The sequence below is a fragment of the Sphingobium sp. SG1 genome (assembly GCF_057063145.1).
Window position 1 is genome coordinate 337,142 of record NZ_JBVVOJ010000004.1, and the last position, 57,671, is coordinate 394,812.

The 57,671-nt window shown below is 65.8% G+C and carries 42 protein-coding genes (2 of these 42 running past the window's edge); 24 read left to right on the plus strand and 18 right to left on the minus strand.

Annotation, left to right across the window (positions count from 1 at the left end):
* The 3 genes in view from AC0KVN_RS12190 to AC0KVN_RS12200 are tightly spaced (at most 42 nt apart) and all read right to left on the minus strand, a layout consistent with a single transcriptional unit that may run on beyond the window.
* Nucleotides 1-407, minus strand: partial view of a LysR family transcriptional regulator gene (locus tag AC0KVN_RS12190; RefSeq protein ID WP_010338918.1) — the start only. Its footprint begins 490 nt before the window's first position; the window shows 407 of its 897 coding nt (coding positions 1-407); its start codon is at nucleotides 405-407; its stop codon lies off the left edge, out of view.
* Nucleotides 408-449: 42 nt separating this feature from the next.
* Nucleotides 450-1,058: a response regulator transcription factor gene (locus AC0KVN_RS12195; RefSeq protein WP_270091319.1), complete on the minus strand. Its 609-nt coding sequence runs from the start codon at nucleotides 1,056-1,058 to the stop codon at nucleotides 450-452.
* The gene (locus AC0KVN_RS12200; protein ID WP_435567092.1) at nucleotides 1,051-2,661 is read right to left on the minus strand and encodes a sensor histidine kinase; all 1,611 of its coding nucleotides are present in this window, start codon (nucleotides 2,659-2,661) and stop codon (nucleotides 1,051-1,053) included. The genes AC0KVN_RS12195 and AC0KVN_RS12200 overlap by 8 nt, the downstream gene beginning before the upstream one ends.
* Nucleotides 2,662-2,887: 226 nt before the next feature.
* Between AC0KVN_RS12200 and AC0KVN_RS12205 the strand changes: the two genes are divergently transcribed.
* The 3 genes from AC0KVN_RS12205 to AC0KVN_RS12215 are packed head-to-tail and all read left to right on the plus strand — an operon-like array spanning nucleotide 2,888 to nucleotide 6,566.
* Nucleotides 2,888-3,976 carry a flagellin N-terminal helical domain-containing protein gene (locus AC0KVN_RS12205; protein WP_214868675.1) on the plus strand — a complete coding sequence of 363 codons (1,089 nt, stop codon included), beginning with the start codon at nucleotides 2,888-2,890 and terminating at the stop codon, nucleotides 3,974-3,976.
* A gap of 51 nt (nucleotides 3,977-4,027) precedes the next feature.
* Nucleotides 4,028-4,957 (plus strand): polysaccharide deacetylase family protein, encoded by a 930-nt coding sequence (locus tag AC0KVN_RS12210; RefSeq protein WP_435567093.1) that lies wholly within the window; start codon nucleotides 4,028-4,030, stop codon nucleotides 4,955-4,957.
* 49 nt (nucleotides 4,958-5,006) lie between these two features.
* Nucleotides 5,007-6,566 carry a right-handed parallel beta-helix repeat-containing protein gene (locus AC0KVN_RS12215; RefSeq protein ID WP_435567094.1) on the plus strand — a complete coding sequence of 520 codons (1,560 nt, stop codon included), beginning with the start codon at nucleotides 5,007-5,009 and terminating at the stop codon, nucleotides 6,564-6,566.
* A gap of 50 nt (nucleotides 6,567-6,616) precedes the next feature.
* Here AC0KVN_RS12215 and AC0KVN_RS12220 read toward each other — a convergent pair whose 3' ends face one another.
* Genes AC0KVN_RS12220 through AC0KVN_RS12230 form a run of 3 tightly spaced genes read right to left on the minus strand, consistent with a single transcriptional unit; the run spans nucleotide 6,617 to nucleotide 11,673 of the window.
* Nucleotides 6,617-7,642 (minus strand): zinc-dependent alcohol dehydrogenase, encoded by a 1,026-nt coding sequence (locus tag AC0KVN_RS12220; protein WP_435567095.1) that lies wholly within the window; start codon nucleotides 7,640-7,642, stop codon nucleotides 6,617-6,619.
* Between the two features lie 45 nt (nucleotides 7,643-7,687).
* Nucleotides 7,688-10,360, minus strand: coding sequence for an HAD-IC family P-type ATPase (locus tag AC0KVN_RS12225; protein WP_435567096.1), 2,673 nt, complete (start codon nucleotides 10,358-10,360; stop codon nucleotides 7,688-7,690).
* 50 nt (nucleotides 10,361-10,410) lie between these two features.
* Entirely contained in the window at nucleotides 10,411-11,673 is a 1,263-nt protein-coding gene (locus AC0KVN_RS12230; protein WP_435567097.1) for a phospholipase A, read from the minus strand.
* A gap of 302 nt (nucleotides 11,674-11,975) precedes the next feature.
* Here AC0KVN_RS12230 and AC0KVN_RS12235 point away from each other — a divergent pair, with 302 nt between their 5' ends.
* Genes AC0KVN_RS12235 through AC0KVN_RS12250 form a run of 4 tightly spaced genes read left to right on the plus strand, consistent with a single transcriptional unit; the run spans nucleotide 11,976 to nucleotide 18,353 of the window.
* Nucleotides 11,976-13,385, plus strand: coding sequence for an efflux transporter outer membrane subunit (locus AC0KVN_RS12235; RefSeq protein WP_483656124.1), 1,410 nt, complete (start codon nucleotides 11,976-11,978; stop codon nucleotides 13,383-13,385).
* Complete coding sequence (locus AC0KVN_RS12240; RefSeq protein WP_004208404.1) at nucleotides 13,382-14,473, plus strand: HlyD family secretion protein; 1,092 nt, start codon at nucleotides 13,382-13,384, stop codon at nucleotides 14,471-14,473. Before AC0KVN_RS12235 ends, AC0KVN_RS12240 begins: the two co-directional genes overlap by 4 nt.
* A complete protein-coding gene (gene rbbA, locus AC0KVN_RS12245) occupies nucleotides 14,470-17,220 on the plus strand; it encodes a ribosome-associated ATPase/putative transporter RbbA (RefSeq protein ID WP_435567099.1) in 2,751 nt (916 codons plus the stop codon). Before AC0KVN_RS12240 ends, rbbA begins: the two co-directional genes overlap by 4 nt.
* A gap of 5 nt (nucleotides 17,221-17,225) precedes the next feature.
* Nucleotides 17,226-18,353, plus strand: coding sequence for an ABC transporter permease (locus tag AC0KVN_RS12250; protein ID WP_435567100.1), 1,128 nt, complete (start codon nucleotides 17,226-17,228; stop codon nucleotides 18,351-18,353).
* A gap of 15 nt (nucleotides 18,354-18,368) precedes the next feature.
* On the opposite strand, the gene AC0KVN_RS12255 is transcribed toward AC0KVN_RS12250, so the two are convergent.
* The gene (locus tag AC0KVN_RS12255; RefSeq protein ID WP_435567101.1) at nucleotides 18,369-20,021 is read right to left on the minus strand and encodes a hypothetical protein; all 1,653 of its coding nucleotides are present in this window, start codon (nucleotides 20,019-20,021) and stop codon (nucleotides 18,369-18,371) included.
* Nucleotides 20,022-20,258: 237 nt separating this feature from the next.
* Here AC0KVN_RS12255 and AC0KVN_RS12260 point away from each other — a divergent pair, with 237 nt between their 5' ends.
* The gene (locus AC0KVN_RS12260) at nucleotides 20,259-21,008 is read left to right on the plus strand and encodes a LytTR family DNA-binding domain-containing protein (protein ID WP_435567102.1); all 750 of its coding nucleotides are present in this window, start codon (nucleotides 20,259-20,261) and stop codon (nucleotides 21,006-21,008) included.
* A gap of 367 nt (nucleotides 21,009-21,375) precedes the next feature.
* On the plus strand, nucleotides 21,376-24,165 hold the full coding sequence (locus AC0KVN_RS12265) for a TonB-dependent receptor (RefSeq protein ID WP_037509160.1): 2,790 nt from the start codon (nucleotides 21,376-21,378) through the stop codon (nucleotides 24,163-24,165).
* Nucleotides 24,166-24,600: 435 nt separating this feature from the next.
* Here the strand turns inward: AC0KVN_RS12265 and AC0KVN_RS12270 are convergent, their stop codons facing one another.
* Nucleotides 24,601-25,623: a LacI family DNA-binding transcriptional regulator gene (locus AC0KVN_RS12270; protein WP_069337408.1), complete on the minus strand. Its 1,023-nt coding sequence runs from the start codon at nucleotides 25,621-25,623 to the stop codon at nucleotides 24,601-24,603.
* Between the two features lie 158 nt (nucleotides 25,624-25,781).
* Between AC0KVN_RS12270 and AC0KVN_RS12275 the strand changes: the two genes are divergently transcribed.
* The 4 genes from AC0KVN_RS12275 to AC0KVN_RS12290 all read left to right on the plus strand — a co-directional run bounded on the left by AC0KVN_RS12275 (nucleotide 25,782) and on the right by AC0KVN_RS12290 (nucleotide 33,028).
* The gene (locus tag AC0KVN_RS12275) at nucleotides 25,782-27,605 is read left to right on the plus strand and encodes an alpha-amylase family glycosyl hydrolase (protein WP_435568038.1); all 1,824 of its coding nucleotides are present in this window, start codon (nucleotides 25,782-25,784) and stop codon (nucleotides 27,603-27,605) included.
* The gene (locus tag AC0KVN_RS12280; RefSeq protein ID WP_435568037.1) at nucleotides 27,602-29,203 is read left to right on the plus strand and encodes an alpha-glucosidase; all 1,602 of its coding nucleotides are present in this window, start codon (nucleotides 27,602-27,604) and stop codon (nucleotides 29,201-29,203) included. Before AC0KVN_RS12275 ends, AC0KVN_RS12280 begins: the two co-directional genes overlap by 4 nt.
* 10 nt (nucleotides 29,204-29,213) lie before the next feature.
* Nucleotides 29,214-31,271 (plus strand): glycoside hydrolase family 97 protein, encoded by a 2,058-nt coding sequence (locus AC0KVN_RS12285; RefSeq protein WP_435568036.1) that lies wholly within the window; start codon nucleotides 29,214-29,216, stop codon nucleotides 31,269-31,271.
* Between the two features lie 251 nt (nucleotides 31,272-31,522).
* Entirely contained in the window at nucleotides 31,523-33,028 is a 1,506-nt protein-coding gene (locus AC0KVN_RS12290; RefSeq protein ID WP_435568042.1) for an MFS transporter, read from the plus strand.
* Between the two features lie 127 nt (nucleotides 33,029-33,155).
* Here the strand turns inward: AC0KVN_RS12290 and AC0KVN_RS12295 are convergent, their stop codons facing one another.
* A complete protein-coding gene (locus tag AC0KVN_RS12295) occupies nucleotides 33,156-34,208 on the minus strand; it encodes a Leu/Phe/Val dehydrogenase (protein ID WP_010338936.1) in 1,053 nt (350 codons plus the stop codon).
* Between the two features lie 124 nt (nucleotides 34,209-34,332).
* On the opposite strand from AC0KVN_RS12295, the gene AC0KVN_RS12300 reads away from it, so the two are divergent.
* On the plus strand, nucleotides 34,333-34,794 hold the full coding sequence (locus AC0KVN_RS12300) for an Lrp/AsnC family transcriptional regulator (protein WP_004208390.1): 462 nt from the start codon (nucleotides 34,333-34,335) through the stop codon (nucleotides 34,792-34,794).
* A 39-nt stretch (nucleotides 34,795-34,833) separates the two neighbouring features.
* Here the strand turns inward: AC0KVN_RS12300 and AC0KVN_RS12305 are convergent, their stop codons facing one another.
* The 8 genes from AC0KVN_RS12305 to AC0KVN_RS12340 all read right to left on the minus strand — a co-directional run bounded on the left by AC0KVN_RS12305 (nucleotide 34,834) and on the right by AC0KVN_RS12340 (nucleotide 45,491).
* Nucleotides 34,834-36,510, minus strand: coding sequence for a M28 family metallopeptidase (locus AC0KVN_RS12305; RefSeq protein WP_435568035.1), 1,677 nt, complete (start codon nucleotides 36,508-36,510; stop codon nucleotides 34,834-34,836).
* 156 nt (nucleotides 36,511-36,666) lie between these two features.
* The gene (locus tag AC0KVN_RS12310; protein WP_435568034.1) at nucleotides 36,667-38,130 is read right to left on the minus strand and encodes a GH1 family beta-glucosidase; all 1,464 of its coding nucleotides are present in this window, start codon (nucleotides 38,128-38,130) and stop codon (nucleotides 36,667-36,669) included.
* 13 nt (nucleotides 38,131-38,143) lie between these two features.
* The gene (locus AC0KVN_RS12315) at nucleotides 38,144-40,480 is read right to left on the minus strand and encodes a glycoside hydrolase family 31 protein (protein ID WP_435568033.1); all 2,337 of its coding nucleotides are present in this window, start codon (nucleotides 40,478-40,480) and stop codon (nucleotides 38,144-38,146) included.
* Nucleotides 40,481-40,503: 23 nt separating this feature from the next.
* A complete protein-coding gene (locus AC0KVN_RS12320) occupies nucleotides 40,504-42,129 on the minus strand; it encodes an alpha-L-fucosidase (protein WP_017500715.1) in 1,626 nt (541 codons plus the stop codon).
* On the minus strand, nucleotides 42,129-42,935 hold the full coding sequence (locus tag AC0KVN_RS12325; RefSeq protein ID WP_483656136.1) for an SGNH/GDSL hydrolase family protein: 807 nt from the start codon (nucleotides 42,933-42,935) through the stop codon (nucleotides 42,129-42,131). The genes AC0KVN_RS12320 and AC0KVN_RS12325 overlap by 1 nt, the downstream gene beginning before the upstream one ends.
* A gap of 8 nt (nucleotides 42,936-42,943) precedes the next feature.
* Nucleotides 42,944-43,738 (minus strand): GDSL-type esterase/lipase family protein, encoded by a 795-nt coding sequence (locus tag AC0KVN_RS12330; protein WP_435568032.1) that lies wholly within the window; start codon nucleotides 43,736-43,738, stop codon nucleotides 42,944-42,946.
* Nucleotides 43,735-44,703: an alpha/beta hydrolase gene (locus AC0KVN_RS12335; RefSeq protein WP_435568031.1), complete on the minus strand. Its 969-nt coding sequence runs from the start codon at nucleotides 44,701-44,703 to the stop codon at nucleotides 43,735-43,737. The genes AC0KVN_RS12330 and AC0KVN_RS12335 overlap by 4 nt, the downstream gene beginning before the upstream one ends.
* Nucleotides 44,700-45,491, minus strand: a complete 792-nt coding sequence (locus AC0KVN_RS12340; RefSeq protein WP_161730179.1) for an IclR family transcriptional regulator — start codon at nucleotides 45,489-45,491, stop codon at nucleotides 44,700-44,702. Before AC0KVN_RS12340 ends, AC0KVN_RS12335 begins: the two co-directional genes overlap by 4 nt.
* Before the next feature lie 254 nt (nucleotides 45,492-45,745).
* Between AC0KVN_RS12340 and AC0KVN_RS12345 the strand changes: the two genes are divergently transcribed.
* From AC0KVN_RS12345 to AC0KVN_RS12385, 9 genes are all read left to right on the plus strand, one after another.
* On the plus strand, nucleotides 45,746-48,454 hold the full coding sequence (locus AC0KVN_RS12345; RefSeq protein WP_313394458.1) for a TonB-dependent receptor: 2,709 nt from the start codon (nucleotides 45,746-45,748) through the stop codon (nucleotides 48,452-48,454).
* A 152-nt stretch (nucleotides 48,455-48,606) separates the two neighbouring features.
* Nucleotides 48,607-49,788: an L-fucose:H+ symporter permease gene (fucP, locus tag AC0KVN_RS12350; protein WP_435568029.1), complete on the plus strand. Its 1,182-nt coding sequence runs from the start codon at nucleotides 48,607-48,609 to the stop codon at nucleotides 49,786-49,788.
* Nucleotides 49,785-50,609, plus strand: coding sequence for an amidohydrolase family protein (locus tag AC0KVN_RS12355; RefSeq protein WP_435568028.1), 825 nt, complete (start codon nucleotides 49,785-49,787; stop codon nucleotides 50,607-50,609). The genes fucP and AC0KVN_RS12355 overlap by 4 nt, the downstream gene beginning before the upstream one ends.
* The gene (locus AC0KVN_RS12360; protein ID WP_435568027.1) at nucleotides 50,606-51,589 is read left to right on the plus strand and encodes an aldo/keto reductase; all 984 of its coding nucleotides are present in this window, start codon (nucleotides 50,606-50,608) and stop codon (nucleotides 51,587-51,589) included. The genes AC0KVN_RS12355 and AC0KVN_RS12360 overlap by 4 nt, the downstream gene beginning before the upstream one ends.
* Entirely contained in the window at nucleotides 51,582-51,890 is a 309-nt protein-coding gene (locus AC0KVN_RS12365) for a UxaA family hydrolase (RefSeq protein WP_159367062.1), read from the plus strand. Before AC0KVN_RS12360 ends, AC0KVN_RS12365 begins: the two co-directional genes overlap by 8 nt.
* Nucleotides 51,887-53,089, plus strand: coding sequence for a UxaA family hydrolase (locus AC0KVN_RS12370; protein WP_125997478.1), 1,203 nt, complete (start codon nucleotides 51,887-51,889; stop codon nucleotides 53,087-53,089). The genes AC0KVN_RS12365 and AC0KVN_RS12370 overlap by 4 nt, the downstream gene beginning before the upstream one ends.
* The gene (locus tag AC0KVN_RS12375; protein WP_435568026.1) at nucleotides 53,062-53,829 is read left to right on the plus strand and encodes an SDR family oxidoreductase; all 768 of its coding nucleotides are present in this window, start codon (nucleotides 53,062-53,064) and stop codon (nucleotides 53,827-53,829) included. The genes AC0KVN_RS12370 and AC0KVN_RS12375 overlap by 28 nt, the downstream gene beginning before the upstream one ends.
* Complete coding sequence (locus AC0KVN_RS12380; RefSeq protein WP_313230033.1) at nucleotides 53,829-54,173, plus strand: L-rhamnose mutarotase; 345 nt, start codon at nucleotides 53,829-53,831, stop codon at nucleotides 54,171-54,173. Before AC0KVN_RS12375 ends, AC0KVN_RS12380 begins: the two co-directional genes overlap by 1 nt.
* Before the next feature lie 13 nt (nucleotides 54,174-54,186).
* Entirely contained in the window at nucleotides 54,187-55,806 is a 1,620-nt protein-coding gene (locus AC0KVN_RS12385; protein WP_435568025.1) for a DUF5597 domain-containing protein, read from the plus strand.
* Nucleotides 55,807-56,256: 450 nt separating this feature from the next.
* Here the strand turns inward: AC0KVN_RS12385 and AC0KVN_RS12390 are convergent, their stop codons facing one another.
* On the minus strand, nucleotides 56,257-56,838 hold the full coding sequence (locus tag AC0KVN_RS12390; protein WP_435568024.1) for a gluconokinase: 582 nt from the start codon (nucleotides 56,836-56,838) through the stop codon (nucleotides 56,257-56,259).
* 154 nt (nucleotides 56,839-56,992) lie between these two features.
* On the opposite strand from AC0KVN_RS12390, the gene AC0KVN_RS12395 reads away from it, so the two are divergent.
* Nucleotides 56,993-57,671 carry the start of a glycosyl hydrolase family 28-related protein gene (locus tag AC0KVN_RS12395; protein WP_435568023.1) on the plus strand. 2,342 nt of this gene lie beyond the right edge of the window, so the window shows 679 of its 3,021 coding nt (coding positions 1-679); the start codon lies at nucleotides 56,993-56,995; its stop codon lies beyond the right edge, outside the window.

The following is a 57,671-nucleotide window of genomic DNA, read 5'->3' on the forward strand; positions in this document are numbered from 1 at the left end:
ATGTCGGCCAGGTCATGGTCGGGCCGTTCCACCGCATGCAGCGCGAAATGGCCCATCTTGTCCTCCAGCCGGCGCACCGCGTCGGGCAGCAGGCTGACCAGCGCACCCGGCGTGCCGCCGACGCGGAGCGGGCCGGTCACGCCCGCGCGCGCCAGCCGCAATTCCTCCTCCGCGCCGCTGATCAGGCTGTCGACCGCCTCCGCCCGGCGCAGCAGCACTTCGCCCTCCGGGGTCAGGCTGATGCCGCTGCGCGACCGGGCAAACAGGGCCGCGCCGACCGACTGTTCCAGTTGCGCGATCGCATTGGAGACCGATGGCTGGGAGATGTTGAGCAGCCGCGCGCCGCCGCTGATCGAATTGGCACGGCAGACGGCGAGGAAGGTGCGAAGCGCGCGGGGATCGATCATCGGCCTAGATAGCCCGACCATCGCCGCGCACAACAAGACAATCTAGCCGTCGGTGCCGCTCGCCTCCCGCACCAGGGCGATCAGGGCAGCGGGGCTGCTGGCGCCGGTCTTGGCGACGATCGCGGCGCGATGATCCTCGATCGTCTTGGGGCTGAGCGACAGGGCGGCGGCGACCATCTTGTTGCTCATCCCCTGGGCCAGGCAGTGCAGCACCTCGCGCTCGCGCGGGGTCAGCGGCGCCAGCCGGGCCAGCGCTCCGCGTCGCTGCCGGCTCCAGCGTGCGCCCTCCGCCACGGCGCCCAGCAGCCGGCCCTCGTCGATCGGCTTTTCCAGATAGTCGAGCCCGCCATAGCGGCGCACCGAATCCACCGCGCTGCTGGTGGTCGGCCAGGCGGTCATGAAGATGATCGCCACCGCCGGATCCTGCGCCCGCATCCGCTCGGCAAAGGCAAAGCCGTCCATGTCCGCCATCATCACGTCGGTGACCAGGCAATGGGCCGGCTCGTCGGCCTGGGCGCGCAGCATCGCGCGGGGCGTGTCGAACGCCTGGGTGCGATAGCCATGCCGGCCCAGCAGCCGCGCTACCGCCCGGCCCAGATCATGATCGTCATCGACCACATGGATGATGGCGGGATCGGCCGGGTCAGTCATGGCTGGGCTCCGTGCGGGGCAGGGACAGGCTGGCGCGCGCGCGGCCCTGCGCGATGTCGCGGGTCAGCGTGCCGCCATGGGCGTCGGCGATGGCGCGCGCCACCAGCAGGCCGATGCCCATGCCGCCATAGTCGGGGGTGGGGGAAGGGACCGGGTTGGCGACATGGATCGTCACCTGATCGGCCCGGCTTTCCACGGCGATCTCGATGGTCGATCCGGGCGCCGCCAGCATCGCGTTGCGCAGCAGGTTGAGCAATATCTGGGTCAGTTCGATCTCATGCCCGGTGACCTGCAACCGTGCATCCATCGGCGGCAGGCTGATGGCGCAGCCCAGGCTGCGCGCCTCGCCGCCGACCATGCCGGCACAGTCGCGCAGCATCTGGCCGACGATGATCGGCGATGGTTCGTCGACCGCGCGCCCGCCAAAGCTGCGCAGCCGTCGCACCATGTCGGCCAGCAAAGCCGCCTTGCGATCGACCAGTTCGATGCTCTCGCGCATCTCCGCCAGGTCGGGCTGCGGATCGCGCGACAGAGCGGACAGATGCCGGGTCTCGATCGCCAGCGTCGACAGCGGCTGGCTGATCTCGTGAATGATTGCCACCGACATGGCGCGCAGCGTCTTGAGCCGTTCGGCCTGGAACAGGATGCGGTCGCGCCGGGCGATATCCTCGCGGGCGCGGATCTGCGCCTCGGCAAAGCTGCCGGCCAGATAGGTGGCGATCGCCATGGCGGCGAGGCCCATGTGCAGCGCGAAGCGGGTGGCGCTGGCCGACAATGGTGCCGACCAGGGCAGGATGATCGCGGCCGACAGGATGATCGCGATCCAGGCACCCAGCCGGCCGCAGCGCAGCCCCACCCAGATCGCGCCGATCAGCACCGGCGTGACCGCGATCTGGGGTTCGACCCGCGCCAGCCCCCAGGCGAGCAGCCAGGCAAAGACGAAGACGGCGGCCGCCTCGACCGCGCGCCCGCGCCCGATCTGCATCAGCCGCCGCGCCTCTTCATTGCGCGTGCCGATCCACAGCAGGGGCGGCGCGACCAGCAGCACGCCCAGCAGGTCGCCGACCAGGAAGGCGGCGATGGTGGTGGCGACCGGCTGGCTGGGCAGGGTGCCGGACACGCCGGGCCACAGCCATTCCCAGAAGCCCGCGGTGAAGGACACCAGCGTCGGCGCCAGCACCGCGGCCAGGCCGAAGGGCATCGGCGCGATCGCCAGTTCCGACCGGCTGCGCCGCTCGATGAAGCGCACCAGCGCGATCATCAGGCCATAGGCGGCGGGCGCGCGCGCCACCCCGCCCAGTTGGTTGAGAAATTCGGGACCGCCCCACACGATCGTGCCGGTCAGCAACTGGATCACGCATTCCTCGACGATCAGGACCGGCGTGAAGCGCGCGCCGATCCGCCACAGCAGCGCCAGCCGCACGCCGGCGGCGGGATACCAGAGGCTGAAGAAATGGGCGCCGCCCCACGGGCTGGCCGCCATATGCGCCAGCTTGAACGCGAAGGGATAGGCCAGCAGCAGCGCCACCAGCCGCCAGTCGATGGCGCGCGCCTCCAGGCGAAAAGGGCGCGGCCGGGCGCTCATGGGGGACAGGGTGGCCATGGCCCTGTCCTAGCCCGGATCACCCGCCTGCCAAGCCGGGAAATTCCCTGCCGTTTCAATCTTATCCGGGAATTAACCGGATAGGCCGGGCGCTGTGGCGCGGCCATCACGGGGACGACCGTTTGGGGGCAACGCCTTTCGGTTGCCGGGCGGCGCTTTGCGACCCGCGTCGCCCGGTCCCACAGACGCCGGCATCTTCCTGCCTGGCATGGATGGAGGACATCCCATGAGCGTGATCGGAACCAACAGCGCGGCGCTGCGCGCGCAGCGGGCGATCGAGGCGGCCACCAAGGCCCAGGGCCAGGCAAGCGAGAAATTGTCGACCGGCAAGCGGATCAATTCGGCCAAGGATGATGCGGCCGGCATGGCCATCGCCCAGACCATGACCAGCCAGCTGCGCGGCATGGAAGTGGCCAAGCGCAACGCGGCCGACGCCATATCGCTGACCCAGACGGCCGAGGGCATATTGGGCGAGGTCCAGAACAGCCTGCAGCGGATGCGCGAACTGACGCTCCAGGCGGCCAATGGCGTCAACCGGCCGGAGGATCGCGCCGCGCTCCAGACCGAAATGGACCAGACCGTCGCCCAGATCAACGCGCTGCTGCAGAATAGCGAGTTCAACGGCGTGAACCTGTTTTCTAACACGGCGCAAGGGACGGCCGCCCGCGATTATAATGCGGATGGCGATCTGCTCGATTACGACGGCTATGGATATTATCGCGATGAACTCATGCACAGCGCCGGCAGTACTGTCATCAATGTGCAGGCGGGCGCCAATGCGACGGACAATGTCGCCATCACCCTGCCGACCCTGCGCAGCAACAGCGACGATTTCACCCTGCTGGGCACCGACCTTGCAGTGAACGGCACGATGCGCTTCGTAGGGATCAGCAATATCGATTTGACCCTGGACTATGATGTCGGCGTGGCCGCCGTCCATCGCACCAATGATCTGGGCAGCACCGGCTGGATGGACCCGGAAGGCTATGTCGCCTTCACCGATTCCGACTATAAATCCTACGCCCAGATCGGCGTGACCGCGCAGCAGGGGCTGGCGGTGATCGACGCGGCGCTGGCGCAGATATCGACCGCCCGCGTCAATCTGGGTGCGGCGCAGAGCCGGCTGGAATCCATCTCCAGCCAGCTCGACACCAATATCGTCAACCTCACCGACGCCCGCTCGCGGATCGAGGATGCGGACTTCTCCACCGAATCCACCGCCCTCGCCAAGAGTCAGATCCTGTCGCAGGCGGCGACCGCGATGCTCGCCCAGGCCAATGCCCGGCAACAGGATGTGCTGAAACTGCTCGAATGATCCGCGCGGCCGGGCTAGGACCGCTGCGGACATTCAGCGGGAGAGGCGGAGATGATCAAGCGGGCCATGGCGCTTTGCCTGCTGCTGGGCAGCGCAGCGGCGGCACAGGCGGGCGATCCGCCCCGGTTCGATGTCGCGATCACGGTCGATGATCTGCCCGCCCATGGCCAGTTGCCGCCCGGCACCACCCGCGCCGATATCGCCCGCCGCTTCCTGGCGACGCTGAAGGCGCATCATGTCGCGGAGGCCTATGGTTTCGTCAATGCACGCGGGCTGGCGGAGGATCCGGCGTCGGACGCGGTGCTGACGCTCTGGCGCAAGGCCGGCTATCCGCTCGCCAACCACAGCTACAGCCATTTGAATCTCGACGGGGCGCCCTCGCTCGACGCCTGGCAGGCGGACGTGATCGCGGGCGAGCCGGCGCTGGAACGGCATATGGGGAAAGGGGACTGGCACTGGCTGCGCTTCCCCAACCTGTCGAGCGGCAAGGACGCGACCCGCCATGACGGCGCTGCCGCCTTCCTGAAGCAGCGCGGCTATCGCATCGCCAGCGTCAGCCTCGCTTTCGAGGACTGGGATTATAGCGATGCCTATGCCCGCTGCCGCGCGCAGGGCGACGATCGCATGATCGCGGCGATGAAGCGTCACTATCTGGCCGTGGTCGATCAGGCGATCGCGCGGGCAAAGGCCAATGCCCAGCGCGTCCATGGCCGCCCGATCCCGCATGTGCTGCTGCTCCATGTCGGCGCCTGGACCGCCGACACCCTGCCCGATGTCATGGCCCGGCTCGATGCCGCCGGCGCGCGCTATATTCCGCTGGCACAGGCGGAGGCCGACCCGGCCTATGCCCAGGCCGAAGCCCTGCCGGGCGGCGGCGGCATCATCGAACGGGTGGCGCAGGCGCAGGGCATCGCTCTCCCCGCCGATAGCGCGCCTGCATCCGAAATCGACCTGCGCCAGGCCTGCCGCGCGCCCGGCTGAGGCGACTTCACCTTGCATTCAGCGCGCGACCGATAGAATGGCGCGCAATATGATCATGGGTAAAAGCCGGCATGGCCGGGCGCTGACAATCTTCCTGCCTTTCCTGGTCCTGACCGCGGGTGCGACATCCGCGGCGCAGGCGACGACCTATTATGTCAACAGCGCCACCGGCAATGATCGCGCCGCCGGCACCACCGCCGACCAGCCCTGGCGCAGCCTGGCGCGGGTGCGCGACTATCCGCTGATGCCGGGTGATCAGGTGCTGCTGATGGCCGGATCGCGCTGGCAGGAGCCGCTCACCATCACCCGCTCGGGCCGCTCCGGCGCGCCGATCAGCGTCGCCGCCTTCGGCGCTGGCGCACGGCCGCGCATCGACGCCGGCGGCGTCTCGCCCCATGGCGTGGGCGTCATCAACGCCGAATATGTCAGCGTCAGCGGGCTGGAAGTCACCAACGACAATTCCGCCCCGGCCCAGCGTTTCGGCGTGCTGGTCTCCGCGGTCGACCGGGGCGTGACGCGCGGCATCCGCATCAGCGACATGTATATCCACGACGTGCGCGGCGTGAATGATCGCAAGGATAATGGCGGCATCGTCTTCAGCGCGACCGGCAAGAAGCTGCCGACCCGCTTTCAGGATCTGGTGATCGAACGCAATATCGTCTGGAAGGTCGACCGGTCCGGCATTGCCGGCATCGCCGACCGGATCAGCGCCAAGGACTGGTTCCCCAGCGAAAAGATCGTGATCCGCGACAATCTGGTCGAGGATATCGGCGGCGACGGCATCGTCCCGCGCGGCACCGACGGCGCCCTGATCGAACATAATATCGTGCGCTATGCCGGTGCCCGAGCACCCGGCTATAATGCCGGCATCTGGCAGTGGAGCACCGACAACAGTCTGATCCAGCTCAACGAGGCCGCCTATACCCGCACCCGCTATGACGGGCAGGGCTTTGACAGCGACTTCAATTCGCGTCGCACGACATTGCTCTACAATTACAGCCACGACAATGCCGGCGGCTTCCTGCTGATCTGTTCGCCCGGCCGCAACGACAAGGATAATCTGGGCAATCGCGGCACCGTCGCGCGCTACAATGTCAGCCGCAACGACGCGCTGCGCATCTTCCAGCTCGCCGGCAATGTCTCCGACGTGCTGGTGGAAAAGAATGTGATCCATGTCGGCAAGGGCATGGATGTGCAGATGGTGGTGGCGACCAACTGGGATGGCTGGGCACAGGATGTCCGCATCGTCGAAAATGACTTCAAGGTCGCCGGCACCGCCCGCTATGGCAGCGAAAGCGGCCGGTCAGGCCCCGATTACCTGATCAAGGCGGGCTTCGCCCCGGCCCAATTTATCCGCTTCCGCGACAATCGCTACTGGGGCAGCCATGTCGACCTGCCGGCCGAGGCGGCGGGCGACGTGATCCCGCCCTATCTCGATCAGCCCGCCGACTGGCAGGTGCCGGTGTTCGACCCGGCCAGGGCAGAGGGTTTCCCCGAATTCATGGCCCGGCACCGCGCCTGGATGTTGGCCATGCTGCAACGCGAACTGGGCCAGGCGGTGCAGCCGCGCCAGCCGCGCCGCATCTCCATCTTCGAAGCGCGCCGCTGACCGGCGGCGCGGGCGGCATGTACCGCCCGCGCCCGGCCGTCACCCGCCCGTTACAGGGTGAGCGAGATGCGCCCGTCCACCTTGCCGGCGCGCAATTCGTCCAGCACGGCGTTCACATCATCGAACGGCCGGGGCGTGACATGCGCCTTCACCTTGCCCTCGACCGCGAAGGCGATCGCTTCGGCCAGGTCGCGCCGCGTGCCGACGATCGATCCGCGCACGGTCACGCGCTTGAGCACCACGTCGAAGATCGGCGTCGGGAAATCGCCCGGCGGCAGGCCGACCAGGCTGACCGTCGCGCGCCGGCGGGTACAGGCGATCGCCTGGGCAAAGGCGGGGGGCGACACCGCCGTCACCAGCACGCCATGGGCGCCGCCGCCGGTCGCATTTTGCACTTCCGCCACGACATTGTCGGCCCGCGCATCCAGCGCCAGGTCCGCGCCCAACGACCGGGCCAGCTCCAGCTTGCTCTCGCCAATGTCCAGCGCCACGACATGCAGGCCCATCGCCTTGGCATATTGCACGGCGACATGCCCCAGCCCGCCGACGCCGGAAATGGTCACCCATTCGCCCGGCTTCGCCTCGGTTTCCTTCAGCCCCTTGTAGACGGTGACGCCCGCGCACAGGATCGGCGCCATCGTCACGAAATCGACACTGTCGGGCAGGCGGCCGGCAAAGGGCGCGCTGGCGATCGCATATTCGGCATAGGTGCCGTTGACGCTGTAGCCGGTATTATGCTGCCGCTCGCACAGCGTTTCCCAGCCGGTCTCGCAATATTCGCAGGCGCGGCAGGCGTCGTGCAGCCAGGGGATGCCGACGGCGTCGCCTTCCTTCAGGTTGGTGACACCCGCGCCCAGCGCCACGACATGGCCCACGCCCTCATGGCCGGGGATCAGCGGCAGGGTCGGCTTCACCGGCCAGTCGCCATCGATCGCGTGCAGATCGGTATGGCACACGCCACTGGCGACGATCTTCACCAGAACCTCGCCGGGGCCCGGCTCGGGTATCGCTATCTCCTCGATCGTCAGCGGTGCCTTGAACGTTCTGGCAATCGCGGCTCGCATGGTCGTCGGCATGATTTCCTCCTTCTTCTGCGGCTGTTGGACTGTGGATAATGGCGGTCAGATATCCTCGAACCAGGCGAGCCGATGGGCGGCCAGCTTTTCGAGTTCCAGCACGGCGAACATCGCCGCGCCCAGGCCGATGATCATCAGCCCGTCGGTCAGCGACAGCGGCCGGCTGTCGAAAATGTCGTGCATGAACGGCGCATAGGTGAAGAGCAGCTGGGCGATCACCACCGCTGCGATCGCCGCCAGCACGATCGGCGTGCCCATCGCACCGCGCAGCGTCAGCGATCGCATGTGCAGGAAGCGCACATTGAACAGATAGAATATCTCGCCCACGATCAGCATGTTGACCACCATGGTCCGGGCGGTGTCGATGTCGTGGCCGACATGCTGGGCATAGAAGAATATCCCCAGCGCCATCGCCCCCATCAGCACCGATACCAGCATGATGCGCCACAGCAGGAAGGGGGAAAGCAGCGGCGCGCCGGCGGCACGGGGGCGCCGCTCCATCGTCCCCGGCTCGGTCGGCTCGAACGCCAGCACCAAGCCCAGCGTCACCGTCAGCACCAGGTTGATCCACAATATCTGCGTCGCCGTCATCGGCAGGGCAAAGCCGGCAATGATCGCGATCACCACCGCCAGCGTCTCGCCGCCATTGGTCGGCAAGGTCCAGCTGATGACCTTGCGGATATTGTCATAGACGGTGCGCCCTTCGCGCACGGCCGCCACGATCGACGCGAAATTATCGTCCAGCAGCACCATCTCGGCTGCTTCCTTGGCGGCCTCCGTGCCCTTGATCCCCATCGCCGTGCCGACATCGGCCTGCTTCAGCGACGGCGCGTCGTTGACGCCGTCGCCGGTCATGGCGACAACCAGCCCATGCGACTGGAGCGCGCGGACGATGCGCAGCTTGTGCTCGGGGGAGGAGCGGGCGAACACATCGACATCGCGCACCCGCGCCGCCAGCGCAGCATCGTCCAGCGCCTCGACCTCGGCGCCGCTCATCGCCTGGGGATCATCGTCCAGCGCCAGTTGCCGGGCGATGGCGATGGCGGTGCCGACATGGTCGCCGGTGATCATCTTGACCGCGATGCCGGCCGACCGGCACTGAGCGATCGCCTGCCGCGCCTCGTCGCGTGGCGGATCGATGAAGCCCATCAGCCCCAGCAACTCGACCCCGCTCTTCAGATCGTCGAAGCCGATCCGATCGGGCGCTCCGGCGATCCGCTTGACGGCAAAGCCCAGCAGGCGTTCGCCCCGGTCGGCGGCGGTCGACAGCCGCGCGTCCCAGGCGACGGCATCCGCGCCGGTCATCGTCAGCACCGCTTCGGGCGCGCCCTTGATGAAGATGGCGCTGCTGCCATCGGGCGCGCGATGCAGCGTCGCCATGAAGCGATAGGCGGCGTCGAACGGGATTTCGTCGATCCGCGGCCACTCGTCGCGCACATGGTCGGCGCTCAGCCCCGCCTTCATCGCCAGCGCGACCAATGCCCCCTCCATCGGGTCGCCCTGCACGGTCCAGCCGTCATCCGCTTGGCGCAGCAAAGCGTCATTGCACAGCAGCCCGCAGCGCAGGATTGGCGCGGCATCAGCCAGCGCCGCGGCATCATCGCCGCCCTCGGCCACGCTGATGGCGCCCGTCGGCGCATAGCCCGATCCGCTGACATGCAGGTCGCCGCCCGGCAGCAACAGGTGGCGCACCGTCATCTCGTTGCGCGTCAGCGTGCCGGTCTTGTCGGTGCAGATCACCGATGTGGCACCCAGCGTTTCGACCGCCGGCAGGCGCCGGATCACCGCCTGGCGCGCGGCCATGCGCTGCACGCCGATGGCCAGCGTGATAGTGATGACGGCGGGCAGCCCTTCCGGCACCACGCCGACCGACAGGGCGACGATGGCGATCAGCGCATCGATCCAGTGGAAGCCGCGCGCCAGCACCGCGAACAGGAACAGGACGACCGCGCCGGCCAGCACCGACCAGGTCATCAGCCGGGCGAAATCGTCGATCTGCCGCACCAGCGGCGTCTTGCCGACTTCGACCGCCTTCAGCATGCCGCTGATCCGGCCGATCTGGGTATGGATGCCGGTCTCGACCACCAGCCCGGTCGCCTGGCCGGCGGCCACCAGCGTGCCGGAAAAGGCCATGTTGTTCTGGTCGGCGATGCCGGCGTCGGCGGCGATCAGCGTCTGATGCTTTTCCGCCGCGACCGATTCGCCGGTCAGCGCCGCCTCGTCGATCAGCAGGCCGCGAGCGCGCAGCAGCCGGATATCGGCCGGCACCCGGTCGCCCGCTTCCAGCAGCACGATGTCACCCGGCACCAGTTCCGGCACCGCCACGACGCGCCGTTCGCCGCTGCGCAGCACCATGGCATGCGGCGCGATCATGTCCTGGATCGCGCCCAGCGCTTCTTCGGCCTTGCCTTCCTGGATGAAGCCGACGACCGCATTCACCAGCACCACGGCCAGGATCACGGCGGCATCGATGCCGTGATTCAGCAGCAGCGCGACCAGCGCCGCACCCAGCAGGAAATAGATCAGCACGCTGTTGAAATGGGCCAGGAAACGCAGCAGCGGATGCTGGCGCGGCGCTTCGGGCAGGGCGTTGGGGCCATAGCGCCGCAGCCGGGCCTCGGCGTCGCGCTGGTCCAGCCCGGTCGCTTCGACGGACAGCGTTGCCAGCGCCTCTTCGGGCGGCAGCGCATGCCAGGCAACGGGCGGGGCAGAGGACATCGGCTTCCCTTTCAGTCGCGTCGAGCGGCCGGGGGCAAGCCACCCGGCGGTCAGCGCACCAGCGCGAAGCCGATCCGCAATCTTGTTATGGAACGATTATAGTCCAACAGGTTCTCGCCATATCCGGCAAATCCCTGAGCGAACAAATAGAGATCGGGGCCGCCGCCCAGCAGACGCGGCAGCGGATAGGACAGGTCGGCGTTGATCGCGCCCTTGCCCGATCCGAAATTGAACCGGCTGTTGGTCGACAGGCGCAGCCCGTCATCATCGCCGACCTGCAGGAACAGGCCGGCATGGCCGCGATAGCGGACGATATCGGGATTGTCGGACTTGTCGCCGACATAGAAGGTCAGGCGCGGCGCCACCAGCAGCCGCCGTTCCTCGCCCAGCGAGAAGGCCGCCATCGGCGCGACATAGAAGCTGTTGATGCTGCGCGACGCATCGCCGTCCCGGCCGTTGGATTCGTGCCGAAGCCCGCCCTGCAGCGCCAGCGACATGCCGTTTTTCAGCATCCGGGTCGGCGTCACATAGATGAGCTCGGGCTGATAATCGATGTTGCGGAAGGGCATGGAATTGGCGCCCAGATCCCAGAACATGCGCTGGGTATAGGCGAAATGCAGGCCGTCCCGCCAGGAACTGGGCAAATGCGCGGCATCGCGCGATCCGAACAGCCGATATTCGAAGCTCAACTGCAACCGGGCATCGGTGTTGGTGCCGGGGCCATAGACCGCATAGATCGGCTCATAGGGCGCCAGATTGCCGATGAAGGCATTGCCCGCGCTGCGATCGGCCGGCGGCGCGACCGGCGGCGGCACCGGGGTTCCGGGCGGCGGCGGCGGCGGTGGAACAGGCACCGGCGAAGCGGCCGCCATCCGCGACGCCGCCGCGCCATGCAGCGCCACCTGCGGCGAATTCCAGGCCGGGATCGACAGCAATGCCCCCTCGACCATGTCGCTCGCGGCCAGTTGATAGCGCGCCTGGGCAAAGCCACCCGGCACAATCTCCGCCGTCTCCGGCACGCCCGGTGCCCGGCGCAGCCACAACCGGCGCGTGGCGCCATCCTGTTCCACCAGCGCCTCCACCCGGTCGGGCAGCGGCATGGTGGCGGGCGCCGTGCCCATGTTGAGGAAGCGCAGTTCCACGCTCGCCATATTCTGGTCATCGGGCAGGGCGATCCGCCCTATCAGGGTTTCTACGGGTTCCCCGGCCAGGGCGCTTGTCGCAAAAGAAGGCGACAGGACAGCCAGCAGCCATGCCAGGCTCGACCAGGGGGCGGGCAAGTGTCGTGGTTGCGCGCGGCGGTTGCGGATCATCCTGCGTCCCTTGTCGCGTTGCGCCCCTCGCAACGGCGCGAGCGGTCAGGTCAGGTGCGATTGACGATACTGGTTGTGGTAGATAAACACAAATATATTAAAGGCATAAGTTATTAGTGAGTCCTTGTGATGTTCTGAAGCATCATGTCTCACAAAATCGAGAATAGATGAAGTCGGTCGATGCTATATCGATTGAATAGGGGTCCATGTTGCTCGAAAAGGGGTGCTTGGTGTCGCTTGGCAATTCCGATTTTGCGATAGGTCGTGGCGTGAAGGGGAGGGTTATCCCTGAGGCCTTGACGATGCTTCTGGCTCTTTCCCTGACCGGTTGTTCCTTTGCGCCCGATTATGTTCAGCCATCCCTGCCGGTGCCCGACAGCTATGCCGTGGCGACGCCGGCCGGGGCTTCGCTGGCCGGGCGCGACTGGGAGCAGGTTTTTCCCGATCCCGAATTGCGCAGGCTGGTCGCCCAGGCGCTGGCCAATAATCGCGACATTCGCATCGCCGCCGCCCGCGTGGCGCAGGCGCGCGGCGCCTGGCGGATCGAGGGTGCCTCGCTCTATCCCCAGCTCGATGCGGTGGCGACGGGCACGCGCGGTCAGGCCTTCTACAGCCTGCCGGTGATCGGCGACCAGATCGTCGACGTGAAATCGATCACCGCCCAACTCAGCGCCAGCTGGGAAATCGATTTCTGGGGCCGGCTGCGCAATCTGAAGGAGGCCGCCCGCGAACAGTTTCTGGCGTCCGAGGAATCGCGCCGGGCGGTCGCGACCGACCTGATCGCGCAGGTTGCGCTCGGCTATCTGCTGGAGCGCGAATATGAGGAGCGCGCCGCCCTTACCCAGCAGTCGATCACCACCCGGCAGGAAACGCTGCGGATCATGCGCCGCCGCTATGAGGTGGGGTCGGGGTCGAAGCTGGACCTGGCCCAGTCCCAGGTGCTGCTGGCCCAGGCGGATACCACCATGCATGTGCTGAACCTCGACCGCGCGGTCAATCGCAACGCGCTGGCGCTGCTGGTCGGCCAGCCGATGGAGATTGCGCCCGGATCGCTGCGGCTGGCCGGGCCGGGCGGCGATTATCAGGTGCCCGCCGGCCTGCCATCCGAACTGCTCACCAACCGGCCGGACATCGTTGCCGCCGAGCATCAGCTGCGCGCGGCCAATGCCAATATCGGTGCCGCCCGCGCCGCCTTCTTCCCCAATATCAGCCTGACCGGCGCCTATGGCACGACCAGCCCGGATCTGGACGGCCTGTTCGGCGGCAATAGCGAGGTGTGGAGCTTTTCGCCGACGATCCGTCTGCCCCTGTTCAACGCCGGCCGGCTGAAGGGCAATCTGGACGTGGCGCAGGCGCGCCGGGACGAGGCCGTCGCTACCTATGAAAAGACGATCCAGTCCGCCTTTCGCGATGTATCCGACGCGCTGGTCCGGCGCCGCCAGATCGCCCTGCAGATCGGCACCACGCGCCAACTGGTCGATGCCCAGCGGGAACGGGCGCGCCTCGCCCAACTACGCTTCGACAATGGCCGCTCCACCTATCTCGAAGTGCTCGATGCCCAGCGCGACCTGTTCGATGCGGAACAGGCGCTGGTCCAGCTTCGCCGGGGGGAACTCTCCAGCATCGTCAGCCTCTATGCCGCCCTGGGCGGCGGCTTTGTGGTCAATCGCGGCATCGCGGCCGCCCCGTCCGGGAACCAGGGGGAACCATGAGCATGAACAAGCGCTGGATCGTCAGGGGGCTGATCGTGGCGGCGGTGGCCGGCATCGCCTTCCTGCTCTGGACATTGCTGAAGCCGGCCGGCCTGCCCGAAGGCATTGTCGGCGGCAATGGCCGGCTGGAAGCGACAGAAATCGACGTCGCCTCCAAGTCTGCCGGACGGATCAAGGATATCGTCGCGGATGAGGGGCAGCTGGTGAAGGCCGGCGAGATCGTTGCCCATATGGATGTCGACGTGCTGGACGCACAGCGGACCGAGGCCGTCGCGCAACTGGCAGAGGCGCAGAATGCCGTCCTCGTCGCCCAGACCCAGGTCGCCCAGCGCGAGAGCGAGAAGGCCGCGGCCCAGGCCGTGGTGCGCCAGCGCATCGCCGAACTCAACGCCTCGCGCAAGCGCCTCGCCCGGTCCGAAACCCTGGCCCGCGAAGGCGCGACCGCGGTGCAGGAACGCGATGACGACGCCGCCCAGACCGAAGGCGCCGCCGCCGCCGTGGAGGCGGCCCGTGCCCAGCTTGCCTCGGCCGAGGTCGCCATCACCAATGCCCGGAACCAGGTGATCGGATCGCGATCGCGCGTGGAGGCCGGCCGCGCCACCATCCAGCGGATCGAGGCGGACATCAACGACAGCAGCCTGCGCGCGCCACGCGACGGCCGCGTCCAGTATCGCGTCGCCCAGCCCGGCGAGGTGGTGACGGCCGGTGGCCGGGTGCTGAGCCTGGTCGACCTGTCCGACGTGACGATCAGCTTTTTCCTGCCCGCCACCGCCGCCGGCCGTGTCGCCATCGGCAGCGAGGCGCGGATCGTGCTCGATGCCATTCCCGACTATCCGATCCCGGCGCGGATCAGCTTCGTCGCCGACGTCGCCCAGTTCACGCCCAAGACGGTCGAAACCCAGAGCGAGCGCGAGAAGATGATGTTCCGGGTCAAGGCCCGGATCGATCCGGCGCTGCTGCGCAAGCATATCGCACAGGTGAAGACCGGCCTGCCCGGCATGGCCTATGTCCGGATCGATCCGGGCGTTGCCTGGCCCGCCTCGCTCGCGGTTCGCGCCCTTCCCGAAGGATCGCGGGCGGTCCAGTGAACCAGCCCGACCCCATCGGCGCGCCGACGGTCGATCCGGTCGTCCGCCTGTCCGGCGTCCGCCTCCATTATGGCAAGACGCAGGCGCTGCGCGGCATCGATCTCGACATACCGGGTGGGCGGATGATCGGCCTGATCGGCCCCGATGGCGTGGGCAAGTCCAGCCTGCTCTCCCTCGTCGCCGGCGCCCATGTCATCCAGGATGGCGATGTCCATGTGCTGGGCGGCGACATGCGCGACAAGCGCCATCGCAGCGATGTCTGCCCGCGCATCGCCTATATGCCGCAGGGGCTGGGCAAGAATCTCTATCCCACCCTGTCGGTCGAGGAGAATTTGCAGTTTTTCGGCCGCCTGTTCGGCCATGACGGGGCGGAGCGGCGACGGCGGATCGATGCGCTCACCCGCGCGACCGGCCTCGATCCGTTCCTTGCCCGACCGGCGGGCAAGCTGTCGGGCGGCATGAAGCAGAAGCTCGGCCTGTGCTGCGCGCTGATCCATGATCCCGACCTGTTGATCCTGGACGAGCCGACCACCGGCGTCGATCCGCTGGCCCGCGCCCAATTCTGGGATCTCATCAACGACATCCGCCAGACCCAGGCGCAGATGAGCGTCATCGTCGCCACCGCTTACATGGACGAGGCGCAGCGTTTCGACTGGCTGGTGGCGATGGATGACGGGCAGATCCTCGACACCGGCACCCCGGCCGAGATTTTCGCGCGCACCGGCACCAGTTCGCTGGAGGAGGCCTTCATCGCGCTGTTGCCCGAGGAGAAGAAGCGCGGCCACGAGCCGGTCGTCATCCCGCCGCTCGAAGCCAGCGAGGATGATATCGCCATCGAGGCGCAGGGCCTGACCATGCGCTTTGGCGATTTCACAGCGGTCGACCATGTCAGCTTCCGCATTCGCCGGGGCGAGATATTCGGTTTCCTGGGGTCCAATGGCTGCGGCAAGTCGACCACCATGAAGATGCTGACCGGCCTCTTGCCCGCGACCGAGGGCAAGGCCTGGCTGTTCGGCAATGCAGTGGACCCGGACGACATGTCTACGCGCAAGCGGGTCGGCTATATGAGCCAGGCCTTCTCGCTCTACACCGAACTCACCGTCCGCCAGAATCTGGAATTCCACGCTCATCTCTTCCATGTCGCGCGCGACGATATTCCCGCCCGCGTCGCGGAAATGGCCGATCGGTTCGATCTTGGCCCGGTGATGGAGGAACTGCCCGACAGCCTGCCGCTCGGCATCCGTCAGCGCCTCAGCCTTGCCGTGGCGATGGTCCACAAGCCGGAACTGCTGATCCTGGACGAGCCGACCTCTGGCGTCGATCCGGTGGCGCGCGACGGCTTCTGGCGATTGCTGGCGGAGCTGTCGCGCCGCGACAAGGTCACGATCTTCATCTCCACCCATTTCATGAACGAGGCGATGCGCTGCGATCGCATGTCGATGATGCATGCCGGCCATGTGCTGGACAGCGATGCGCCCGCGCGCCTGATCGAGAAGCGCGGCGCGCCCGATCTGGAACAGGCCTTCATCGGCTATCTGGTCGATGCCGGCGGCGACACCCGCCCGCCCGACGAGGAAAGCGCGCTCAAGGACATGGCGCAGGCGGAACATGGCACGATAAGGCGCGGCTTCAGCCCGCAACGCGCGCTCACCTATGCCTGGCGCGAGACGCTGGAACTGCAGCGCGATCCGGTCCGTGCGACGCTCGCGCTGATCGGTTCGCTGATCCTGATGCTGGTGATCGGCCTCGGCATGACCACCGACATCAACGAGCTGAACTATGCCGTGCTGGACCGCGACAACAGCATTCTCAGCCAGAATTATGCGCTCGACATTTCCGGCTCCTCCTATTTCGTCGAACATGCACCGATCCGCGACTATGACGATCTCGACCGGCGCATGAAGGATGGCGAACTGGCGCTGGTGATCGAGATTCCGCCGGGCTTCGGCCGGGATATCACGGCCGGGCGGCAGGTCACGGTCGGCGCCTGGTTCGACGGCGCCAATCCACAGCGCGCCGAAACGGTGCAGGGCTATATCCAGGGGCTGCACCAGCATTGGCTGAGCCAGCAGGCGGCCGCGCGCGGCAGCGCGGTCGGCAGCAGCTTCTCGATCGAGAACCGCTATCGCTACAACCCCGATGTGCAGAGCCTGCCGGCGATGGTGCCGATCGTCATCCCGCTGCTGCTGCTCATGCTGCCGGCGATGCTGACCGCGCTGGCGGTGGTGCGCGAAAAGGAGATCGGATCGATCATCAACCTTTATGTGACGCCGGTCAGCCGCAGCGAATTCCTGCTCGGCAAGCAGCTTCCCTATGTCGTGCTGGCGCTTGTCAACTTCCTGCTGATGGTGCTGATGGCGATCTTCATCTTCGGCGTGCCGGTGAAGGGCAGCTTCCCGACCTTGCTGCTGGCCGCCGCCATCTATTGCGTCACCGCGACCGGCATGGGCCTGCTCGCCTCGGCCGTGACGCGCAGCCAGATCGCCGCGATGTTCCTGGCGATGATCGGCACGATGATCCCGGCCACCACCTATGGCGGCATGACCGACCCCGTCTCCTCGATGGAGGGCAGCGCGCGGATCATCGGCGACATTTATCCTGCCAGCCACATGTTCACCATCAGCCGCGGCGTCTTTGCCAAGGCGCTGGGCTTTTCGGATCTGGCCGGCTCCTTCCTGCCGCTCGCCATTTCCGCGCCGCTGATCGTCGGCATCGCGATCATGCTGCTCAAGAAGCAGGAGGCCTGACGCCGATGCTCGCGACGATTTCCAACATCTACCGGCTGGGCGTAAAGGAGCTGTGGAGCCTGTGGCGCGACCCGATCATGCTGGTGCTGATCCTGTTCGTCTTCACCGTCTCCATCTATACCTCGGCCAATTCCAAGCCGGAAACGCTGCACAATGCAGCCATCGCAATCGTCGATGAGGATGAATCGCCCCTGTCGCAGCGGATCGTCGCCGCTTTCTATCCGCCGCAATTCACCATGCCCCGGATGATTGCGCCGGCGCAGATCGATCCGGGCATGGACGCGGGCGACTTCACCTTCGTCCTCCACATACCCCATGGCTTCCAGCGCGACGTGCTGGCGGGCCGGACGGCGGAAATCCAGCTCAACACCGACGCCACGCGCATGAGCCAGGCTTTCTCGGGCAGCAGCTATGTGCAGCAGATCGCAACCGCCGAAGTGAATGAATTCGTCAACCGCTATCGCGCCAACAGCGTGCCCAAGGTCGAACTGGCGGTGCGGGCGCGCTTCAACCCGACGCTCAACCATACCTGGTTCGGCGCCCTGGCACAGATCATCAACCAGATCGCAATGCTGTCGATCATCCTGACCGGCGCGGCGCTGATCCGCGAGCGGGAACATGGCACGATCGAGCATCTGCTGGTGATGCCGGTCACCCCGTTCGAGATCATGCTGTCAAAGGTCTGGTCGATGGGGCTGGTCGTGCTGCTCGCTTCGTCCCTGTCGATCAACCTGGTGGTGCAGGGGTTGATGCACGTGCCCGTCGCCGGATCGCTGGCGCTCTTCTTCGCGGGCGCCGCGCTGGTGCTGTTCTCCACAACCTCGATGGGCATTTTCCTCGCGACGCTGGCACGCAACATGCCGCAATTCGGCATGCTGATGATTCTCGTCCTGCTGCCGCTGCAGATGCTGTCGGGCGGCACCACCCCGCGCGAATCCATGCCCAAGCTGGTGCAGGATGTGATGCTGTTCGCGCCGACCACCCATTTCGTCGAACTGGGTCAGGCGATCCTGTTCCGGGGCGCCGGCATCGGCGTCGTCTGGCCGCAATTCGCCGCCACCGCCGCGATCGGCGTCGCCTTCTTCCTGATCGCCCTCACCCGCTTCCGCCGGACGATCAGCGCCATGGCCTGATCGTCCGGCCGCTCTTCACGGCGCCAGCCGGTCCACGCTCAGGCGCTGGCCGCCATATTCGGCAAAGCCTCGGCTGCGCGGCTGGCCATCGGCTTGGGGCGTGAAGTCGATCGCGGCAGGCTTGGCGCCGCCCAGCGGCCCGAACGTCATCTGCAGCTTCATGATGCCGGGGCGGGGACCGGTCAGACGGATATCCGCTTCGTAGCTGGACTGGCCGCGCATGTTGATCTGCGTCGTCTCGCGCCCGCTATAGACCTGCTTTCCGTCGTCGCTGAAATTGACATAGATTTTCTCGATGGCGCCGCTCGTGCGCCGATAGAGGATATGGCCCGACCGCCGGCCATAGACCTTCACGTCGATATTCTGGCTCTTGCCCGCCAGCGCCGACAGGGTGGACAGGTCGGTATCGCCATAGGGCAGGCTGTCGGGCACGGCGCGCGGGGCGACCGCCGGCCCGGCCTTGTATCCGGGCAGGGTGACGATCTGGACCCGCTTGGTCTCGCTGCCGCGCAGCCCCTCGATCCAGGTCGCCCGGCGGCTGTCGGGATGCCAGGACATGGGCGAATGAAACACCCAGTCGGCCTGGCTGCTGAGGTTTGCGCCCTGATAGCCATCCTCGCGCTGCGACCGGGCGATGTCGATCAGCGCCGGACCCACATTGCCCTGCCGCGCCGTGCGCACGCCGGTGACGGCATAGGTATAGGCGAACATGCTCAGCCCCATGTTCAGGCTGTCGGGATAGGGGCGGGGCATCAGCCCCAATATCGCCGGGTCGGTCTGCGAAAAGCGGGTGGTCATCACCATGCCCAGTCGCTCGTCGGGCGAGAAGATCGTCGTTTCGGTATAGCCCGGCGTGTCGGTGATCGGCGTCACCTTGCCGCTTGCCAGGTCCATCACCACCGAATCGGGCAGGTCGCGCTTCACCGCGCCGACCAGCGACAGGGCGCTGCCGCCATGGACGAACTGCTTCACCTCGCCGCCGCGGATCGGCGACGGGATGACGCCATCGGCATGGGCCGGATCGGGGCGGAAGGGATCGCTGCTGCTGATGATCTGCGGCCGGGTGACGACATAGCCGTCCGGGCCGCGTGTCAGTTCGCCGGTCAGCACGGCGGCGGAATAATTGGCGAGCAGGGTCGTCCAGGCGATATGGCGATTGTCCGGCGCCACCACCATTTCCGACCAGCGATGCCAGATATGCGCGCCATCGGCCACCTGCGGCGGATAGGTGACGGGCACCAGTTGCGCCTGCGTGCAATCGTCCAGGCTGGTCGGGCATTCGATCACGAAATCGCCCAGGAAGATGCGCTTATTGTCGGCAAACACCATGTAGCGGATGCCATTATCCTTCGGCCGGGCGGGAATCGTCCCGCTGAAGATCGGGCGGATATGGCTGCCATCATCGTCCATGATGGCGAGGTTGATCTGCCGCGGATCGCTTTCGCCCGGCCGGGCATAGGTCAGCAATATCCGGCCCGACGGCGTGTAGGTGGCGCTTTGCGGCCGCATGTCGGCGGGCAATGTCAGGGTGCGGATCACCGGCTGGCCGAACAGCGCGCCATCCGCCCTGGGCCGGGCCAGGGTCGGCCCGCCATCCAGCGCCAGCCCTCCAATCAGGATGGGCAGCATGGCCATTATCGGCAGCCGGCGGGAAGGGGGCTTGGTCACCAAATTCTCTCCTTGTCTCGGCCGTCGCCCAAGGGCGCGGGGCGGCCGTCTGCTCTGCTGATGGCACCAGCCCGCCGGCCGGCAAGCGGCAATCCGTTACGCGGAAAGGGGGCTTGCCAATGTCCCGCAAAACCGGGCATTTTCCAACCGACGCTTCGCGAACGGGCAGGGCGACAAGCGGGGCGGAGAGGGGAGCAGGCGATTTTCAACCGACGCATCTTGCTGGAGCTGTGGGCGATGCTGCTGCTGGCCGGCATCATCGGCTTCATGGGGCCGTTCGGCACTTATATGCGCGACGGGCTGCCGGGGCGGATCGGCCATTGGTGGCTGCTGCTGATGGGGGCCTATATCCTCGTCCGGCCGGCGATCTGGCTGCTGCGCGGGCTGGCGCGGCGGATCGACCTGTCGGTGTCGATCACCGTCTTTTCCGGCGTGTCGCTCTGCGTCGTGCCGCTGGCCTTCCTCTGGCGCAATGTCGGTCGCACCGCCTTTCGCGACCTCGACGGCTTTACCGGCCTGCTGCCCTTTTCCTTCCTCTGCGCGCTCACCGTGCTGGTCGTCACCCACTGGGCCGAACAGACCGACCGGCGGTTGGCGCAGCGGGGCATCCTGCCGCCGCCCGTCGATGCCCCGCCTGCCGAAGACGCCGCCGCCACATCGCCCGCAGACCCCGCCCTGCGCCATCGCCTGTCGGCCGGCTTTGCCGGACCGATCCTGGCGCTGCAGAGCGAGGATCATTATGTCCGCGTCCATGGCGCGGGCGGCAGCGAATTGCTGCTGATGCGGCTGCGCGACGCGATTGCGGAGATGGAAGGGGTGGCCGGGGCACAGGTGCATCGCAGCTGGTGGATCGCCCATCGCGCCATCCTGCGCTGCGATCCGGCCGGGCGCAGCTGGCTCATCACCCTGGATGGCGGGCTCAGCGTCCCCGTCGCGCGCGATTCGGTCGCCCGGCTGCAACGCGCCGGCTTCCTGCCCGCGTCCTGACCCGCATCCTGTCCTGCTCCGGCGGGCAAAAGAAAACCCCGCCGGAGCAAGCTCGACGACGGGGCCAGGTTCAGGGAGGTGTCACTCCAAAGGGGGGAAGAGTGACAGGACCAATCTAGGAAAGTGCGCGTGTCTTTCAAGCATCAGCCGCATATTTTTGTCGCCGGCCGCGCCCATGCCATCGGCCCTATCGCACGGCTGAACCCGCTATTTCGGCCATTTCCGCTACGGCAACCGGGCATGTCGTGAATATGGCTGAATACGTATGCTGGAATCTGTGCAGAGGGTCGGGGGCGGCGCTATTTGAACCAGACCGACACATGTCGGCAAGAAACGCTCAAGATGCGTCCTGGGGAGGATCACTGTCATGCATCAATTCCGTCATACCGTCCTGCGCGCTGCGCTGCTGGCAGGGGCTTCCTTCTCGCTCGCCGCGGTCGCCCATGCGCAGACCGACGCCGAAACCGCGACGCCCGCCGCACCCGCCGCCGGCGAATCCGAAGGCATCGTCGTCACCGGCATCCGCGCTTCGCTCGCCTCCGCCGCCAAGGTGAAGCGCGATTCCGTCCTGATCGTCGATTCCATCTCGGCCGAAGATGTCGGCAAGCTGCCCGACGTGTCGATCGCGGACTCGCTCGCCCGTCTGCCCGGCGTCACCGCCCAGCGCCTCGAAGGCCGCGACCAGCGCCTGTCGATCCGCGGCCTTGGCCCGGACTTCTCGACCACCCTGCTCAACGGCCGCGAACAGGTCACCGTCGGCGACAATCGCGGCGTCGAATATGACCAATATCCGTCGGAATTCTTCCAGAACGTCAATGTCTACAAGAGCGCCGACGCCGCGCTGATCGCCGCCGGCATTTCCGGCACGGTCGACCTGCGTATGCTGCGTCCGCTCGACAAGAATGACCGCATCCTCGCCGTCTCGCTGCGCGGCCAGATGAATGGTATGGACAAGCTCAATCCCGATGGCGAACGCTATGGCTATCGCGCCTCGGCCACCTATGTCGATCAGTTCGCCGACGACACGCTGGGCCTGTCGCTGGGCTTCGCCGCCTCGCAGACCCCGTCGCAGAATGAGCGCTTCAACGCCTGGGGCTATCCCACCGATGCCGACGGCAATCTGATCATCGGCGGCGCCAAGCCCTATGTGCAGTCGAACCTGCTCAAGCGCTATGGCATGGTCGGCACGCTGGAATGGCAGCCGAGCGACAATTTTCACTCGACCTTCGACGTCCTCGCCTCGCATTTCGAGGAAGAACAGCGCCTGCGCGGCATCGAATTCCCGCTCGTCTGGGGCACGGACGTCGGCGTCAGCGACGTGACGGTCGAAAATGGCTTCGTCACCGGCGCCACCTTCTCCAACGTCTATGGCGTCCAGCGCAACGACTATAACAAGCGCAAGGCCGACACCATCTCGCTCGGCTGGAACAACGACATCCGCCTGAACGATCGGCTCAAGCTCAATGTCGACGCCAGCTGGTCGCGCGCCAAGCGCACCGACTTCCTGCTCGAAACCTATTCGGGCACCGGCTATCTGCGGTCGGGCGTGTCCGACACGGTGCGCGTCGAGCGCCAGTCGAACGGCCTGTTCAGCATCGTGCCGACGCTCGACTATACCGACACCAACGTCATCAGCCTGACCGACCCCAATGGCTGGGGCTATAACGGCACCACCGCCGTCGTGCAGGCGGGCTTCCTCAACCGGCCCAAGTTCATCGACGACATGAAGTCGTTCCGCGCCAACCTGGTCGGCGACATTTCCGGCAGCATCTTCAGCAACTGGGAAGTCGGCGGCAATTACAGCCGGCGCAAGAAGACCAGCGCCTATACCAGCTATTTCCTCTGCCCCACCGGCGGCACGGACTGCACCATCGCCAATGGCACGCCCGGCTCGGCACCGGTGCCGCAGGAGGCACTGCTCGGCAAGAATGTCTCGCTCGACTATCTGGGCGTGCCGGCGATGCTGACGCTCGACCCGCTCTATCTCTACAACAACACGCTCGACGCCGTGTTCGACAATCGTCCCTCGTCGCTGGTGCGCGACAATGTCGTGAAGGAAGATGTCTTCACCGGCTATGCGAAGATGACGCTGGATGGCGATCTGGGTGGCAAGCCGCTCAAGGGTGCGATTGGCGTGCAGGTGATCCACACCCGCCAGGCATCGACCGGCACCATCTCCAACTTCTCCAACGGCGTCGTCACCGTGGTCCCGGCCTCGGGCAAGGAAAGCTTCACCAATTTCCTGCCCAGCGCGCAGTTCTCGGTCGAACTGGAACCCGGCTTCTTCGTGAAGATGGGCGCGGCCCAGACCATGGTGCGTCCGCGCATGGACCAGGAACGCATCAACCAGGAATATAATTTCAACCTGGCCAATGTCGGCCTCGGCTCCGACCCGCAATATAGCCCGTTCAGCTCGAATGGCGGCAACATCGCGCTGCGTCCCTATCAGTCGACCAATATCGACCTGTCGATCGAGAAATATTTTCCGGGCGGCGGCTATGTCTCGCTCGCGGGCTATTTCAAGAATCTGACCGACTTCGTCGATCCCAACAACAATATCGCCTATGATTTCTCGGACGTGCTGGCCTCGCTGCCTGCCGACATCCGCAACCAGATCATCGCCGACGGCAGCTATATCGGCCTGCTGAAGGCCCCGGCCAACACCGGCAAGGGCACGATCATGGGGGCGGAAGGCACTGTCTCGCTGCCGTTCAAGGTGTTCAGCGAAACGCTTGACGGCTTCGGCATCTTCGCCAGCGGTTCCTACACCCACAGCGAAGTCAAATATGGCAGCAACCCGACCGACGTCGTCACCCTGCCGGGCCTGTCCAAATGGGTCGCCAGCGGCACCGCCTATTATGAAAAGAGCGGTTTCCAGGCGCGCGTCTCCTATCGCTATCGCTCCTCCTTCCTGGGCGAAGTCGCGGGCCTCTCGGCCGCGCCGACCTTCCGCACCGCCAAGGCAGAGGGCATTCTTGACGCGCAGATCGGCTATGAATTCCAGTCGGGGCCGCTCACCGGCCTGTCGATCCTGCTGCAGGGCAAGAACCTCACCGACCAGCCCTTCGTCACCTATCAGAATGGCGATAAGCGCCAGGTCATCGACTATCAGCGCTACGGCCGCGATTATTATCTGGGGCTGACCTACAAGTTCTGATCGGCCTTCGGCCGACCGGGCAAGTTCTGACCGGCCTTCGCGCCGGTCGGGCAAGTCCTGAAATCCCTCCCCGGATTGCCCGACTGCACGCGGGCAATCCCCCTCCCCGGACCGCCACCCCTTAGAGGGGAGGGCGGTCCGTTTTTCTTTGGAGGGAAGGGGGATGCGCGTGTCGCTCCTCGCTCGTCATGCCAGCGAAGGCTGGCATCCCACTGCCTTGTTTGCGCCCAAGAAAAGAGAGATCCCAGCTTCCGCTGGGATGACGAATGTGGGCGGGGCTTGGGCAATCCTCTAGGGGCGATCGACATTCAGATGATGACGTGACGAAAATGGTGGTTTTCCGTGACCCGGAGCGCAGCGTACTCAAAGTACGTGAGCACCGGAAGCGCGGAGAACCGCCATTTGCAGGCCGTCAGGGCTGAATGTCGATTGTCCCTAAGCCGTCATCCGCGTGATCAGCCGGGGCGCCAGCAGCGTCGGCGTCACCGGTTTGCGGTCGATCTGGCCGATCAGCGCATCGACCAGCACCTCGCCCGCGTGCAGATAATCCTGCGCCACGGTGGTCAGCGGCTGCCGCGTCAGGCTGGCGGCGGGGATATCGTCGAAGCCGATCAGGGCGACGTCGCCGGGCACCGACAGCCCATGTTCGTCCAGCGCCCGCATCGCACCGATCGCGATCAGGTCCGACCCGGCAAAGATCGCGTCGAACGTCACGCCGCGCGCGATCAGGCGGCTCGCCGCCTCATAACCCGACTGCTCGGTCGATAGCGCGTCGACATGCAGGCCGGGGTCGACTGCATGGCCGGCTTCGCGCAGCACGTCGGACAGGCCGGCATAACGGTCGCGAAATTCGGGATAATGGCTCGATGCGTCGCCCAGAAAGGCGATCCGGCTGCATCCGCGCGCGATCAGATGCGCGCCCGCATCGCGCCCGCCGCGCCGGTTGTCGCAGCCGATCGTCATCCCCAGCGCATGCTGGTCGACCGATCCCCAGCGCACGAAATGCGTGCCCTGCGCCACCAGCTGCTCCAGCCGGGTGCGATAGATTTCATAGTCGCCATAGCCCAGCAGGATGATGCCGTCGGCCTTGCGGCTATCCTCATAATCGACATGCCAGTCGGTCGACAGCTGCTGGAAACTGGTCAGCAAATCATAGCCGCGCTTGGCGCAGGTCTGCAGGATCGGCCCCAGCATCGACAGAAAGAAGGGGTTGATCCAGCTTTCGTCGGGCAGCAGGTCCTCGAAGAACAAAAGGGCCAGCGTGTTGCTCTTGCCCCGCCGCAGCGAGGATGCATTCTTGTCCACCGTATAGTTGAGTTGCCGGGCGATCGCCTCGACCCGCAGCCGCGTCGCCTCGCTCACCGTCTTGTCGCCGCGCAGCGCGCGCGACACGGTCGGCTGGGACACGCCGGCCAGCGTGGCGATGTCGAAGGATGTCACTTTGTCGTTGGCGGCCATGGCGCGACCCTACGCCAGCGAGTCTCCATTGGGAATAGATGGGTTTGAAACCGGTCTGAATACGTATGCCGCTCCCTTGGCCCGCCCTGTCCCCGCCGACTAAGAAGGGGCCAAGCCGCGGCAATCGGGCACAAGCGGCAATGGGAGGGATGAAGGCCATGCGCGGACGAACGGCAATGCTGCTGGCTGCGCTCTGTGCGCTTCCCGCTCCGGCGATGGCACAGGATGACGGCTTCCGCGCCCGCCTGCCCGAAGATGAAGTCATCTATTTCGTCCTGCCCGACCGGTTCGACAATGCCGACCCCGCCAATGACAAGGGCGGCCTCAAGGGCGACCGGCTCCAGACCGGCTATGATCCCGCGTCCAAGGGCTTCTACCATGGCGGCGACATCCAGGGGCTGATCCGCCGGCTCGACTATATTCAGGGGCTGGGCGCCACCGCCATCTGGGTCGGCCCGATCTTCCGCAACAAGCCGGTGCAGGGCCCCAAGGGGCAGGAAAGCGCCGGCTATCACGGCTATTGGATCACCGATTTCGAGCATGTCGATCCGCATTTCGGCACCGATGCGGATTTCGCCGCGCTGGTGAAGGCCGCCCATGGCCGGGGGATGAAAGTCTATATGGACATCATCGCCAACCATACGGCCGACGTGATCCGCTATCGCGAATGCGCCGACCAGCCCTGTCCCTATCGCTCGCGCGCCGACTATCCCTATCAGCGCCGCGGCGGCGTGGCCGGCCCGGCGATCAATCCGGGCTTTGCCGGCGACGCCGATCATGGCGCCGCCAATTTCGGCAAGCTTACCGACCCGGCCTATGCCTATACCCCCTTCGTGCCGAAGGGCGAGCAGGCGGTGAAGCACCCGGCCTGGCTCAACGATGTGCGCTATTATCATAATCGCGGCGAGACGACCTATTCGGGCGAGAGCGCGACCATGGGCGATTTTGCCGGGCTCGACGATCTGATGACCGAACATCCGCGCGTGATCGCCGGCATGATCGACATTTTCGGCGGCTGGATCGACCGCTTCGGCATTGACGGCTTTCGCATCGACACCGCCCGCCATGTCGACCCGCATTTCTGGCAGCAGTTCGTTCCCGCCATGCAGGCGCGGGCCAAGGCGCGCGGCATCCCCAATTTCCATGTCTTCGGCGAAGTCTATGTCGAGACGGTCGATGCCGGCCCGCTCGCCTGGCACACCCGCGAAGGCGGCTTCCCCGCCGTGCTCGACTTTGCCTTCCGCCAGGCCGCGCTGGAAACCGTCGCGGGCAAGGCGGCGACCGCAACCTGGGAACGGATGTTGACCGGCGACGCCCTCTATCAGGGTGGCGCCGCCACCGCGCGTCAGTTGCCGACCTTCGTCAGCAATCATGACGCCGGCCGTTTCGCCACCTTCGTCCGCCGCGCCTTCCCGCAGGCGGGCGAGGACGAGGTGCTGCGCCGGGTGATGCTCGCCAACGCCATGCTGCTGACGCTGCGCGGCGTGCCGACCATCTATTATGGCGATGAACAGGGTTTCGTCGGCGATGGCGGCGATCAGGACGCGCGCGAGGATATGTTCGGCAGCCAGGTGGCGAGCTATAACGACAATCGCCTGCTCGGCAGCACTGCCACCACCGCCACCGCGCGCTTCGACCCCGCCCATCCGCTCTATCGCGAGATCGCGGCGCTCGCCCGCCTGCGCACCGGCCATGCCGCGCTGCGCCGGGGCAGCGAGACGATCCGCGCACGCGGCGACGAGCCCGGCCTGTTCGCCGTCTCCCGCTTCGATCCCGACACGGGCGCGGAATATCTGATCGCCTTCAACACATCGACCGCGCCGATCAGGGCGCAGGTTCAGGTGGATACCGCCTCCACCGCCTTCGACACCCTTGCCGGCGCGGCCTGTGCCCCGCGCGCGTCCGCGCCCGGCAGCCTCGCCCTCGACCTTCCTCCCCTTGGCTACAGCGTCTGCGCTGTACGGAGCGCTAATCCGCAATGACCGACGCACTGACTCCCTGGTGGCGCGGCGCCACCATCTACCAGATCTATCCGCGCAGCTTCGCCGACTCCAATGGCGACGGCATCGGCGATCTGGCCGGCATCACCGCCCATCTTCCCTATGTCGCCTCGCTCGGCGTCGATGCCATCTGGCTCTCGCCCTTCTTCAAGAGCCCGATGCGCGACTTCGGCTATGACGTGTCGGATTATTGCGATGTCGATCCGATCTTCGGCACGCTCGCCGATTTCGACGCGTTGATCGCCCGCGCCCATGACCTCGGCCTGCGCATCATCGTCGATCAGGTCTGGGCCCATACCTCCGACGAACATCCCTGGTTCATCGAAAGCCGCTCCAGCCGCCAGAACGACCATGCCGACTGGTATGTCTGGGCCGATGCCAAGCCCGACGGCACGCCGCCCAACAACTGGCAGTCGGTGTTCGGCGGCCCGGCCTGGACCTGGGACGCGCGGCGCGGCCAGTATTATATGCACAATTTCCTGAAGGAGCAGCCGCAGATCAACCTGCACAATGGAAAGGTGCAGGCGGCGGTGCTGGATATCGTGCGCTTCTGGCTCGATCGCGGCGTCGACGGCTTCCGCATCGACGCGATCAACCATTCGATGCCGGACCCGCAACTGCGCGACAATCCGCCCGCGCCCGAGGACGGCCGCATCCGCACGCGTCCCTATGATTTCCAGATCAAGCGCTACAGCCAGAGCCACCCGGACATTCCGCTGTTCCTGGAAAAGGTGCGTTCGGTGTTCGACGAATATCCCGATCGCTTCACCGTCGCCGAAGTCGGCGGGGACGACAGCGATGCGGAGATGAAGGCCTTTACCCAGGGCGATCACCGCCTCAACACCGCCTATGGCTTCGACTTCCTCTACGCCCCCAAATTGACCGCGCCGTTCCTGAAAGACGCGCTGTCGCGCTGGCCGGCGGAGCAGGGGATTGGCTGGCCCAGCTGGGCGTTCGAAAATCATGATGCGCCGCGCGCCGTCTCGCGCTGGGCCGGCGATATCGACGCCCATGCCTATTGCCGGATGAAGATGCTGCTGCTGGCCTGCCTGCGCGGCAATATCTTCCTCTATTATGGCGAGGAACTGGGCCTGCCGCAGGTCGATATCGCGTTCGAGGATCTGCAGGATCCCGAAGCGATCGCCAACTGGCCGCTGACCCTGTCGCGCGACGGCGCCCGCACACCCATGCCCTGGACCGGCGCGGCCCCGTGGCTCGGTTTTTCCGATGCCAAGCCCTGGCTGCCGGTGGGGGAGGCGCATCGCCCGCTCGCCGTCGACGCGCAGGAAGCCGACCCCGCCTCGCTGCTCCACTGGACGCGCGAGGTGCTGGCCCTGCGCAACGCCACCCCGGCACTGCGCAGCGGCACGATCAACTTTCTCGATACGCCGGACGAGCTGCTCGCCTTTGAACGGACGCAGGGCGGGCAGCAGCGCCTCTGCGTCTTCAACCTCGGCACCAGCCCCGTCGCCTGGCGCCCGGCTGACGCGGACCGCTGGCAGGTCGAACTGTCGACCGGCCGCATCGCCGACTGGAATTTCGCCCCCGCATCTGGCCTCGTCGCCGCCTTCCAAGTTTAAGGACGTTCCCATGACGCGACTGACCGCGCTCACCTTGCCTCTCATCGCCCTGGCGCTCGCGCCCACCGCCGCGCGCGCCGATGTGGTGGCCAGGGCCGCTTCGCCCGACGGCCATATCACCCTCACCATCAGCCTCGATGGCGAGGGGCGCCCCAGCTATGCCGTCCAGCGCAATGGCAAGCCGCTGATCGCCGACAGCCGCCTCGGTTTCATGTTCACCGATGCGCCCAAGATCGAGCGCAACCTGACGCTGGCCGACAGCAAGCAGGCGAGCAGCGACACCAGCTGGACCCAGCCCTGGGGCGAATGGACCACGATCCGCGACCATCATAATGAGTTGAAGCTGGTCTTCCGCGAGAAGGGCGATCTCCAGCGCGAGATGGATGTGACCTTCCGCCTGTTCGATGATGGCGTCGCCTTCCGCTACAGCCTGCCCGACCAGGCCAATCTCCATCACGCCAACATTGCCGAGGAACTGACCCAGTTCGCCTTCGCGCAAGGGGGGACCGCCTGGTGGAAGCCCGCTTATGAGTGGAACCGCGAGGAATATCTCTACAACCGCACCCCGCTCGACGCGGTCGGCACCGCCCAGACGGTGATGACGGTCAAGCTGGCCGACGGCACCCATGTCGCCCTGCATGAAGCCGCGCTGGTCGATTATGCCGGCATGAATCTCGCCCGCGCCGAGGGCAATACGTTCCGCGCCGATCTGACGCCGGGGGCGGGCGCGCCCAAGGTGTCGCGCGACGCCGGCTTCTCCACCCCCTGGCGCACCATCGCCGTCGCCGACGATGCCGCCGGCCTCTACATGAATCACATGATCCTGAACTTGAACGAGCCCAACAAGCTTGGCGACGTTTCAAGCTGGATCAAGCCGGGCAAGTTCGTCGGCGTCTGGTGGAACATGATCAAGGGCGAATGGAGCTGGGCGCGCGGCCCCAAACATGGCGCCACCACCGCCAATGTCCGCCGCTATATCGATTTCGCCGCCGCCAGCGGCATCCCCGCCGTGCTAGTCGAGGGCTGGAATGTCGGCTGGGACGGCAACTGGTTCGGCAATGGCAATGAGATGAACTTCTCGCAGCCGACCGAGGATTTCGATGCCGATGGCCTTGCCGCCTATGCCAGGTCCAAGGGCGTCACCCTGATCGGCCATCATGAAACCGGCGGATCGGCCAGCCATTATGACGGCCAGCTCGACACCGCCTTCAAATGGGCGGCCGACCATGGCGAGCAGGTGGTGAAGACCGGCTATGTCACCGATGCTGGCCAGATCGAGCGGGTCGACGCCGATGGCGCAAAGCATCGCGAATGGCATGAAGGCCAGTGGATGGTGAACCATTATCTGCGCGTCGTGCAGACCGCCGCCAAATATCATGTCAGCATCGACAGCCATGAACCAGTCAAGGATACCGGCCTGCGCCGCACTTATCCGAATTGGGTCGCGCGCGAAGGCGGCCGGGGCATGGAATATAATGCCTGGGTCGGTGGCAAGAACCCGCCCGAGCATGAGGCGAACCTGGTCTTCACCCAGCTGCTGGGCGGTCCGATGGACTTCACGCCGGGCGTGCTCAGCCTGTCGGGTTCGGAAGGCAGCACCATCCACTCGACTATCGCCAAGCAGCTCGCCCTCTATGTCGTCCTCTATTCGCCGGTGGTGATGGCGGCCGACACGCCGGAAAATTACGCCAAATATCCCGGCCCATTCCAGTTCATCAAGGATGTGTCGACCGACTGGTCCGACACCCGCGCCCTGAATGGCGAGGTCGGCGACTATGTCACCATCGCGCGCAAGGCGAAGGGCAGCGACGACTGGTATCTGGGCGCGGTCGGCGATGAACAGGCGCGCTCCAGCAAGGTCACGCTCGACTTCCTCGATGCCGGCCGCAGCTACACCGCCGAAATCTACCGCGACGGCCCCGGCGCCGACTATCGCACCGAAGCACGCCACGCGATCGTGATCGAAAAGAAGCCGGTGAAGAAAGGCGATGTCCTCAGCCTCGACCTGGCCCCCGGCGGCGGCCAGGCGATCCGCTTCGTCGCCAGCGGCGGCAAGCGCAAGCGGTGACAGTCCAGTGAACCTCGTCATTGCGAGGGCCGCAGGCCCGCGGCAATCCAGTGGATTGCTTCACCCGGCTATCGCCGGGTTCGCAATGACGAGGCGGCTATGGCCTGTCCTACAGGAAGGCGCTCCTCTATGCTGCGGATTGCAAAGGCCCGGCACAAGGCAGACTTTCCGATAGGATCAGGCGCTCGCAACTTAATGTCAAAATGTGCGGGAAATGTGCGAAGTTAAGGCGAAGGATGGGGATGGCCGGAATGAATGAGATGGGGCTGGAAACGGGCGCGACGACGTCCGACGGTCGGCCGCGCCAGGGCTTCTGGGGGCTGTGGAATATCAGCTTCGGCTTCTTCGGCATCCAGATCGGCTTCGCGCTGCAAAACGCCAACATGTCGCGCATCTTCCAGTCGCTGGGGGAAAATCTCGACAATCTCGCCTTGCTGTGGATCGCCGCGCCGTTGACCGGCCTGCTGGTCCAGCCGGTGATCGGCCATTATAGCGATCGCACCTGGTGCCGCCTCGGCCGCCGCCGGCCCTATTTCTTCGCGGGTGCGCTGTTCGCGGCGCTCGCTTTGTTCGGCATGCCCAATGCGCCCGGCCTGATGGCCGCCGCGTTGATGCTCTGGATTCTCGACGCCTCGCTCAACGTCTCGATGGAGCCGTTCCGCGCCTTTGTCGGCGACATGCTGGCGAAGGAACAGCATATGGCCGGCTATGCGATCCAGACCGCCTTCATCGGCACCGGCGCGGTGATCGGCTCCTCCACCCCCTGGCTGCTCGACCAGATGGGCGTCTCCAACGTCGCACCCGCCGGCATGATCCCCGACACGGTGCGGGTCAGCTTCTATATCGGCGGCGCCGCGCTGTTCCTCGCCGTGCTCTGGACCGTGCTCACGACCCGCGAATATTCGCCCGAGCAGATGGTCCGCTTTGCCCAGGCCAGCGACGCGGCAAGGCAAGCGGAAGCGCCGCCGGTCCCCGCCGGTGGTCCGCTCTGGATCGTGGCTGGCCTCGCCATCATCGCCGCCGTCTGGGGCTGGGCGCTGGAAAAGGAACTCTATCTGCTGGGCGGGCTGCTCGCGGCCTATGGCATCGCCCGCATCGTTGCGCGGGGCCTTCATGCGCAGGGCCGGACCGATAATCTGCTCAGCCATGTGGTCGGCAATTTCGCGACCATGCCGGCGATGATGAAGAAGCTGGCGCTGGTCCAGTTCTTCACCTGGTCGGCGCTGTTCATCATGTGGATCTACACCACGCCGGTGGTCGCCCAATATGTCTTCGGATCGGCCGATCCGACCAGCGCCGCCTATAATGAAGGGGGCAATTGGGTCGGCATCCTGTTCGCCACCTATAATGGGGTGGCCGCCTTCGCCGCGCCCTTCCTGCTCCAGCCGCTCGCCCGCCGCATCGGCCAGGCCCAAACCCATGCGCTGGCGCTGACGCTCGGCGCGCTCGGCTTCCTGTCCTTCCTGGTCCTGCGCGATGCACAGGCGCTGCTATTGTCGGAAGTGGCGATCGGCGTCGCCTGGGCCTCGACCCTCGCCATGCCCTATGCGATGCTCGCCTCCAGCGTGCCGCAGACCAAGCTCGGCATCTATATGGGGCTGTTCAACGCCTTCGTCGTCATCCCGCAATTGCTGGTGGCGACGGTGATGGGCACGATCATGCGCCATTTCTTCCCGACCGAACCGATCTGGACCATGGCCTTTGCCGGCGCCGTCATGCTGCTGGCGGCGCTCGCGACCCTGCGCTGCCGGGACTGACCGACAGCGCAGAGGGGAGGGGGGGACTATCAGGGCGTGATGGGTTTTCCGCATCACGCCTTGATCAAGCCCGCGCGGCGTCTGAGCGTTTCAAGCCGCTGATGCGCAGCATCACTGCGGCTTGCGATTACGCCGCCTGGCGTTCGGCCTCGCCGATGATGGCCTCGGCCATTTCGTCGGCGACCAGCGCGGGGGAGCGCTCCTCGCGCTTGGCCTGGTCAAGTATCTGGGCGACCCGGCCGCCGATCTGGTCGACGCGGGCGGCGACGCTGGCGCGGTCTTCGCCCAGATATTCGGCCGATACGCTGATGATGCCGCCGGCATTGGCGACATAGTCGGGCACATAGACGATGCCGCGCGTCCGCAGCAGCTCCGCCACATCGGGCGTCGCCAGCTGGTTGTTGGCCGCGCCGCAGACCAGGCGCGCCTGCATCGCCGCCACGCTCTGCGGATCGAGCGCGCCGCCCAGGGCGCAGGGGGCAAAGATGTCCGCCTCGACCGCGGCGATGTCGGCCACGTCCACCACATTCGCGTTCAGTACGGCGGCCAGCGTGTTGCGGCGGCGCGGATCGATGTCGGCGATCACCAGTCGGGCGCCGGCATCGGCCAGGCGACGGCACAGCGCCGCGCCGACATTGCCGGTGCCCTGCACCGCGACCGTCAGGTCGGACAGTTCGGCGCCCAGCGACTGGCGGGCCGCTGCCTGCATCGCCTCGAACACGCCCAGCGCGGTCCAAGGCGACGGATCGCCGCCGGCCGCGCCCTCGGCTACGTCCAGCCCGGCAACATGGCGGGTCTGGCTGGCCACCGCCTGCATGTCGGCGACGCTGGTGCCGACATCCTCGGCCGTGACATAGGTGCCACCCAGCTCCTCGACCGCGCGGCCGAACGCCTGGAACAGCGCGACCCGGTCGAACTCGCCTTCGGGCCGGCGCAACACCGCCTTGGCGCCGCCGAAGGGCAGGCCGGCCATGGCATTCTTGTAGCTCATGCCCTCGGCCAGGCGGCAGGCATCGTCCAGCGCCGCGCCGATATCGGCATAATGCCAGAAGCGGCAGCCGCCGGCACCCGGCCCGATCGCGGTGCTGTGGATGGCAATCACGCCGTCCAGCCCGCTGGCGGGATCAAGCAGCCGCACCGACTGCATCGGCGGGTTCAGGCGGGCAGGGCGGGAAACCATATTCTTCTCCTCGGGATGATGCCGCCTTATCGCTGGTCGCCAGAGAAGAATCTTGCCTGATTTGAAGCCCGTTATCGCCAATATGAGGATGAATTATCCCTTCATCGGCGATATGTAGGAGAATATGATCGAACTCGACCATTTCGAGCGGAAGATTCTCCGCGAATTGCAGCGTGATGCCAGCCAGACCACGGCGGAGATCGCGGACAAGGTCGGGCTGACCCCGTCGCCCTGCTGGCGCCGCATCGACCGGCTGGAAAAGGAAGGGCTGATCCGCAAGCGGGTGGCCTTGCTCGACCGGCGCAAGGTCGGCCTCAATGCCCAGGTCTTCGCCCAGGTAAAGCTCAACGCCCATGGCCGCGCGAATCTGGACGAATTCAGCGCCGCGATCGGCGGCTTTCCCGAAGTGCTGGAGGCGTTCGTGCTGCTGGGCACGATGGATTTCATGCTGCGCATCGTGGCCAAGGATATCGAGGCCTATGAACGCTTCTTCTTCGAACGGCTGAGCAAGCTGCCCGGCGTCCAGGAAATCAACTCGACCGTCGCCCTGTCCGAAATCAAGTCGACCCACGAACTGCCGATATGACATGGCGGCCGGTAGGCACCGGCCGCCACGCCTCACATCTTACTTGCGCTGTGCCTGGCTGGCGTCGCGGGCCGCGCGGAATTCGCTGTCGCTCGACCAGTTGGGCCAGTCATGGCCGTCAGCGACGCGGCGACCGACATTGTAGAGCAGGGTCATGTCGCCCTCCCAGCTGCTGGTGTTCCAGCTGTCGTCATACTGGTCGGCCGGCTGGTGATAGCGATCGCGGGTATAGATATCGCCCAGTTCCTTGCCGCGCGCCGCGCCGCCATTCACCAGTTCGCGGCCCGGATTGAACGAGATGGCGGGCACGCCGCGCTTGGCCATCGGGAAATGGTCGGAGCGGTAGAAGCTGCCCGCTTCGGGGCGCGCATCCGGCGTATAATGGCGGCCCAGCTTCTCGCCTTCCTGCGTCAGCAGGGTCAAGAGGTCCAGTTTCGCCGCGCCGGAGATGGAGAAGTTCACGGTTTTCTCGGCGGCGAAGGGGCCGTCCATGTTGACGACGCCGGCCGTGGTCGCCAGCGGGCGCAGCGGATTGTCGGCATAATATTCCGACCCCAGCAGGCCCTTTTCCTCGGCCGTCACCGCCAGGAACAGCACGCTGCGCTCGGGCTTGGGCCCCTTGGCATAGGCGCGGGCCAGTTCCAGCAGGGCGGCGGTGCCCGACGCATTGTCGCGCGCGCCATTATAGATGGTGTCGCCCTTCGCGTCCGGCGCGCCGATGCCCAGATGATCCCAGTGCGCCGAATAGATGACGGTCTCGTCGGGATATTTGCTGCCCGGCAGGATGCCCGCGACATTGTGCGAGGTGATGATTTCAGACTTCACCGCATAGTCGGCGCTCATTGTCGCCTTGAGCGTTATGGGCTTGAAGTCCTTCTTGCGCGCAGCCGCCTTGGCCGCTTCGAAATCGACGCCCGATGCGGCCAGCAGCTTGGCGGCCAGATCCTTCTGGATCCAGCCCTCCATCTGGGTGTGCGCGCTCTTGGGATCGGCGCGGACGATGTCGAACATGGTGTTGGTGTTGCTGTTCTTGACCGTCGCCCAGCCATAGGAGGCCGGCTCGCTTTCATGCACCACCAGCACGCCGGCCGCGCCCTGGCGCGCGGCTTCTTCGTACTTGTAGGTCCAGCGGCCATAATAGGTCATCAGCTTGCCGCCGAAATCGCCTTCGCCGCCCTCGAAATCGGGGTCGTTGACCAGCACGACCATGATCTTGCCCTTGAGGTCCACGCCCTTGAAATCGTCCCAGCCGCGTTCCGGCGCCTTCACGCCATAGCCAACGAAGACCAGCGGCAGGTTCGCGAACTTGACCGCCGACTGGCCGGTCTCGGCCGCGCGCACGGCGATTTCCGTGCCCTGGGTCAGCGGCTGGGCCGCGCCGCCCACGGTCATCGACAGGCTGGGCGTGCCGGTGATGTTCGACATGCGCAGCGGCACGTCCTGGAACCAAGTGCCCTTGTCGCCGGCGGGCTTCAGTCCGGCCGCCGCCATCTGCTTGGCGATATAGTCGATCGTCTTGGTTTCGGCGCGGGTCGCCGGGCCACGGCCTTCAAACTCGTCGCTGGCCAGGATCTTGATGTCGTTGACGATGCGCGCGACGTCGAACTGCGGCGCGGTCGTGGCCGCCACGGCCAGGGCGGAAGCGGACAGCAGCCCGGCACAGGCCAGCGTCCGCCAGGCGGCGCGGTAGGCACGGGACAGCGGCGACATCGTCATGGGTAACTCCTTATCTCTCTTGGATATTGCGCGGCGCGAGTCAGCGGCCGGCAATGCGAAGGGATAATGCCCATGCGACGCCATATGTCGATATGGCGTGGAATTTTAGGGGCGATCGCCGCCGCCATCCGCAAGGGGACGGCGGCGGCGCTCGGGTCACACCAGCTTGTTGGTGCGCACCAGTTCGCGATACCAGTCTGCGCTCAGCTTGGGCGTGCGCTTCTGGGTCTTGAAGTCGACATGGTGGATGCCGAACAGCTTGGTATAGCCATCCTCCCACTCGAAATTGTCCATCAGGCTCCAGACGAAATAGCCCTTCACCGGAATGCCCTCGCGGGTCGCGCGCTGCAGGTGGGTCAGGTAATTGCGCAGATACATGACGCGGTCGGTGTCATAGACCTTGCCGTCTTCGGCCACCTTGTCGTCGGCCGAGCAGCCATTTTCGGAGATGTAGAGGCCCTTGGGCTTCCAGTTCTCGCTGATGGCGCGCATCCCCCAATAGATGACCTCCGGCGTGACATAGAGCCAGGGCGAGGGCATGCGCGGCGCCTGACCCGGATGGGGCAGGATCTTGTAGCCCGAGGGCGCGGTTTCGTCTGCGCGGACGGTGTTGCCGGTATAGACATTGACCGACAGGAAATCGAGCGGCGCGCCGATCAGCTTCATGTCGCCATCCTTGACCACCGGGGCGTCCTTGCCCTGCGCGGTCAGGTAGCTGTCGATGTAGCGGCCTTCCATGATCGCGGTCAGGAACATGGCGTTCTCCTCGCGCACGGCCTTCTTCACCGCCTCGATATGCTCGGGCGTCTCGATCGCGGGGACATAGATGTTGGGATTGTCGGCAATGCCGACCTGCGTGCCCGACTTGGTCGCGGCGCGGATCGCCTGTACGCCCAGGCCATGGGCCAGCACGCCATGGTGGCGCACCTGGTTCACCTCCTTCATCGGCAGCTTCAGGCCCGGCGCCTTGCCACCGGTCATGTAGCTGAGGTCGGTGAAGCAGCGCAGTTCGTTGACCGTCATGAAGTGATTGACGCGGTCGCCCAGCTTGCCGGCGGTATAGCCGGCATAATCGGCAAAGGCGTAGCTGGTGTCGCGATTCTGCCAGCCGCCCGGCAGGGCATGGGGCAGATCCCAGTGGAACATGGTGACATGCGGGGTGATGCCCGCCGCCAGCAGCCCGTCGACCAGACGGTTATAATAGTCCAGCCCCTTGGCATTGGGCTTGCCCCGGCCATTGGGGAAGATGCGCGACCAGGCGATCGAGAAGCGATAGGCCTTGACGCCCAGCGCCTTCAGCAGGTCGATATCGTCCTGATAGCGGTTATAGCTGTCGCAGGCGATGTCGCCGGTGTCGCCATTGGCGACCTTGCCCGGCGTGTGCGAAAACACGTCCCAGTTGGTCTGACCACGACCATCGGCGTTCACGGCGCCCTCGATCTGATAGGCGGCGGTGGCGCAGCCCCACAGGAAGTCGGAGGGGAAGGCGAGGCTGCCCTGCGGCGCGCCGGCGGCGGCTGCTGCGGCCTGCGCGTTCGCACTGCTGCTGCCGGCCAGGCCCGCGCCCAGCGCGGCGGCACCCAGGCCCAGGCCCAGTTCGCGGCGATTGATACCCGTCATCTTCTTTGTCTCCTTATTGACCGACGATCTGCACCAGGCCGCTGATGGCCTGGCCGGTGGGCAGCTTCGTCTTGCTCGTCAGCGTCTTTGCCTTGTCGTCCCAGACCAGTTCGGCCTTCATGCCGCCCTTGCGATAATCATTGGTCTTGCCGTCATCGTCATAAAGGGTGAAGCGCGCGTCGGCACCCGGATAAACCCGGATGCTTTCCAGGGCCTGCTTCTCGGCCGTGCTCTTCACCTGCACGCCCATCGGCACGATCGAACCGGCCTTCACGAACAGCGGCATGCGGTTGATCGGGGCATCCACCTCGATCGTCTGGCCGCCCTCATATTTCTGGTTGGTCCAATAATCATACCAGGCGGTGCCGGCGGGCAGATAGACCGACCGCGTGGTCTGGCCCTGCTTGGTCACCGGGGCGACCAGGAAGGCGGGGCCGAACATATATTGGTCGCCGATGTCCGACACCTTGGGATCGTTCGGGAAGTCCATGAACAGGCCGCGCATGAACGGCGCGCCGGTGTCATAGGTGTGGCGGCCCAGCGCATAGATATAGGGGATCAGCGTGTAGCGCAGGCGCAGCCAGTCGGCCAGGATCGGCTCGGCCGCCTTGCCATAGGTCCACAATTCCGTGTCCGGGCGCTGGCCATGGATGCGCAGCGTCGGCGTGAACACGCTATATTGGAACCAGCGCACGAACAGTTCGGGATAATCGGTATAATCCGCACCCGCCGCCGTCATGCCGGCCGGATCGAGCAGCACCGGATGCTGCGCCTTGGGGCCGCTCGGCCACTGCCAGCCGCCAATGTCGCTACCCCAATAAGCCAGGCCCGACGCGGTGAAGTTCAGGCCGGCGGGCACCTGCCGGTCGAGCGCTTCCCAGGTCGACTTGATGTCCGACGACCAGAACAGGCCGCCATTGCGCTGCGAGCCCAGATAGGCGGCGCGCGCCAGGATCATGTTGCGGAAATTGGGGCGGTCGCGCTCCGAGCCTTCGGCCACGCCCGACGTATGCACCAGCGGGAACAGGTTATGATAGCGGTCGCCCGAACCGATCGAGTAGAAATAGCCGTCCGGCACCAGATCGGGCTCGGTCTCGTCCAGCCAGAACCAGTCGAAGCCCTGGCTCGCGATATTGTCGCGCAGCTTGCCCCAGAACCATTCCCGCGCTTGCGGATTGGTGCTGTCGATCAGCGCGCCGGCCCGGTCGGACCGCATCGGCAGGCCGTCGACCGGATTGCCGTCCTTGTCCTTCAGGAACCAGCCCTTGGACTTGAGGAACTCGAAATAGCGGCCTTCGCGCTCGAACCGCGGCCACACGCTGATGATCGACCGCATGCCCATGGCGTTGAGCTGGTCATTCATCCCCTTGGGGTCGGGATAATAGGTGCGGTCGATGTCGAGCTGGCCCATGCGGGTCCAGTAGAACCAGTCGAGCACCATGATATCGAGCGGCAGATTGCGCTGGCGATAGCCATTGGCGACGTCGAGCAGTTCCTTCTGGCTCTCGTAGCGCGCCTTGCTCTGGATCAGGCCGAAACCGGCCTTGGGCGGCAGCGGCGTCGCGCCGGTCAGCTTGGCATAGCCGGCATAGAGGTCATCGGTGGTCTTGCCGGTGATGACGAAGAAGGACACGCGTTCGCCGACCTGGCTCTGGAAACGGGTCGAATTGTGCAGGCCCGGCCACACCAAAGTGCGCGCCGGATTGTCCCAGACGATGCCATAGCCCTTGTTGGTGACCAGGAAGGGGACGCAGACGGTCTCGCCGGCCGGCGCGTCATAGCTGTGCGAACAGTCGATCTGCTTGCCGCGCAGATCCATATAGCCTTCCTGGTTCTGGCCCAGGCCGTAATAATGCTCGTCCAGCGGCGCGTCGAAGCTGGCGCCGACCTTGAAGGTCTTCTCGCCATTGACGGTCACGGGCGCCATTTCCCAGCCGGTCATCTTGGTGAGGACGGTGCCGCTGGCATCCTTCACCGACAGGCTGACAGGCGGCAGGGCCGGGGCGAAATAGCGCTGCATCTGGGTCGGCGCGCCGGGCCAGGGCTGGGCATCGATGGTCAGCGAGATCGCCGAGGAGGTGAAGATGTCGCCGGTCGCGTCGCTGCTATGGGTCCAGCCGGTGGCATCGGCCTTGGCATTGGGGCCTTCGCCCGGTGCGGCCTGCGCCAGGTCGGGATCCATCGCGATGGTGACGCGCACGATATTGGGGGCATAGGGTTCGATCGCGACCCGGCTGCCATTGCGGTCCAGCAGCGCCATCGGTGCGGCCAGCGCCGGTGCGGCGATGGCGATGCAGGATGCACCCAATGCGATCCCCGCCAGTCTTGCCTTGAAGCCCTTTGCGATCATCCCAGTCATTCCCTGTACTTGCATTAAACCAGACCCCGGCCGTCGATGCGGACGGCGGGGACGAAATCGATGCCGTGCGGCATGGTGAAGTGGAGGCCCGCGCCATCCTGACGGAAGGCAAGCTGGCCGCCGCCGAGCAGCGTCACCCGCTCGATTGTGCCAGTCCCTTGGCCGCGCGCCAGTGAGCGGATGGTCGTAGATCCGGCGGGCTTGCCCAGGAACAGCGCATAGAGCGCGCCCTTGTTGGTGGTGAAGCGGATGTCCTGCGCGGTGAAGGGCTTGGCCTTCTCCTCATTCTGCATGCCCACGATCGCCTGGGTCGGCCCTTCGCCATAGCGCTTCCACGGCCGCGAACCGAAGATCGCCTCGCCGCCATGCACCATCCATCCGGCCATCGCGTCCAGTATCTTCTCGGCCTCGCTGTCGATGGAGCCGTCGCCGGGCTGCGGAATGGACAGCATCAGATTGCCGTTCTTCGACACGACATCGGCCAGCCGCTGGATCACCTGCTCGGCGCTCTTGTAGCTTTTGTCGGTCAGCCGGGCGATATTGTAGAACCAGTCGCCGATGCAGGTGTCGGTCTGCCACGGCTCGTCCCAGATATGGTCGGTATAGCCGCGCTCGACATCCTGGACGATGCCGAACCGGGCATAGGGCTTGAGCTGCTTGCCGGTCATGACCACGTCGATCTTGCCGTGCCATTCGATCGACCGGTTATAATAGTCCGCCGCCGCTTCCAGCCCTACGGGTCCGAAGGGCAGTTCATGATCGTCCATATAGACCATGTCGGGCTTGTATTTCGCGACCAGGTCGGTCTGGCGCAGCAGCCAGCGGGTGACATAGGCCGGATCATCCTTCGGCCCGGTCTCGATCCACTGGCCGTTATTCGCGTCGTGCCACTTGTCCATCGCCTCGATCGTGTCGATGCCGTCGGGCAGCACGGCATGGCCGCCGGTATAGAGTTCGCGGGGGTCGAGCCCGTCCCACCATTGGCCCTTGCCGTCTTCCTTGCGCAGCCGAAACGCGTCGTAGCGCACGCCCTTCTGCGGGCCGACCGGATCATAGCCATAGGCGGGCTGATACCAGTGCCAGGCATGGGCGGCATGGTTCGACACGCCGAATTTCAGGCCGGCCTTGCGCGCGGCCTTTTCCCAGATGCCGACGATGTCCTTCTTCGGCCCGACGCGCAGGCTGTTCCAGGCATGATAGCGGCTGTCATAGCAATCGAGATTGTCGTGATGGCAGGCCAGCGCCATGAAATATTTGGCGCCGGCCTTCTGATATTTGGCCATCAGCGCATCGGGATCCCACTTGTCGGCGGTCCAGAGATTCTGGATGTCTTTCATCCCCGCGACCGACGGATGGCCGTAGGTCTTGAGGTGATGTTCGTACATCGGGTGGCCCTGCATATACATGAAGCGGCCATACCAGTCGCCCTGCGCCGGCACCGATTGCGGACCCCAGTGCGACCACATGCCCAGCTTCGCGTCGCGGAACCAGTCGGGATAGCGGTAATTGTCGACCAGCGAGGGCCAGCTTGCCTGCACCGGGCCCTTGGCGGTGCCCATAGGGCTGGCCGCGCGGGCGGCATTGGCCAGGCCCAGCGCAGCCGCGCCCGCCAGGAAGGAACGGCGTCCGAAATCCTGCATCATTTCTCTCCGAGCGCTTTGGCGATCGCGGCCTCGGCCAGCGGACGCATGATGGCATAGCCTTCCCTGGTCGGATGGACGCCATCGCTCGACAGGCCCGGCTTCATCGCGCCATCGGGCTGCGCCATCGCCTTGTGATAATCGACGAAGGTGAAGCCATTGGCGCGGGCATAGTCGGCCAGCCACTTGTTGATCGCGGCGACCTGCGGTGCGGGCGTCATGCCGGGACTCCAGGGGAAGGCGGCGGCGGGCGGGACGGAGGCGATGATGACCTTGATGCCATGGGCACGGGCAAGGTCGGCCATGGTCTGGATATTGCCCAGCACCGTTTCCATCGTCGCCGCGCCGGTATTGCCGGCGATGTCGTTGGTCATCGCCATGATGTGGACCGCCTGCGGCTTCAGCGCGATCACGTCATTGCGGAAGTGCACCAGCATCTGCTGCGTCGTCTGGCCGCTGATGCCGCGATCGACCAGCCCGTTCTGGAACATGGTCGGGTCCAGGTTGATCCAGTTGTCGGTGATGGAATCGCCCATGAAGACGACCCGCACCTTCTGGCCTTCGACCGCCTTGTTGGCGGCGGCATAGCGACAGAGCTGCCCGAAATCGCGGGTCAGCATGTGCAGGTTCCACAGCTTCCAGCCGGCCTCATCGCTTGGCTTTTCATGGGTGGGGCAGGGATCGGCGACGATGCCGACCGGATCATCGGCATGCGGATCGCCCGGCACCTTGGTTTCGGCGAGGGCCGGCATGGCCAGCGCCATTGCGCAGGCAGCGGCGAGAAGGGGGGCGGTGAAACGCAGCATCGTCGTCCTCATTTCCTTGTTCCTAGCGCCTGCGCGATCGCCCTGGCGGCGATCGGCGCCATCACGGCATAGCCATTGTCCAGCGGATGCACGCCATCCTGGGTATAGGCGGCGGCCATCAGGCCATTCTGGTCGACCATCGCGGCATGATAATCGGCAAAGACATGGCCGTGCTGCGCGCAATAGACACGCAGCCACTGGTTGAGCGCGACCAGTTCGGCCGGCTTGCGCTCCGCCACGACATCCTTCGCCGCATCCGTGTAGTTGTTGACCGGCAGGATCGATCCGAACACGACCCTGATATGATGGGCGGTGGCGATGTCGGCCATTGCTTCCCAATTGGCCTCGATCTGTTCAGATGTTTCCTGCTGCAGGAAGCCCTGAACGTCATTGATGCCGGACAGGATCACCACCACCTTCGGCTTCAGCGCCACGACATCCTGATGGAAGCGCAGCAGCATCTGCGCCGTCACCTGGCTGCCGATGCCGCGATTGACATAGGGCTTGCCGGGGAAGCTGGCGGCCAGGTTCCAGCGATCGGTGATGGAATCGCCCAGGAACACGACGCGCTGCTCGCCCGCCTTCGGCGCGGGCAGGGCGGCATTGGCCGGGGCGTAAAGATAGCGTTCGCCAAAATCCTGCATCAGGCTGGGCACCAGCCTGGCGCGGAACGGGCCAAGCCATGGCCCCCAATCCTTTTCCGCGACGGTGCGGCGTTCGGGCGAACTTTGATAGGAGTCCGGTGCTGCGGACGCAGCGCTGGCGACAAGCGCGAGCAGGCCTATCGACAGCGCTGTCTTCATTGCGCCAGCAATCCCTGCTTGGCGGCGAATGTCATGAACAGGCCGGGCCAGGCTGACGCCTGCATCGTCCTGGGCAGGCGGGTGCCGAAACCATGGCCGCCATCCTCGAAGATATGGAGCGCGACCGGGCGCCTGGCGAGTTCCATCGCCTGGAACAGGGCGATGCTGTTGGTCGGCGGCACCAGTCCGTCGTCGCTGGCATGGACCAGGAAGATGGGTGACGTATCGGCGTCCACCCGCATCTCCACCGATCGCGCCCGGCGCATGTCGGCGCTGGCGCCTTCACCCAGCAGCATGTCGCGCGACCCGCCATGGGTGAAGGGCGCGTCGAGGCTGACCACCGGATAGATGAGGCCGGCGACATCGGGGCGCGCGCTTTCCCGATCGGCGGCATCGGCCGGGGCATAGACGCGCTCGCCATGGCGCGTCGCCAGCGATCCCGCCAGATGGCCGCCAGCCGAGAAGCCGAGCACGCCGACGCGGCCCTTGTCGACAGCGAAATTGACAGCCCGCGCGCGGATCAGCCGCATCGCGCGCTGGGCATCCTGCAACGGCACATCCTGCCGCTGCGCCCAGCCTTCGCCGGGCAGGCGATAGAGCAGGATGAAGGCGGTGATGCCCCGTTCGTTGAGCCAGGCGGCCTGGCTCGTGCCCTCATTGTCATAGGACAGGAAGCCATAGCCCCCGCCGGGCACCACCAGCATCGCCGCGCCATTGGGGCGGGCAGGGCGGCGCACCACCAGCACCGGGCGGGCGATCCCCGTCACCCAGCGATCGGGCTTGGCCGGGTCTTTCGACTGGTCGTCGATCTTGCGGACGATCCGCGCGCGCGTGTCGCCGGGCGGCGGTCCGGGCCACAGCTCGATCACCTCGTCGGCCGTCGTCGTCTGCGCGGCGGCAAGGCCGGGCAGGGCGGCAAGGCCAGCGGCGGCGATCAGCGCGCTTCGGCGATCCAGCAGGGTCATTGCTCTTCCTCCATGGCGGTGGCGCGGGACGGCGCATCCTTGATCGGCGACATGGCCGCGCCGATCGCCTGCGCGGCGGCGCGCACCAGGTCATTGCACTGCTCGATGCTCGCCCGGTTGGCGGCGCCGTCGACGAAGGGCATGGTCAGCGATGCACGGGCGATCCCGCCGACCAGGATCGGCGCCGACAGGTCGGTGATGCCGGTCAGCATCGGGCTGGGCGACACCGCGCCGCCCGCCGCGACGGCGGCGTCCAGCCGCGCGACCAGATCGCCTTCCTCAAACTGCGGATCACTCGCCCGGATGTCCTTCAGCATCGCCTCGCGATTTTCGGGCGACTGGAAGGCGAGCAGGATGCGGCCGGAATTGGAGCGGTGCAGCGGCCGGCGATAACCCACGCGCACGGCAAAGCCGGACAGGCCCGGCGCCTCGATCGCGATGATGACGACCATTTCCGCGCCCGACACCACCGCCATATGACAGCTTTGCCCGGCCTGGCGCGCCAGTTCCTGCATGACCGGCAGGGCGGTGGAGGCAAGGTCGCGAATCGGCGGCTGGCTCATGCCCAGGGTGAACAGCCGGTTGGTCAGGCGATAGCCATCCTCGGCGCGGGCGATATAGCCATGTTCCTCCAGTACCTGGAGCATGCGGAAAATCTCGCTGACCGACCGGCCAAGCGCGGCGGAGATGTCGGACATGATCAGCGGCTCGCTGGAACCGGCCAGAAGCTCCAGAATTTCCAGCCCTTTCTTCAGGGCCGGCGCTTGGTAGCGCGCCTTGCCTTCCATCCCGATCCCCTCACCAATCGGGCGCTATCTCGCCTTTGGTAGCGCCATCATCTGTTGGTCCTTCCCTACACACCATCTACAGGTGAAATCAATTTTTATATTTCACAAATTGGAAACGGAGAGTAATAGGACGCCGCGTTGGTATCGCTCCCAATAGGGAAATATCACGGCAGGGGAATATGTTTTTGCCGCGGCATCGCGGCGCCGAATCGATCAGTGCTCCGACCAGGGGCCAGGGGAGAGGAAGGGACCAAATGTTCAAGAATTTTAACGTGCCGTCGCGTGCGGAATTGCTCGCCGGTATCTCGCTCGCCAGCGTCATGCTGGGGTGCAGCGTGCAGGCGCACGCCCAGGATGTGGCTGCGGAACAGTCGAGCGATGCTCCTGCGTCCGAAGATGGCATCGTTGTCACCGGTGTCCGCGCCAGCCTTTCCAGCGCCCAGTCGATCAAGCGCAACAGCGATGTGATCGTTGACTCGATCGTCGCCGAAGACATTGGCAAGCTGCCCGATCGGAACGTCGCCGAAGCGCTGCAGCGCATCACCGGCATCCAGGTCCAGCGTCAATATGGCGAAGGCAGCTCGGTCGCGATCCGCGGCCTGACCCAGGTCCGCACCGAACTCAACGGCCGCGACATCTTCACTGCCTCGGGCGCCAACCAGCTGAACCTGGAAGACATCCCGTCCGAACTGCTGTCGGGCATCGACGTCTACAAGAATCCGTCGGCCGACCTGATCGAGGATCAGCTGTCGGGCACGATCAACTTCCGCACCCGCAAGCCGTTCGATTTCGATGGCCTGAAGGTCGCCGCCACCGCGACCCAGAGCTATTTCGATCTGACCGACAAGTTCAAGCCGTCGGCCTCGCTGATGGTCAGCGACCGCTGGGACACCGGCATCGGTGAAATCGGCATCCTCGCCAGCGTCTCCTTCCAGAAGACCGCCTTCCGTCAGGACACGATCTCGACCGAGCCCTTCTACACGCTCGATCCGACCAACGCGACCGACGCCGAAGTGCTGGCGAGCCTGGGCCGCACCGGCCAGACCACGACCCTGCCGCATGGTACCGGTATCGGCGAAGTCTATGGCGATCGCCGTCGCCTCGGCACCGATGTCGCGCTCCAGTGGCGCCCCAGCGACACGCTGGAACTGACCGCCGAAGTCTTCCGTTCGGACTACAAGTTCCGTTTCGACGACTATAGCTTCTTCGCCTACAGCTCGGGCAGCGCGATCATCCCGCAGCCGGGCGCTGCCTTCACCTATGCCGACAATGGCGATTTCGAGAGCGGCACCTTCATCGACGTGCCGGTCGGCAACAACACCAGCGCCCAGACCCGTCATTCGACCACGACGGACTATTCGCTGAACCTGAAGTGGAAGCCGGTCGACAATCTGACGATCACCGCCGACGGCCAGTATGTCGATGCCAAGACCAAGAATCTGCGCTCGATCTTCGGCCTGAACGGCGTTGCCGACACCCTCTATCAGGATATTTCCGGTTCGGTCCCGGTCGTGAACATCGGTTCGGAAACCGGCCTCACCAACCCGGCGACCTACACCAGCGCCTTCTATCTCGATAACCTCAATGAATCGAAGGCGTCGGACAAGACCGCGCGCCTCGACGCCGAATATCGCTTCGATGCCGGCATCCTGTCGTCGATCAAGGCCGGCTTCCGCTATGCCGACCGCAAGAACCGCACGATCGACACCGGCTATCGCTATACCGGCTTGTCGGGCATCCCCAGCGAACTGGAAACGGTTGACCTGGGCGACTTCTTCCGTGGCGACGCCGACCTGTTCGGCAACATCATCGCCTTCAACCGCGGCATCATCCGCAACTATCAGAACACGCTCGACACGCTGGGCATTGCCAGCGCGCCGGCCTATACCCAGAGCGGCACCAACCAGCAGCGGCAGAAGACCTTTACCGGCTATGCCACCGCCTTCTTCAAGGCCGATCCGATCGACGGCAATATCGGCGTCCGCGTGGTCCGCACCAATCTCGACGTGTCGGGCTATTATCAGCAGACCCCGATCGTGCTGGACGAAAATGGCAATGAAGTCAGCGGCCCGACCGTGTTCAACCCGATCGCCGTGTCGCAGGATTATACCTCGGTCCTGCCGAGCCTGAACCTGCGCGTCCACCTGACCGACAATCTGCAGCTGCGTTTCGCCGCCGCGAAGAACATCTCGCGTCCGACCTTCACGCAGCTCAACCCCAGCCTGACGATCAGCGAACCGGGCGCCGCGCAGCAGGATCAGATCCACACGGCCAGCGGCGGCAACCCGTATCTGAAGCCGATGAAGTCGGACAATCTGGATGCGACGGTGGAATGGTATTTCTCGCGGACCGGCTCGCTGACCGCAGCGGCCTTCTACAAGAATATCAAGAACTACATCCAGACCGCCGTGTCCTATCGCGACGTCACCTTCGACAATGGCAACAGCTATGAATATGAAGTGACGTCCTACAACAATGTCGCCAAGGGCAAGGTGAAGGGCTTCGAACTCGCCTATCAGCAGTTCTTCGACTTCCTGCCCGGTCCGTTCGACGGCCTCGGCATGCAGGCGAACTTCACCTATGTGGACTCGCAGGCACCGTCGCCCGCCACCAGCGGCCCGGTCACCAACGTTCCGCTCGAACTGCTGTCGAAGTATAACTACAACATCGTCGGCATCTACGAGAAGGGCGGCCTGTCGGCCCGCGTCGCCTATAACTGGCGCAGCAAATATGTCGTGACCACCGCGGGCAACGGCACCGGCAGCCTGCCGGTATTCAACAAGCCCTTCGGTCAGCTCGACGCGTCGATCAGCTATAATGTGACGCCGCAGTTCGCGCTGGCGCTGGACGGCACCAACCTGACCAACACCCGTCGTGCGACCTATTTCGGCATCGACAGCCGTCCGCGTGACGTGGTGGTCAATGACCGTCGCATCAGCCTGACGGCCCGGATCACCTACTGATCCGCATGGGAGGCGTATAACCTCCCCCGACTGCGCAGGCCCGATCCCAACAGGGACGGGCCTGCCATGTTCGCCAATAGAGAGGATGGGTGATGCAGGCAGATGCCAGGGTAGACAGACAGGAAGATAGCGGCGCCACAAGGATGGCGGTCATGCTGACGATCGGCCTCTTCTTCCTCTGGGGCCTTGCCAATAATCTCAACGACGTGCTGATCGCCCATTTCCGGCACGCCTTCGCCCTTTCGGACTTCGCCTCGGGCCTGGTCCAGTCGGCCTTTTATCTGGGCTATTTCTGCTTCGCCATTCCCGCCGCGCTGACGGCGCAGCGCTTCGGCTACAAGGCGACGGTGATCCTTGGGCTGTTGCTGTTCGCGCTCGGCGCCTTGCTGTTCCTGCCGGCCTCTGCCGCGGTCAGCTATCCCTTCTTCCTGTTCGCCCTGTTCGTGATCGCCAGTGGCCTGGCTTTCCTCGAAACCGCCGCCAATCCGATGGTCGCGGTGCTGGGCGATGCCGCCGGTGCCGCCCGCCGCCTCAATCTCGCCCAGGCGTTCAATCCGCTCGGCTCGATCACCGGCGTGGCGCTGGGTGCAACGCTGATCCTGTCCGATGCGCCGGCACAGGGCGCCACTGCTGCCGCGGCCGTGCGCCTGCCCTATCTGCTGATCGCGCTGGTCGTGCTGGCCTGGGCGGCTCTGCTCGCGCGCACCTCTTTCCCGAAGGCGGCGGTGGAGGGCCATGCCGGCGCCACCTCGCCGCTGGCCGGCTATCGCCAGTTGCTGCGTCGTCCGCGCTATCTGGCCGGGGTCGCTGCCCAATTCTTCTATGTCGGCGCGCAGGTCGGCATCTGGAGCTATCTCATCCGCTATGCCCAGGCCGCGCTGCCGGGCATCACCGCCCAGCATGCCGCCTGGCTGCTGACCCTGTCGCTCGGCCTGTTCATGGCCGGCCGCTTTGCCGGTGCGGCGCTGCTCTCCCGTTTCGATGGCGCGCGGCTGATGCGGCTGTTCGCGCTGGTCAATCTCGGCCTCGCACTGGTCGGCTGCGTCTGGCTCGGCCTGCCCGGCGTCGTCGCGCTGGTGGCCGCCAGCTTCTTCATGTCGATCATGTATCCGACCATCTTCGTCCTCTCGCTCGACGGCCTCGGCCCGCTGACCAAGCCGGGCGCGTCGATGATCGTCATGGCCATCATTGGCGGCGCGGTGCTGACCGCGCTCATGGGCCTGATTTCCGACATGGCCGGCACGATCAACGCGGCGATGGTGGTGCCCGCGCTCTGCTTCCTGGTGGTCGCGGCCTATGCCCATCGCATGCGCGGCAAGGGCGGGGTGGCATGATCGACGCCCATGTCCATCTCTGGCAGCTCGGCCGCAACGATTGCAGCTGGCCCGGCGAAGACCTGCCGGCGATCCATCGCGACTATGGGCTGGATGATCTGCTCGTGCAGCTCGATGCCAACAAGGTCGACGCCGCGATCCTAGTGCAGAGCCAGGAATCAGAGGTCGACACCCATTGGCTGCTGTCACTCGCCGCCGAAACCGATTGCATCGCCGGCGTCGTCGGCTGGGTCGATCTTACGGGAGACGTCGCCGCTCGCGTCGCCGCGATGCAGGTCGCCGGCCCACTGGTCGGCATCCGCCCGATGATGCAGGGCCGCGCGCCCGACTGTTTCGACGATCCGGCGCTGGCACCCGGCTTCGCGGCGCTCGCCCGCCATGGCCTGGTGCTCGACGCGCTGGTGCGGCCGCAGCATCTTGCCTCGCTCGCCCGGCTGGCCCGGCGCCAGCCCGACCTCAGCATCATCATCGACCATGCCGCCAAGCCGCTCGTCGGCGACACGATCCCGGCCGACTGGCGCGCCGCCATGGCCGATCTCGCCGCCTGCCCCAATGTCGCCTGCAAGCTGTCGGGCCTGCTGACAGAGCTGGCGCCGGGGGCAGGGGAGGGCGCCGCCGCTCCCTTCATCGCCGAACTGGTCGTCCTGTTCGGCCCGGACCGCCTGCTCTGGGGCAGCGACTGGCCGGTGCTGACCCTCGCGTCCGATTATGCCGCCTGGCTCGATCTCGCCCGCGCCTCGGTGCCGGTCGCGGCCCATCGCGCCATCTTCGCCGACAATGCGGCGCGCCTCTATCGCGTCACGCAGGGAGCTGCCGCATGATCGATTTCCCCAACCTGGGCATGGGCACCGCGCCCATCGGCAATCTCTATCGCGTCGTCAGCGATGCGGAGGCGCGCGCCACCCTCGACGCCGCCTTTGCCGCCGGCATCGCCTATTTCGACACCGCCCCCCATTATGGTTTTGGCCTTGCCGAACGGCGGCTGGGCGCGGCGCTTGCCGAGCATGACCCGCAGGGCAGGGCGCGCGTCTCGACCAAGGTCGGCCGCCTGCTGCGGCCCACCGATGCGCAGGGCGAACGCCATGGCTTCGTCGACGCCGACCCGTTCGAGCCGCATTTCGACTATGGCCATGACGCCGTGCTGCGGTCCTTCGAGAGCAGCCAGAAGCGCCTGCGTCGTGACCGCATCGACCTGCTGCTCGCCCATGATATCGGCCGCCTGACCCATGGCGACGCGCATGATGATCATCTCGCCGCCTTCCTCGACGGCGGCTATCGGGCGATGCGCGACCTGCGGGATGCCGGCGCGATCGGCGCGATCGGCATCGGCGTGAACGAGGTCGCGATCTGCCATGAACTGCTCGACCGGGTGGAGCTGGACGCGATCCTGATCGCCGGCCGCTACACGCTGCTCGATCGCGGCGCGGAGGAACTGCTCGACCGCTGCGCCAGCGCCGATGTGCGGGTCATCGTCGGCGGCCCCTATAATAGCGGCATCGTCGCCCGCGATCTCAGCGGCCCGCTCCATTTCGACTATGCCGCCCCGGACGCGGTGATCCTTGCCCGCGCCCATGCCATGGCGGCGCTCTGCCGCGATGCCGGCGTCGCGCTGCCCGCCGCTGCGCTGCAATTTCCGCTGCGCCACCCGCAGGTCATGGCCGTGATCCCCGGCCTGGTCGGCGCGGATCAGGTCCATGACACGATCGCCCGCCTGGGCGCCTCCATCCCCGACACGCTCTGGCCGGCGCTCGACGCCGCCGCCCGTGCCCATCCTCTTGCCAAGGCCCACAGCCATGCTTGAACATGACAGCCGCCTCATCCTGCTGCACCCTGACGACAATGTGCTGATCTGCGTCAGCGCGATCGAGGCGGGCGATATCCTGCCCGTCGCCGGCGGCACCATCCCCGCGCGCGAAGGCATCGCGATCGGCCACAAGATCGCCCGCATCGCACTCGCGCAGGGCGACAAGGTCATCAAATATGGCGCGCCGATCGGGTCGATGACCGCGCCGGTCGTGGCCGGCCAATGGGTCCATATGCACAATATGAAGAGCGATTATATCAGCAGCCACACCCGCACCGCGCTGGAGCAGGGCGCATGATCCAGGGCTGGCTTCGTTCCGACGGGCGCAAGGGCATCCGCAATGTCGTTGCCGTCGCCTATCTGGTCGAATGCGCGCACCATGTCGCGCGCCGCATCGTCGACAAGGCCGATGATCCCGATGTCCAGCTGATCGGCTTTCCCGGCTGCTATCCCAATGCCTATGCCGCCAAGGTGATGGAGGCGATCGCCACCCATCCCAATGTCGGCGGCCTCGTCATCGTCTCGCTCGGCTGCGAAAGCTTCAACCGGGAAAAATTGCGCGCCGTCGTGGAGGCGAGCGGCCGCCCGGCCGAATTGCTGGTGATCCAGGAAAAGGGCGGCACCGCCGCCACCATCGCCGCCGGTCTGGAAGCGGTCGATCGGGTGCGGGCGCAGATCGCATCGGTCGAGCGCGTGCCGATGGGCGTGGATGAACTGGTCGTCGCCACCATCTGCGGCGGGTCGGACGGCACCAGCGGCATCACTGCCAATCCGGCGGTCGGCCGCGCCTTCGACCGGCTGGTGGCGGAGGGGGCAGCCTGCATCTTCGAGGAGACCGGCGAACTGGTCGGCTGCGAGAAGATCATGGCCGACCGCGCCGCCACGCCCGAACTCGCCGCCGCGATCGAGGCCTGCGTGCAGAAGGCGGAGGCCTATTATACCGTCATGGGCTTTGGCAGCTTCGCGCCGGGCAATGCCGAAGGCGGCCTCACCACCCAGGAGGAAAAATCCATGGGCGCCTACAGCAAGTCGGGCAGCTCGCGGATCGACGGCATATTGAAGCCGGGCGATATTCCGCCGATGGGCGGCCTCTATCTGCTCGACGTCGTGCCCGATGGCGAGCCGCGCTTCGGCTTCCCCAACATCTCCGACAATGCCGAGATCGTGGAGCTGATCGCCTGTGGCGCGCATGTCACCCTGTTCACCACCGGGCGCGGATCGGTGGTCGGATCGGCGATCTCGCCGGTCATCAAGATCTGCGCCAATCCCGAAACCGGCCGCCGCCTGGCCGCCGACATGGACGTCAATGCCGGCCGCATCCTGGAGGGGGAAGCGACCCTGGATCAGGTCGGCCAGGAAATCTATGATGCCATCCTCGCCGTCGCGGCGGGCGAGCGCAGCCTTTCCGAACAACTGGGCCATCAGGAGTTTATTTTGACCTACAAGGCTTTCGATCCCATCGGTCCCGAATGTCTGCCGATGGTGGCGCGCGCATGAGCGCCCCGCAGAACGGCCGTCTCGCCGGCAAGACCGCGCTCATCACCGCCGCCGCCCGCGGCATCGGCCGGGCTTCGGTCGAGCGTTTCGTGGCGGAGGGCGCCCGCGTCTTCGCCACCGACCGCGATCTCGACGCGCTTGACGGGCTGGAGGGCTGCGAGCGGCTCGCCCTCGACGTCACTGACGGCGCCGCCGTGCGCGCCCTGGCGGCTGACATCGGCCCGATCGACATCCTCGCCAACATCGCCGGCGTCGTCCATGCCGGCCATATCCTGGAATGCAGCCAGTCCGACTGGGACTTTGCCGTCGCGCTCAACATGACCGCCCAATATCACACCATTTCGGCCTTCCTGCCGGGCATGGTGGAAAAGGGCGCGGGCGCGATCGTCAACATGTCCTCCATCGCCAGTTCGGTGAAGGGCATCCCCAACCGCTTCGCCTATGGCGCGACCAAGGCGGGCGTGATCGGCCTGACCAAGGCGGTTGCCGCCGATTTCGTCGGACAGGGCATTCGCTGTAACTGCATCTGCCCCGGCACCGTCGACACGCCTTCACTGCAACAACGTCTGCACGATACCGGCGATTATGAAGCCGCCCAGACCGCCTTCGTCGCGCGCCAGCCGATGGGACGCCTCGGCAAGGCGGAGGAGATTGCCGGTCTGGTCCTCTATCTCGCGAGCGACGACGCTGCCTTCACCACTGGCGCGGTCCATGTGATCGACGGCGGCTGGGTGATGTGATGCGTCATGTGTTGCTGATCGACCTCGCCGACGATGCAGCCGCCATCGCCCAATATGAGGCATGGCATGCGTCCGGCGCATTGCCGCCGGCCATCGGCACCAGCATCCGCGCCGCCGACGTCCGGGCGATGGATATCTATCGCAGCGGCAACCGGCTGGTCATGCTGATGGAGACCGGCCCGGATTTCGACCCGGCGGCCAAGGCGGCGGCCGACGCCGCCGATCCGGCGGTGCAGGCCTGGGAAGCGCAGATGGACGGCGTCCAGCGGCCGTTGCCCTGGTCCGTCCCCGGCGCCAAATGGACCGCCGCCACCCGCATATTTTCCCTAGACGAACAGCCCTGAGAGACCCGATCTGATGCGCAATCTTCTTCCCCTGCTCACGGGCGCCATGCTGCTCGCAACCCCCGCGCTCGCCCAGAATGGCGGACAAGTGCCGCATATCGAGAGCAAGAATGGCCGCCATGCCCTGATCGTCGACGGCGCGCCCTTCCTGATGCTGGGTGGCCAGGTCAATAACAGCAGCAATTATGCCGCGCCCCTGAAGCAGGTCTGGGACCGGCTCGACAGCATCCATGCCAATACGGTCGAAGTGCCGGTCGCCTGGGAGCAGCTTGAGCCCAAGGAAGGCCAGTTCGACTATAGCTTCGTCCAGACCCTGCTTAACGAGGCGCGCGCCCATGACAAGCGCATCGTCCTCCTCTGGTTCGGCGCCTGGAAGAATACCGGCCTTGCCTATACCCCCGACTGGGTGAAGCTCGACAATCGCCGCTTCCCGCGCATGAAGACCGCCGATGGCAAGGATCATGGCGTGCTTTCGCCCCATGGCGCGGCCACGCTGGCGGCGGACAAGCGCGCGTTCCTCAAGCTCATGACCTATGTGCGCGATCATGATGCGCAGAATACGGTCATCATGGTGCAGCCCGAAAATGAGGTCGGCAGCTACCAGAATCCCCGTGACTTCAGCGCCGCCGCGCAGAAACTGTTCGAAGGCCCGGTCCCGGCCGAACTGACCCGTGCCCTCAAGAAGCCGGCGGGCAACTGGAAGAGCGTGTTCGGCGACACCGCCGATCGCACTTTCAATACCTGGTACACCGCCCGCTATATCGAGGAACTGGCCAAGGCCGGCAAGGCGATCAAGCCGCTGCCCATGTATGTGAACGCCTCGCTGACCGATCCCTACAAGCCGGTCGACCCGATGAGCGTGTCGAGTGGCGGGCCGCAGGGCGACGTGATCGACATCTGGAAGGCGGCGGCACCCTCGCTCGATCTCGCCGCGCCCGACATTTATGACCGGGGCAGCCGCAACGTCTTCAAGCATCTCGATCTCTACACCCGTCCCGACAATGCGCTGATGGTGCCGGAGATCGGCAATGCCGCCGAATATGCCCGCTATTTCTGGTCGGCGCTGGGGCGCGGGGCGATCGGCTTCGCGCCCTTCGGCATGGATGATGCCGACTATTTCAACTATCCGCTCGGCGCCAAGAGCTTCGACGACGCGACCATCCACGCCTTCGCCTCGAAATTCGGTGTGCTCGGCGCGGCGATGCGTCCCTGGGCCAAGATCGCCTTCGCCCACCCGACCTGGGGCGCGGCACGGCCGGACGACGGCACGCCGCTCAGCACCACCATGGGCGACTGGACGGTGACGGCCAGCTTTGGCCAGTGGCAGTTCGGCCAGCGCGAATGGTTCCCCAATGCCGACACCCCGGCCTGGGACAAGGCGATGGTCGGCGGCATGGTCGTGGCGCAGCTTTCGGCCAACGAATTTCTCTTCACCGGTGACCATGTCCGCGTCCAGTTCGGCTCGCGCGAAGGCGCCCCGGCCAACGGCATGATCGTCAAGGTCGAGGAAGGCCATTTCGAAGGCGACAACTGGGTCTTCGATCGCATCTGGAATGGCGACCAGACCGATTATGGCCTCAACATCATCGACAAGCCGGTCTGGCTCAAGGTGACGATGGGCCGCTATCGCTAAGCAGCACGCGACCCAATTCCTCCCCAAGCTTGCTTGGGGAGGGAGACCGCCGCAGGCGGTGGAGGGGCACAGGCCCAATAGCGCAGCACTAAGAGGCACCTGCCCCTCCGTCAGCGCTTCGCGCTGCCACCTCCCCGTTCCGGGGAGGAATGTCCGACATTGATCGCCTGCGGTCGTCTGGCGGCGCTTTCCTATTCGGTCTTTCTCTGATCTATCCTGCCGGATGGAACAGACCCCTCTTCCGACATCACGCCTTTTGCCGGTTCGCTATTCGGCGTCGCGCGCGCCGCCCGGCGCCGGTCCGACTGTCGCCTTGCTGTCGCTTCACTGTCGCCTGACTGTCGCGTAAAAGGAGCGTCAGTGTAGCGCCACTGTCGCTTCGTCGGCGCGTAACAGGCGCATTGCGCCCATTTTCGGCCCGCCAGCGCTGGCTATCGACACCATGAACTTTCAACTGTCGCGTCGGTGTGACCCTATCCCAGCCAGGCCAGATCCCAGCCAGGTCAGGGCCCGGTCGCGCAGCTCGGTCGCCGGCACATTGGTGTTCAGGATCATCGCCCCTTCCTCGGGCAGCGGCGGCTCCAGCGTGGCAAGCTGGCTGTCGAGCAGGCTGGCGGGCATATAATGGCCCGGCCGGTTGCCCAGCCGCGCCAGCAGTTCGTCGCGGTCATTGTCGAGCAGGATGAAATGCACCGGCACGCCGATCGCCGCGCGCAGCCGGTCGCGATAGGTGCGCTTCAATGCCGAGCAGGCAGCCACCGCCACGCCCTGCGCCGCCACCGTGCCCGCGATTGCCGCGCCCAGCCGGTCGAGCCAGGGCCAGCGATCATCGTCGGTCAGCGCCTGCCCGCCGCGCATCTTTTCCACCGCCGCCGCCGAATGATAGCTGTCGCCCTCCAGGAACGGGCAGTCCAGCGCCTGCGCCAGCATCGCGCCCAGCGTCGACTTGCCGCAGCCGCTGACCCCCATGACGATGACGGCGCGTCCCACGGCTTTGGGCGAAACGAGGGCAGGGTCGGCGGAAATCGGCAAGCGGGCGTCCTTGGTCGCTGGGGTAGGGGGATGGGTTTTCCCGCTATAAGGCCGTGTCACCCCACAGGAAAACTACGACCTTTGTCGCAAGTGCCAAGCCGCGACCGCTCCCCTAGCCATGCACCATCTATAAAAATGAGGATGGGAGGCGGACATGATCGGACGCAGCATGATCGCGGCTTTGTTGGCGGCAACAACGCTTGGGGCACCGGCCTTCGCCGCGACGACCTCGGTCTTCCCGGTCGCGCCGGCCGAGCCCCATGCGGTGACGGTGAAGGCCGTCGGCGATGGCCGCGCCGACGACAGCGCCGCGATCCAGCAGGCGCTCGACCAGGCCCGCGATACGACCGGCCATGGCATCGTCTTCCTGCCGTCGGGCACCTATCGCATCACCCGCTCGCTGATCGTGCCGGCGGGCGTGCGCGTCTATGGCGTCGGCCCGACCCGCCCGGTGCTGCTGCTCGGCGCCAACACCCCCGGCTTCCAGCAGGGCGTGTCGACCATGGTGATCTTCGCGGGTGGCGATCAATATCAGGTCGGCAAGGTGCCGGTCCCGGTGCCGACCGTCGTGCCCCGCGACAAGATCGTTCGCGACGCCAATTCGGGCACCTTCTATTCGTCGATGAGCAATGTCGATATCGAGATCGGCGCGGGCAATCCGGCCGCGGCCGGCGTGCGTTTCCGCATGGCCCAGCATGCTTTCTTGAGCCATATGGAATTCCGTCTCGGCACCGCCTTTGCCGGCGTCTATCAGGCCGGGAACGTGATCGAGAATGTCCATTTCCAGGGCGGCCGATACGGCATCGTCACCGAAAAAACCTCGCCCGCCTGGC

Bases quoted from the DNA above. Each gene is read 5' to 3' on its own strand.
- AC0KVN_RS12300 (WP_004208390.1), top strand. From the start codon at position 34,333: ATGATCGAACTCGACCATTTCGAGCGGAAGATTCTCCGCGAATTGCAG.
- AC0KVN_RS12310 (WP_435568034.1), bottom strand. From the start codon at position 38,130: ATGACGGGTATCAATCGCCGCGAACTGGGCCTGGGCCTGGGTGCCGCC.
- AC0KVN_RS12265 (WP_037509160.1), top strand. From the start codon at position 21,376: ATGCATCAATTCCGTCATACCGTCCTGCGCGCTGCGCTGCTGGCAGGG.
- AC0KVN_RS12315 (WP_435568033.1), bottom strand. From the start codon at position 40,480: ATGATCGCAAAGGGCTTCAAGGCAAGACTGGCGGGGATCGCATTGGGT.
- AC0KVN_RS12220 (WP_435567095.1), bottom strand. From the start codon at position 7,642: ATGCCGACGACCATGCGAGCCGCGATTGCCAGAACGTTCAAGGCACCG.
- fucP (WP_435568029.1), top strand. From the start codon at position 48,607: ATGCTGACGATCGGCCTCTTCTTCCTCTGGGGCCTTGCCAATAATCTC.
- AC0KVN_RS12380 (WP_313230033.1), top strand. From the start codon at position 53,829: ATGCGTCATGTGTTGCTGATCGACCTCGCCGACGATGCAGCCGCCATC.
- AC0KVN_RS12365 (WP_159367062.1), top strand. From the start codon at position 51,582: ATGCTTGAACATGACAGCCGCCTCATCCTGCTGCACCCTGACGACAAT.
- AC0KVN_RS12305 (WP_435568035.1), bottom strand. From the start codon at position 36,510: ATGACGATGTCGCCGCTGTCCCGTGCCTACCGCGCCGCCTGGCGGACG.
- AC0KVN_RS12335 (WP_435568031.1), bottom strand. From the start codon at position 44,703: ATGACCCTGCTGGATCGCCGAAGCGCGCTGATCGCCGCCGCTGGCCTT.
- AC0KVN_RS12230 (WP_435567097.1), bottom strand. From the start codon at position 11,673: ATGATCCGCAACCGCCGCGCGCAACCACGACACTTGCCCGCCCCCTGG.
- AC0KVN_RS12240 (WP_004208404.1), top strand. From the start codon at position 13,382: ATGAGCATGAACAAGCGCTGGATCGTCAGGGGGCTGATCGTGGCGGCG.
- AC0KVN_RS12205 (WP_214868675.1), top strand. From the start codon at position 2,888: ATGAGCGTGATCGGAACCAACAGCGCGGCGCTGCGCGCGCAGCGGGCG.
- AC0KVN_RS12250 (WP_435567100.1), top strand. From the start codon at position 17,226: ATGCTCGCGACGATTTCCAACATCTACCGGCTGGGCGTAAAGGAGCTG.
- AC0KVN_RS12275 (WP_435568038.1), top strand. From the start codon at position 25,782: ATGCGCGGACGAACGGCAATGCTGCTGGCTGCGCTCTGTGCGCTTCCC.
- AC0KVN_RS12360 (WP_435568027.1), top strand. From the start codon at position 50,606: ATGATCGATTTCCCCAACCTGGGCATGGGCACCGCGCCCATCGGCAAT.
- AC0KVN_RS12385 (WP_435568025.1), top strand. From the start codon at position 54,187: ATGCGCAATCTTCTTCCCCTGCTCACGGGCGCCATGCTGCTCGCAACC.
- AC0KVN_RS12325 (WP_483656136.1), bottom strand. From the start codon at position 42,935: ATGCTGCGTTTCACCGCCCCCCTTCTCGCCGCTGCCTGCGCAATGGCG.
- AC0KVN_RS12200 (WP_435567092.1), bottom strand. From the start codon at position 2,661: ATGGCCACCCTGTCCCCCATGAGCGCCCGGCCGCGCCCTTTTCGCCTG.
- AC0KVN_RS12370 (WP_125997478.1), top strand. From the start codon at position 51,887: ATGATCCAGGGCTGGCTTCGTTCCGACGGGCGCAAGGGCATCCGCAAT.
- AC0KVN_RS12225 (WP_435567096.1), bottom strand. From the start codon at position 10,360: ATGTCCTCTGCCCCGCCCGTTGCCTGGCATGCGCTGCCGCCCGAAGAG.
- AC0KVN_RS12285 (WP_435568036.1), top strand. From the start codon at position 29,214: ATGACGCGACTGACCGCGCTCACCTTGCCTCTCATCGCCCTGGCGCTC.
- AC0KVN_RS12345 (WP_313394458.1), top strand. From the start codon at position 45,746: ATGTTCAAGAATTTTAACGTGCCGTCGCGTGCGGAATTGCTCGCCGGT.
- AC0KVN_RS12235 (WP_483656124.1), top strand. From the start codon at position 11,976: ATGCTTCTGGCTCTTTCCCTGACCGGTTGTTCCTTTGCGCCCGATTAT.
- AC0KVN_RS12295 (WP_010338936.1), bottom strand. From the start codon at position 34,208: ATGGTTTCCCGCCCTGCCCGCCTGAACCCGCCGATGCAGTCGGTGCGG.
- AC0KVN_RS12280 (WP_435568037.1), top strand. From the start codon at position 27,602: ATGACCGACGCACTGACTCCCTGGTGGCGCGGCGCCACCATCTACCAG.
- AC0KVN_RS12260 (WP_435567102.1), top strand. From the start codon at position 20,259: ATGCTGCTGCTGGCCGGCATCATCGGCTTCATGGGGCCGTTCGGCACT.
- AC0KVN_RS12320 (WP_017500715.1), bottom strand. From the start codon at position 42,129: ATGCAGGATTTCGGACGCCGTTCCTTCCTGGCGGGCGCGGCTGCGCTG.
- AC0KVN_RS12195 (WP_270091319.1), bottom strand. From the start codon at position 1,058: ATGACTGACCCGGCCGATCCCGCCATCATCCATGTGGTCGATGACGAT.
- AC0KVN_RS12290 (WP_435568042.1), top strand. From the start codon at position 31,523: ATGAATGAGATGGGGCTGGAAACGGGCGCGACGACGTCCGACGGTCGG.
- AC0KVN_RS12355 (WP_435568028.1), top strand. From the start codon at position 49,785: ATGATCGACGCCCATGTCCATCTCTGGCAGCTCGGCCGCAACGATTGC.
- AC0KVN_RS12270 (WP_069337408.1), bottom strand. From the start codon at position 25,623: ATGGCCGCCAACGACAAAGTGACATCCTTCGACATCGCCACGCTGGCC.
- AC0KVN_RS12375 (WP_435568026.1), top strand. From the start codon at position 53,062: ATGTCTGCCGATGGTGGCGCGCGCATGAGCGCCCCGCAGAACGGCCGT.
- AC0KVN_RS12340 (WP_161730179.1), bottom strand. From the start codon at position 45,491: ATGGAAGGCAAGGCGCGCTACCAAGCGCCGGCCCTGAAGAAAGGGCTG.
- AC0KVN_RS12215 (WP_435567094.1), top strand. From the start codon at position 5,007: ATGATCATGGGTAAAAGCCGGCATGGCCGGGCGCTGACAATCTTCCTG.
- AC0KVN_RS12330 (WP_435568032.1), bottom strand. From the start codon at position 43,738: ATGAAGACAGCGCTGTCGATAGGCCTGCTCGCGCTTGTCGCCAGCGCT.
- AC0KVN_RS12210 (WP_435567093.1), top strand. From the start codon at position 4,028: ATGATCAAGCGGGCCATGGCGCTTTGCCTGCTGCTGGGCAGCGCAGCG.